The following is a 57,671-nucleotide window of genomic DNA, read 5'->3' as shown; positions in this document are numbered from 1 at the left end:
CCGATTTCGCGCCGCCGGGCACGGCGGATCTGGTGCTGACCTTCCGCAACGTGCACAACTGGATGGCGGATGGCACGGCGGACGGCATGTTCAAGGCCATGTACCGGGCTTTGAAGCCGGGCGGCACGCTCGGCGTGGTCGAACATCGCGCCAAGCCGGGCACCTCGCTCGAGGACATGAAGAAGAGCGGCTACGTGACCGAGGATCATGTGATCGCTTTGGCCGAGAAAGCCGGTTTCAAATTGGCCGACAAGTCCGAGATCAACGCCAATCCCAAAGACACCAAAGACTACCCGGAAGGCGTATGGACCCTGCCGCCGAGTTTGCGCCTGGGCGAAAAAGACCGGGATCGCTATCTTGCGATCGGAGAGAGCGACCGGATGACGCTCAAGTTCACCAAATAGAGGTTTGGAGCGCTTTGGCCGCAGGTTTAGGCTGCCGCTTCAGTCTATCGTGACGGCGTCGGCGCGTCGCCCGGCGGAAGGGTTCTCGCATAAGGGCCGCACCCGCCGATCTCAGCCATTTGGCTCTCGATCCAGCGCTCCGCTTGCCGGTTGATTTCGCTGGAACTCAGCGTCGCGGAATCGATCGGCGGACCGATGCGCACCTGAACGACGCCCGGGAATTTCAGAAATCCGTTGCGAGTCCAGTATTCGCCGGCGTTGTGGGCGACCGGAACCACCGGACAGCCGGCGCGGTGAGCCAGTGTTCCGCCGCTGGAACCGTAGTGTCCCTTTTGCCCGGGCGCGACGCGGGTTCCTTCGGGGAAAATGACGACCCAGCGGCCGCTTTTCAGTCGCTTTTCGCCATCCCGCAGGATCTGCTTCAGGGCGGCGGATTTCGCTTGGCGGTTGATCGCGATCGGCTCCAGGGTCGTCATGGCCCAGCCCCATACGGGAATGCGCAGCAATTCGCGCTTCAGGATGAACACCACGGGCGGGAATAGGGCTTGCAAAGCCAGCGTCTCCCAGGCCGATTGATGCTTGCAAAGAATGACGCCGTTTCGCTCGGGGATGTTATCGAGTCCGTGTACCTCGTGCTTCAGGCCGCAGACGGTTTTCAACACCCAGAGGTTGAAACGCACCCACAGATTGGCGAGGGCGTAGCGGGTTTCGAACCGGAGCGGATAGGCGGCCAGCAGCACCGGCCCGAGCAGCAGGGTCGACAGGACTTGGCCGGCGAAATAGACGGTCGAACGCAAATAGACGCTAATCAGCATTGAAAAGGATGTATTGGGACGCTGCATAGAGATCGGGAAAGATAGGAATATCGAGATCGGAATGGCGAGCCAGAGTCCTCATGCCTTTGCCGGTTTCTACCAGAACGGGGTGCGCCCCGGCCGCCCGGGCGGCCTGAAGGTCCCGGAAAGAATCGCCCACCGCCGGCACCGTCTTTAGATTGATCCGATATTTCTCGGCAAAGGCGCGGAACAAGCCCGGTTCGGGCTTGCGGCAGCCGCAGCCGTCCTCCGGGCCGTGCGGACAGAAGAAAATTTCCTCGATTCGGCCGCCCGCGGACTCGACGGCAGCGCACATTTTCCGGTGGATGTTTTCCAGCGTCGCCAGATCGAACAGTCCGCGGGCGATGCCCGATTGGTTGGTCAGGACCACGATGCGAAAACCGCCTCGGGTCAAAAGCGCTATTCCTTCCAGGCTGCCGGGGATGGGCTCCCATTCGTCGGGAGACTTGATGTAAGCGTCGGAATCTTCGTTGACGACGCCGTCGCGGTCGAGAATGACGAATTTCGACACGATGTGGGACCCGCTATCCCTGGAGTTTCGAGATGTCGGCGATATCGAGGAACAGTCCTTCGACGATCGCGAGGAGTCCCAGCCGGTTGCGGCGAAGCTCGGCGTCCTCGGTCATCACCATGACGCTGTCGAAGAAGGCGTCCACCGTTTCCCGGAGCTGCGCCAGACGGCACAAGGCCGCCGTATAGTCCCGTTCGTGCAGCAGCGGCAGAACGTCCTCCTTGGCTTTCCGGGCAGCTTCCAGAAGATGCTTCTCTTCGGTTTCCGTCAAAACGTGATCGTCCACGTTGGCAACGATCTCCTCTTCCGCCTTGCGCAGAATGTTGCGGATCCGCTTGTTGGCCGCGGAAAGGCTCTCGGCGGCGGCCAGTCGGCGGAATTCGCGCACGGCTTTCAGGCGTCGGCCGAAGTCCGGCAATCGGGCCGGCCTGACCGCCAGAACGGCCTCGAACTCGTCGTGGCGGACGCCGCGCTCCAGGCAATATCCGCGGAGCCTTTCGAGCATGAAGTCGTAAACGCTTGCGCGAACGCTTTCCGCGTCGAAATCATGGGTAAATTGGGCCAGCGCCGAATCCAACAGCTCCGGAAGATCCAGATCCAATTCCGCTTCGAGCAGGATGCGAATGGCGCCTAGAGCGGCGCGGCGCAAGGCGTACGGGTCTTTGTCGCCGGTCGGGATCAGGCCGGCGCTGAAGATGCCGGTCAAGGTATCGATCTTTTCGGCCAGGGCCAGCATCAGGCCGGTGCTCGTTTGCGGCAGGGGACCGCCGGACACCTTGGGCAGATACTGTTCCTCGATGGCGGCGGCGATCTCCTCCGGTTCTCCCTCGGCCAGGGCATAATAACGGCCCATGATGCCCTGCAATTCGGGGAATTCGCCGACCATCAGGCTCAGCAGGTCGGCCTTGGCCAGCAGAGCCGCCCGTTCGACCCAGGCGCTTTCCGTATTCAGACGTTCGGCTATGACGACGGCCAGGTTCTTGACCCTTTCGGTCTTGTCGAGCAGCGATCCCAGAGTTTTTTGGAAGGTGATCTGCGCCAGATCGGGCACCCGGCTTTCGAGAGTTTGCCTGCGGTCCTGATTCCAGAAGAATTCGGCGTCGGACAGGCGAGGGCGCACGACCCTTTCGTTTCCGGCCCGAATCGTTTCCGGGTTGCGGCTGTCCAGATTGCTGAAGGTGATGAAGTAGGGCAGCAGACCGCCTTCTTTATCCTTCACCGGAAAATACTTCTGATTCGCTTGCATGGTGGTGATCAGCACTTCCGGCGGAAGGGCGAGGTAGCGGGCGTCGAACCCGCCCAGAATCGGCACCGGCCATTCGACCAGGGAGGCGACTTCGTCCAAGAGATCGGCCTCGATATGGGCGCAGCCGTCCACGCCAGCCGCGACGGTTTCGGCCGACGCGCGGATTTTGGTCTTGCGGGCCTCGAAGTCGGCGACGACGAAGCCTTCGCTCAGGAGTTTTTCGGCATATTCGCCGGGTGCGTTCAAACTCAGGCCGTCCGGGTGGTGGAATCGGTGACCGTAAGTCGTGCGGCCCGTGGATACGCCGAGAATTTCGGCCTCGATCACGTCGCTGCCGAACAAGAGCACGATCCAGTGTACCGGACGCACGAATTCGGCGGTGCCGGCTCCCCAGCGCATGCGCTTGGCGATGGGCAGGGCGGCCAGCGACTGGTGCAGAATATCCGGGATCAAATCCTCGGTCCGGCCGCCCTTGACCTCTTGGCGAAAGCCGATCCAAGCGCCCTTGTCGGTTTCGAGGGTCGTAAGCTGTTCGAGCGTGGCGCCGCAGCTCTTCATGAAGCCTTCCAGGGCTTTGGAGGGCGAGCCGTCCGGCTGATAAGCGGCGTTGAGCGCCGGACCGCGCCTTTCGACGGTCTGATCGGGCTGGGCGGTTGCCAGGCCTTTCACCCATAGCGCAAGCCGCCGCGGCGCCGCATAGGGCACGACGTCATGAAAGCTCAGCGCGGCTTTGGCGAGACCGCTCTCGACGTTGGCCTTCAGCGCCTGGCTCAATGCAAGCAGGGACTTGGGCGGCAATTCTTCGGTGCCGAGTTCGAACAGCAGATCGCGCGCTTCACTCATCGTCGGCGCTCCTCGAATTCAGCAGCGGAAAACCGAGTTTTTCGCGGCGCTGGTAATAGGCTTCCGCGACCGACTTGGCCAGGTCGCGGACACGGAGGATGTAGCGCTGGCGCTCGGTGACCGATATGGCCCGACGCGCGTCCAGCAAATTGAAGGAGTGCGAGGCTTTCAACACCATTTCGTAGGCGGGTAGGGGTAAATCCTGCGCGATCAGTTTTTGACATTCGCGCTCGTAAGTATCGAAGCAGCCGAACAAGAATTCGGTGTCGGCATGCTCGAAATTGAAGGCCGACATTTCCACCTCGTTCTGGCGATAAACGTCGCCGTAGGTCACGGGTCCGTTCGGCCCCCGGGTCCAAACCAGGTCGAACACGCTTTCGACGCCTTGCAGGTACATGGCGATACGTTCCAGGCCGTAGGTGATCTCGCCGCTGACCGGCCGGCAGTCGAGTCCTCCGACCTGCTGGAAATAGGTGAACTGGGTGACTTCCATGCCGTTCAGCCAGACTTCCCAACCCAGTCCCCAGGCGCCCAAAGTCGGCGATTCCCAATTGTCTTCGACGAAACGGACGTCGTGCTCCAGAAGATCGAAACCGAGAAAGCGGAGCGATCCCAGATACAGTTCCTGGATATCGGGCGGATTCGGCTTGAGAATGACCTGAAACTGGTAATAGTGCTGGAGCCGGTTGGGATTTTCGCCGTAACGCCCGTCGGTGGGCCGGCGGGAAGGTTGCACGTAGGCGGTGTTCCAGGGCTCCGGGCCGATGGAGCGAAGGAATGTCGCGGGGTGGAAAGTGCCCGCCCCGACCTCCATGTCCAAAGGCTGCATGATGACGCAGCCCTGTGCCGCCCAATACTCCTGAAGCGCCAGGATCAATCCCTGAAAAGTGGAGACGTCGCGTTTAGCTATGGTTAGACTGGCCACAACGGTTTCGGATAGTTGATCAAAGTCGGCGATTATATCCCGAAATGACGATAGCACCGATCGTTGCGGCGACGGATTGTGCCGCCGGAAGGTCGGCGACAAAATACCGCGTCTTGAGAATTCGCGAACTTAGTTTAGAGGGTCTATGAAAGTCATCGGTTTTAATCATGCCTCATTGCTTGTCAGCGACTTGGATGCCTCGCGGCGGTTCTACGAGGGCATTCTCGGACTGACGCCCAGCGACAAGCGTCCCCGCTTGCCCTTCGACGGCGTTTGGTACGAGATCGGCGAGCAGCAGATCCATTTGCTCCAGGTACCGAATCCCGATGCAGGGGCGAAGCGCCCGGAACACGGCGGACTCGACCGCCACGTCGCCCTGAACGTCGCGGACCTGGCAGCGATCAGACGCGATCTCGACCAAGCCGGCGTGCACTACACCCTGAGCCGATCCGGCCGCCCGGCGCTGTTCTGCCGGGATCCGGACAACAACACCTTCGAACTGATCGAGCGGCCGGCTTAAGACTCGTTCGGCGACGCCGCCTTGACCCTGAATCGCCCCGGCGTCCGGCGCCGGGAGGGCGCAGAGACCGTTTTTTTCGGGTTTCGGGGCGCGGCGACCGCGGATTCCGCTGCTTTTCGGTTGCCGCTCGCCTGAAAGGTTGATGAAAGGTTCGGACCATAAAATGGTTTTCCAACATGCTCGTAGCGGCATGGGTGAATCCGCGCAATGGCGAATTGCGGCCGCGCCGATTCGGTTTGGCAGGGTAGCCGTGCCAGAGTATTCCTTCGCTTAGTTGAAACCCGCTGACAGGGACAAATATGACGGGATGCATCAGTGTGCGGTTGCTTTTCGAGCCCGCTTCTCCGGGCCGAAAGGCCGATAGCGCTCCCCGAGACCATAACTGACGGATCGCCATTCCGCGGAAAGGAGACCCAGCCAAACGTCCCTCCGGGCTCCGCGAGCTTATCGACCCGATACGATGAGGCGTTTCCCCATGATACATAAGCATTTTCATTATTATTTGAGCCACCTGCGCAACGACATTCCCGCGGGCATCGTGGTTTTCCTGGTCGCTTTGCCGCTCTGTCTGGGGATCGCCCTCGCTTCGGGCGCTCCGCTGTTTTCCGGGATCATTTCCGGCATCGTCGGCGGCCTGGTGGTCGCCTGGGCGAGCGGTTCGCAGCTGAGCGTGAGCGGTCCCGCGGCGGGCCTTACCGTCATCGTCTTCAACGCCATCGACACGCTGGGCAGCTTCAAGGTCTTTCTGTCCTGCGTCGTTCTCGCCGGCGTGATTCAGCTAGGGTTGGGATTTCTCCAGGCCGGGGTGATCGGCGCCTATTTTCCGGCGGCCGTCATCAAGGGCATGCTGGCCGCCATCGGCTTGATCCTGATCATGAAACAACTGCCGCACGCAGTCGGTTACGACGCCGATTTCGAGGGCGACGAAGCCTTCGTGCAAAGCGATTCCCATACCACCCTATCCGAGATCGCCTATTCGTTGCAGGCAATATCGCCGGGCGCTGCGATTGTCAGTTTCGTCGCGATCGGGATCATGCTGCTCTGGGAAAGCCGATTTTTCAAAAGAAACACGATTCTGTCGCTGATTCCGGGACCTCTGGTCGCCGTCGTTTGGGGGATCGGTTTCAACCTGTATACGCAGCAGTTCGCTGCCGATTTCGCGATCGCCAAAGAACATTTGGTGAGCTTGCCCGCTATCGACGGCGTCCGGGATTTTTTTCGGCAATTCACCCTGCCGGATTTCTCGCAGTGGGCTAATCCGGCGATCTATTCCACCGCCGCCACCCTAGCCATCGTGGCGAGTCTCGAAACCTTGCTGAGCCTGGAGGCGGTCGACAAGCTCGATCCGCTGAAGCGGGTTGCGCCGACCAACCGGGAACTCAAGGCTCAGGGTATCGGAAATCTGATTTGCGGGCTGCTCGGCGGATTGCCCATCACGGCGGTGATCGTCCGCGGCTCCGCCAATGCGAACGCGGGCGGACGCACCAAGATGGCCAGCTTCATCCACGGCGTCATGCTGCTCTTGAGCGTAATGTTCATTGCCCGTTATCTGAATCTTATTCCCCTGGCCTCCCTGGCCGCGATTCTGCTGTTGACCGGCTACAAGCTGGCCAAGCCCAAATTGTTTAAGGAAATGTACGCCAAAGGCGCCAGCCAGATCGTACCCTTCGTCGTGACCATCGCCGCGATCTTGTTCACCGATCTGCTCGAAGGCATGGCCATCGGCATGGTCTGCGGCCTGTATTACGTCATTCGGACCAACTTCCAGGCTGCCATCACGCTGACTCGTCAAGACGACAACTATCTGCTGCGGCTGCACAAGGACGTCTCTTTCTTGAACAAGGCGCTCCTGCGGCAATATCTCGACAGCATCGAAGAAGGCGGCTACGTCATCATCGATACCAGCCGGGCCCAATTCGTCGATCAGGACATTCTCGAAACCATCCAGGATTTCGTGGCGGCGGCCCCGGACGACAATATCTCCGTGGAACTCAAAAAATTGAACGGAAGCTCGAACGCGATTCCGCCAAGGCGGGCTGTCTCTGCCGGGGGAAGATGATTACAGGAGGCCGCCCGTATGCTCGGGCTTGACGACGCTGTCCGCCGGCGCCTTGAAAAAGCCGGTCGGAGGACGATTTTTTCGGCGAATCGGCTGTCCTAATTTTTGATGCGGCGACGCAGGTTCCGCTGAACGGCGGTCGGCCTTGGGATTCACCGAGAGGGTACGAAACGTGATCAGGCGCGAATTCGCTCCGGCCGGAGCGGCGATGCCGGCAGACCTGAGCGTCGGCGGATCAGTACACTCCGGTTCTTTCTCGTCATGAACGACGGCAATCCGATTGATACGGCGCCCGCCGGCGACTCGCGGTTCGATCCCACGCCCGATCCGTTGTGGCGAATCGACGAAGACGGCTTCAATCTGGCGCGGGAGCACGAAATCGAGTCTCTTTTCGCGCTTTCGAACGGTTACGTCGGCTCCCGCGCATCGCTTGCGGAAGGCAGTCCGTTGTCGAATCCGGCCACCTTCATCGCAGGGGTTTTCGATACTCACGCATCCGCTCATGCCGATCCGATTCCGGAGCTGGCCGCGGCGCCCGACTGGATGCGGCTCAACTTGCTGGTCGGCGGGCGCGAGTTTCGCCTCGACCGAAGCCGCTACCTTTGGCACCGCCGCACGATAGACCTGCGTCAGGGCATTCTCTGGCGGGAGTTTCATTATCGAGCCGGAGACGGGGGGGTGGTTCGGGTTCGCGCTTGCCGCATCGCTTCGCTGGCCGATCGGCACGTTCTGTTTCAGGGCGTGAGGCTGAGCGCGGAGGGGCATTTTCCCGGCATTCATCTCCGGGCCGTTACCGAACCCGTAATCGAGCGTCCCGGCCGGGTGTGCCTCACGGCCGAATCCTGCCCAGGGCGGGAAATCGGCGCCAACCGCGGTTATTTGCTTCAATTGTGCACGCAGACCACGGGAATCGATGTCGCCATCGCCGCCGCGGGCCGGCTCCGGATCGACGGCGGCGGAATGATCGCGCCCCGGACGGAGTCGACCCCGGAACGGCATATCGAGTCGTGGGAGCTGGATATCGAGGCCGGCAAAATCTACCGCTTCGACCGGTTGGTCGTGATTTACACTTCTCGCGACTCGGAACGGCCGGCGGAGAGGGCGACGGAGCATTTGCAGAATCTGTTGAATGTGAGTCCCGACAAAACGATCGGCGCTCACGTGCGGGCCTGGACAAAACGTTGGCGCGAGAGCGACGTGGAAATCGACGGCGACGACACGCTGCAAAAGGCCGTGCGGTTCGCATGCTATCACCTGATCGGAGCCGCCAACCCGGAAGACGAGCGGGTTTCCGTCGGCGCTCGGGCCCTTACCGGCGAAGCGTACAAGGGCCATGTCTTCTGGGACACGGAAATCTTCATGCTGCCCTTCTACATATTCACCCATCCGCCTTCGGCGCGGGCGCTCCTGATGTATCGCCACCATACCTTGCCCGCCGCCCGGGAAAAGGCGCGCCGACTGGGTTACCGAGGCGCGTTGTACGCCTGGGAATCGACCGATACCGGCGAAGAGACCACGCCGGGCTACTCCATTACTCCCGACGGCGAGATCAAACCCATCCTCAACGGCGTGCTGGAGCACCATATCAGCGCCGATGTCGCTTATGGCGTCTGGCAATACTGGCAGGCGACCGCGGACGAGCGCTTTCTTCTGCAAGCGGGCGCGGAGATTTTGTTCGAGACCGCGCGATTCTGGGCGAGCCGCGGCGTCGAGGAGGCCGACGGCCGATACCACATTCGCGAGGTCATCGGTCCCGACGAGTACCACGAAGGCGTGGACGACAACGCCTTCACCAACGTGATGGCGCAATGGAATCTGGAATGCGCCGCGGAGGCCGCGCGCTTTCTCGCCGAGCGCCGGCCGGAACTGGCGCGCCGGCACGGCGTGACGGAGGACGAAGCGGAGACCTGGCGGGACTTGGCCCGGCGCCTGTATACCGGGTTCGACGCGCGGACGGGCCTGTTCGAACAGTTTCAGGGGTACTTCGAGCTGGAGGACATCGACCTCGCCCAATACGTTCCCCGCACCTTGCCGATAGACGTGCTCCTCGGACGGGAGCGGACGCAGTTGAGCAAAATCGTCAAGCAGGCCGACGTCGTCATGCTGATCCATCTGTTCTGGGACCGGCTTCCGCCCGAGGCGCGGCAGGCCAATTTCAGCTATTACCTGCCGCGCACCACCCACGGAAGTTCTCTCAGCCCGTCCATCCATGCCGCCGTGGCCGCCCGCTTGGGCGATACGGAGACGGCCATGCGCTATTTTCGCCAGGCGTCGGAAATCGATCTCGCGAACAACATGGGCAACGCCGCCGGGGGCGTTCATGCCGCGGCGCTCGGCGGCTTATGGCAGGCCGTGGTCTTTGGTTTCGCCGGGCTGAGCCTGCGGCCCGAGAGCTTGAGCTTCACACCCCATTGCCCGCCGGGGTGGCGCGCCTTCAGGTTTCCTTTGATCTGGCGGGATATCCGTCTGCATGTGGAAATCCGGCCCGAGGCCGTCGAAATCGCCGCCGAGGGAGGCGAACCGGTGGCGATTCGAGTGGGGGAGACGCCGCCCGCGCGGCTCGCGCCCGGCCGGCGTATTCGCTGGGAATGGAGGCAGGGAACCTGGACGGAGGTTTCGTCATGAGTGTTGAACGTCGGGAAAAGCGTACGGTGGTATTGCCGCTCGACACGACGCCCCGGTCCGCCGCCGTATTATCGGTTGCGAAAACCGTGATTCAGCTCGTGGAGGCGACGCCGTGCATCGTACAGACCGAGCGGCCGATGGCCTCTATCCCCGACCTGAAGGAGAAATTTCCAGCCTTGGAGTCGGTGCTCGCGGACGCCATCTTCGCCCCCTTGCAAGGCGAGCCGGCGCAAGGGATCGTCCGCACGGCCGCAGAGCGGCGCAGTGTGTGCATCGTCTTGGCAATGCGCGAAGGCGGGACGATGCCCGGTAGCGGGCTCGACCCCATCACCGAAGGCGTTCTTCGGGAAATGCCTTGCCCGGTCGTGCTGGTGCCGCCGGAGCGCGGCCCGGCGCCGTGGCGTATCCGGCAGGTCGTGCTGCCTCAGGACGGCACGCCGGAAACCGCCCGCGCGCTGGGACCGGCGATAATGCTCGCCGGGCGCACCGGCGCCAATTTGCTGGTACTGCACGTGTCCGGCGCGCATTCCGTCCCGCCGCGAGCACCCGGCACTCTGACCCCGCCTCAATACGTCGATCAGCCCCAGCACGAATGGCCTGCCTGGGTTCAAGAATTTCTGGAAAGGGTGAGCAGCTTGTCCGGAGAGCCGGTGAAGAGCGGAATCCGGTTGTTCATGGTGCAGGGCGAACCCGGTCCCGAGATCGTGCGATTCACCCGGGTTCACGAGGCCGATCTGATCGTTCTGTCCTGGCGCGGCAAGCTGGCGCCCCACTGCGCGCATACTTTGCGCCATGTACTGCGATACGCGCCGTGCCCGATCCTGGTCCTGCCGAAGAGCTTGAGTTAGCGCGTTTTCAGTACCGGCTGTAGGGGCGACTTCAGTCGCCCCTCACGACCTCCGCGCTGGTACGGCAAGCGCGAAAGCATTTTAGCCGGCCTCCAATTCGGCCAAGTCCTCCACCACGAGGTCGGCGCCCGCTTTTTTCAAGGCGTCGGCATGCCCGGTCCGATCCACGCCGATCACGCAGCCGAATCCGCCCTTTCGGCCGGCCTCGACGCCGGCAATGGCGTCTTCCACCACGACGGCGCGCGCCGGCTGCACACCGATCCGGCGGGCCGCTTCAAGAAACGAATCCGGTTCGGGTTTGCCGCGAAGCCGCATGCGCTCCAGATCCAGCCCGTCGACCCGGGTCTCGAAAAGATCGCTCAAGCGCGCGGCTTTCAAGACTTCGGCGCAATTCCGGCTGGCCGACACGACGGCGGTGGCGAAGCGCCGGGTTCTGAGTTCATGGATCAGGTCGACGGTCGAGGGATAGACGTCGACGCCGCTGCGCTCGAGGAGTCCGAGATAGATCGCGTTCTTTCGGTTGCCGAGCCCGCAAACGGTTTCTTCGTCCGGTCCGTCGCCGGGATCGCCGCAGGGGAGCGTAATGTCGCGCGAGGCGAGAAAGCTCGCCACGCCTTCGTAGCGGGCCTTGCCGTCGATGTAGAGCCGATAATCCGAATCGGCATCGAAAGAGCGGAAGGTCTTTCCGAGGCGAGCCGCGCGGCGCTTCAGGAAATCGTCGAACAGGGCTTTCCACGCGGCTTTATGGAGCGTTGCCGTCCGCGTGATCACGCCGTCCAGATCGAAGATGACCGCATCGTAATCCCGCCGCGAGATAACGCGCGAAGATGGCCGTATGTCCATAATGCCTCGTCAATGCGCATTTGTGTGGTGACTCCGATATGAGGATTAGACCCCGATCCGCGGAAAATTCAGCAGCGGCGGACGGTTTGCCGGTTTTGCTCTCGGGGCGTCGATTCTCGAAATATCCCGAGGATCGCGGGCGCCGGCGGAAGGCTCGTCCCCGTCATCGATGGAACTCGCCGGCCCGCTCCGGCTGATAAATGATCTCCATGATGCGCACTTTGAGAACGCCGCCCCCGGGGCCGGGCCACTCGATCAGGTTTCCCGCGGAAAGTCCCAGCAGAGCGCTGCCGACCGGGGCAAGTATGGAAATTTTGTCGCCGCTGCTGTCGACATCCTTCGGATATACCAGCGTCAGGCAGAATTCCTGTCCCGTCGACTCGATGGCGAAACGCACGGTCGAGTTCATCGTGACCACCGTCGGCGGCACTTGATGCGGCTCGACCACTTCGGCGCGGTCCAGTTCCGCCTGCAATTCGGCCTTGCCGGGGAAAGCGTTTGCCGGAAGCGAGTCGATCAGGTCCTCCAGTCGTTCCAAATCCATTGACGAAACGATAATTTTGGGTTTTTTGTCCATCGGTGTGTCCTCGTCGTTCGGTTCAACGTAAAAATTCATGTGCGGGCGCGGGAGACTTTCGTCCGTCCTGCGCGCATTGTATATGCAGCATCGTACATCTTCCGGGATTTCGCCGGGTCGCCAGGCGGTACGATGCCGAAGATGCGGGTAAAATACGGCCGCTGCTTGAGGTTCGCGGGCTTGCCGTAGCTCCGGGTCCGGCGGTCAAGCATACATTCAAACCGTTGTCCGCCGGTTTGTCCAACATCCTCGGGAACGCGAGACATTCACCCTAAAAACCGCGGTCGAATCGCCGAAACGGCCGCCAGGCCACGCCGGCCGCTGTATGTCCTCTCCCCAACCCCTCTCCCGGAGGGCGAGGGGGCAAACGCTCTGCGCCCGACCTTCAAAACACCCTTTCCCTTGGAGAGAGGGCCGGGGAGAGGGTTTAGGGCTTTTCGGGTTGTTTCCAATGGCCGGATTTAGGGTCATCGTTCCGGTGCATGCCGGGCATTCTACAAGGGCGGGGCGCTGATTCCGAGTGCGTCCACGAGCGTCGCCCTCGAAGATAGGCCGGCATGTCCTCTCTCCAGAAAGGAGAGGGGCGATTGCTCCGGGCCGGCGGTACGCTATGATGGCCGACAATAAGCATTTGATGGGGATATGTCTTTGATCATCAATCAGGTAAAAGGTGTCAGCAAGTCCACCCGAGCCATTTTGGCGGAGCACGGCATTTTTTCGGTCGAAGAATTGGCGAACGCCGATGCCGAGCAACTGGTCAAAATGGCGGGTTTCAACAAAGCCAAGGCCATGCGCATGATTCGGGCGGCCAAGTATCTGGTGGGCGACATGGAGAAGGCGAGCGGCGCCGTCCGGCTGCCGGACAAGCCCGCGGAAGGATCGGCCGAATCCGGTAGCGAAGGCGAAAACGCGGTCAGCTCGGTCGATTTGTCCGACGGGCAGCTTTATATCAATCGCGAGCTGAGTCTTCTGGAGTTCAACCGGCGCGTGCTCGAACAAGCCAAGGACGAACGCACGCCGCTTTTGGAAAGACTGAATTTTCTCAGCATTTCCTGCTCGAATCTGGACGAATTCTTCGAGGTTCGCACCGCCGGGCTGATCCAGCTCGCCGATCTGGGGACGGCCCAGACCGAGCCCGACAGCCTTACGCCGCAGGAGGCCCTGGCCGCGATCGGCGCCCGCGCCCACGAACTGGTGGCCGAGCAGTATCGCGTGTTGAATCAGGTTATGCTGCCGCTGCTGGCGGAGCAGGGCATCCGTTTCGTCCGCAGGAGCGAATGGAATTCCTCCCAGCACGCCTGGCTCAAGATTTATTTCGAAGAAGAACTGCTGCCGATCCTCAGCCCGATCGGCCTGGATCCGGCCCATCCGTTTCCGCGCATCCTGAACAAGAGCCTCAACTTTATCGTGCCGCTGTCCGGTAAGGACGCTTTCGGCCGCGACATCACGCTCGCCATCTTGCAAGCGCCGCGCGCTTTGCCGCGCATCATTCAGTTGCCGCAAGGCGAAACCGAGAGCGGCCCGTACGATTTCGTGTTCCTTTCGTCCATCATTCACGCCTTCGTCGACGATCTGTTCCACGGCATGAAAGTACGCGGCTGCTATCAGTTCCGGGTGACGCGCAACAGCGAAATGTATCTGGACGAAGAGGAGGTCGACGACTTGCTCCGGGCCCTGGAGGGCGAGTTGAGCACCCGCAATTACGGCGACGAAGTGCGGCTGGAAGTGGCCGATAATTGCCCGGACGCGATCGTGGCGTTCCTGCTGAGCCAGTTCGGGCTCGCCGAGGACCGGCTGTACCGGGTGGACGGTCCGGTCAATCTCAGCCGGATCCGCGAAGTCTACGATTTGATCGACCGGCCTGATCTCAAATATCCGCCGTTCATCGCCGGATTTCCGGGGCAGCTCGCCGGCGGGCGGGATATCTTCGAGGCCGTCAGGAAGCAGGACATCCTTCTGCATCATCCGTACGAATCGTTCACCCCCGTCATCGAACTGATCCGGCAGGCGGCCGACGATCCCCAGGTGGTCGCCATCAAGCAGACCTTGTACCGCACTGGGCTGAATTCGCCGATCGTGGACGTGCTCCTCAAAGCCGCCCGGGCCGGCAAGGAAGTCACCGTGGTGGTGGAACTGCGCGCGCGCTTCGACGAGAAGGCCAACATTTCGCTGGCGAACCGGCTGCAGGAAGCCGGGGTGCAGGTGGTCTACGGCATCGTGGGGTACAAGACCCACGCCAAGATGCTGCTGGTGTTGAGGCGCGAGGGACGGCACCTGCGCTATTACGCCCATCTCTCCACCGGCAATTATCACCCGAGCACGGCCCGGCTCTACACCGACTACGGCTTGCTGAGCGCCGATCAGCAACTGGGGGAGGACATCCGTCGGGTATTCGTCCAGCTCACCAGCCTCGGCAAGGTGAGCCGGCTGAACAAGCTGCTGCAATCGCCGTTCACCTTGCACCAGACTTTGCTCAAAAAGATCGACCGCGAGGCCGAGCATGCGCTGGCCGGCCGTCCTGCGCGCATCATCATCAAAGTGAATTCGGTGGCGGAGCCGCAGTTGATCCAGGCGCTTTACCGCGCCTCCATGGCCGGCGTGGAGATCAAGCTGATCGTGCGCGGCATTTGCTGCCTCCGTCCCGGAATACCCGGCGTGTCCGAAAACATCGAAGTCCGCTCGATCATCGGGCGGTTTCTGGAACACAGCCGCGTCTACTGGTTCGAGAACGGCGGCCATCCGGAAGTGTTTCTGGCGAGCGCCGACTTCCTGTCCCGCAACATGTTCCGCCGCGTCGAGACCGCTTTTCCCATCGAAAGCAAGAAACTGGCCGAACGCATCCGGGCCGACCTGGATTGGTATCTCCAGGACGACAGCCAGGCGTGGCTGCTGGGCGCCGACGGAAGCTATCGACGCGCGCAGCCCGACGGGGCCGGTATCCAGGCGCAGACCGTGTTGCTGGAGCAACTCAGGAAAATGAGCTGACGGCGAGTCCGGGACAAGGCCCGGAGATCAGAGATAAGTCAGCTCGATCCCGGCCGCGGCCAAATTGCCGGCTTCCTGCTCGAGGTCGGCGGCGGTCAGGGGATGGTTCTCCAGCCACTGCGCGGGGAAGCAGAGATCGATTCTCGACTCGCTCAGGCTGAGCCGGAGTTCGGGGAGCGGATTGCCGTGACGGCCGCGGTTCAGCACGATGGCCAGACGCAGCAGTACGGCCAGGAGCCGCGCGGCTTGATTCCAGGGCGGAGTCAGGTCTTTGAAAAGCTTGAGCTGGAATTTCCGCCGGTGGACGCGCACCAGAGCGGCCAGTAGTACCTGATCCTGACGCGAAAAGCCGGGCAGGTCGGCATTCTCGATGATATAGGCGCTGTGCTTGTGATACTGGCTGTGAGCGATGTCCAGGCCGATTTCGTGCAAGCTCGCCGCCCAATTCAACCATTGCTCGGCCGTTTCCCGATCGACGTCGCCGACCGCGGGAAGTTGCCGCAGAAAGGATTTCAGCGTTTCCTGAATACAGCCGACGTGCTGCAAATCCACGTGATAGCGGTTCGCGAACGCCGCCACCGTGCGGCTCCGGATGTCGTCGTGATAGATTCGGCCGAGGAGATCGTACAGCAGGCCTTCCCGCAAGGCGCCGTCGGAAACCTGCATGTGCTGCATGTCGAGCGCCTTGAATGTCGCGTGCAAAATGGCAAGGCCGCCGGCAAAAACCGGATAGCGTTCCGGATTGAGGTCCGGAAAGCCGGATTTATCGGCCCGGCCGAGACTCAGAAGGGTCTCGACCAGCCGGCCGAGACCGTCCGCGCTGATACCGTCCTTGCTCCAGCCGCGGCCGACCACGATTTTCCGGATCGCCCGCAAGGTGCCGGATGCGCCTACGGCCTCGTCCCAGTGATTCTTGCGAAAGGCGTGCTCGAACGGCTCCAGTTCCTGCTGGGCGGCGATGACCGCTCGCTTGAAGCGCTTGGGCGTGACTTTGCCGTCGGGGAAATGGGCGAGACTCATGGACACACAGCCCATCCGCAGGCTTTCCTTGCGAAGCGGCAGTTTGTCCACGCCGATGATGAATTCGGTGCTGCCGCCGCCGATGTCCATCACCAGCCGCCGCTTGCCGTCCGCCGCCAGGCTTTGCGCGACGCCTTCGTAGATCAGCCGGGCTTCCTCGATGCCGGAGACGATGTCGATCGGATGCCCCAGCGCTTGTTCGGCCTGGACCAGAAACGGCCCGGCGTTGCGCGCCGCGCGCAAGGTATTGGTGCCCACCGCCCGAACGCTGCCCGGCGGCAGATCCCGAAGCCTTTGGCCGAAACGTTCGAGGCATGCCAGCGCCCGCTGCTGCGCGTCCAGGGATAGATGGCGCTGGCCGTTGAGCCCGGCGCCGAGCCGGACCATTTCCCGCAGCCGGTCGACGATGACCAGTTCGCCGGCCCGGAGCTTGGCCACCACCATGTGAAAGCTGTTGGAGCCAAGGTCCACGGCGGCGACCTGCTCTGGAGGATATTCTTGTGATTGACTCATGAGATTTAAGGCGAGGTGGAGGAGGCTTTGGCGAGAGCGGTATTTGTTACAATCTCGCGATTAACGAGGCGCCCGGTCGACGCTGTCTAAGCCGGGGAGTCTCGCGGCACAGCCGTATTTTTGCAAATATCGCCGGCAAAAACAGCCAAAAATGAACGCGCTCTCCATTCGTAATCTGCGAAAAACCTATAAAAACGGCTTTGAAGCCTTGAAAGGCATCGATCTGGACGTGAAGGCCGGAGATTTTTTCGCGCTTTTGGGCCCCAACGGCGCCGGAAAATCGACCACCATCGGCATCATCAGTTCGCTGGTGAGAAAGACCGGCGGCACGGTCGAAGTGTTCGGCCACGATCTCGACAAGGAGCGGGAAGCGGCCAAGCGCTGCATCGGGCTGGTGCCGCAGGAGGTCAATTTCAACCAGTTCGAAAAAGTTCTGGATATCGTCGTCAATCAGGCCGGATATTACGGCATACGTCGGAAGGAGGCGCTGCGGCGCGCGGAAGAGTGCTTGACCCAGTTGAGCCTGTGGGACAAGCGGAGCAGCGTGTCGCGCCATCTTTCAGGGGGTATGAAGCGGCGCCTGATGATCGCGCGGGCCTTGGTCCATTCGCCCAAGCTGCTCATTCTCGACGAGCCCACGGCCGGGGTGGATATCGAGATTCGCCGCTCGATGTGGGATTTTCTCCGAAAGATCAATCGGGAAGGCGCCACGATCATCCTGACCACCCATTATCTGGAAGAGGCGGAAAATCTGTGCCGCCACATCGCCATCATCAATCACGGGCGGATCGTCGAACACAATGCGATGGCGGACTTGCTGAAAAAGCTTCACACCAACCGCTACATTCTCGAGCTGAGAAGCCCCGCGCCGTTCGTGCCGAGCGTCGAGGGCTATCGGCTGGAGGCGCTCGAGGACCGCACCTTCGGCGTGGACGTGCCCGTGGACCGCGGACTTCACGGCTTGCTCGACCAGCTCGCCGCGCAGGGTCTGGAAGTGGTCAGCCTGCGCAACGCCGCGAACCGGCTGGAGCAGTTGTTCATCGATTTGGTGGAAAACCAGCGCATCGACCCGGAGCGAAAATCCGCCTGACCGAGTCGTCTTCCTCGTTGCCCGGGAAACAACAGTCGCATGCCATACCTGATCGCTTTTAAAACCATCCTGTTCAAGGAAATCTACCGGTTCGTCCGGATCTGGCCGCAGACCATCCTGCCGTCGGCCGTCACCACCTCGCTCTATTTTCTGATTTTCGGCGCCTTGATCGGCAGCCGGGTGGGACCCATGGCCGGGATCTCTTACATCGACTATATCGTGCCGGGCGTCATTTTGATGTCGGTCATCACCAACGCCTACGGCAACGTCGTGGCTTCGTTTTATTCCACCAAATTCCAGCGGAACATCGAGGAAATGTTGATTTCCCCCGTGCCGAACTGGATCATCCTGAGCGGTTACGTCGGCGGCGGCGTGGCGCGCGGGCTGGCGGTCGGCAGCGTGGTGGGCATCGTCGGGATATGCTTCACGGACGTTCGGCCGGTCCACCCCGGCCTGATCGCGGGCGTATTCTTGATGACCGCGACCTTGTTCTCGCTGGCGGGTTTCATCAATGCCGTCTACGCCAACAGCTTCGACGACATCTCCATCGTCCCGAACTTCGTGCTGACCCCGCTGGTTTATCTGGGCGGCGTCTTCTATTCCATAGACCTGCTGCCCGAGTTGTGGCGGAAGGTTTCCCTGGCGAATCCGATTCTCTATATGGTCAATGCCTTCCGTTACGGATTTTTGGGAATCTCCGACGTGGACATCCGGACCTCGTTTCTGATCATCGCCGGTTTCATCTCGATCCTCGTGGTCTGGAGCCTCGCGCTGCTCCGGCGCGGCACGGGGCTCAAAACCTGAGCCGGCGGATCGAGGCGGGCATGGCCCGCCTTGTCCTTGAGCCTGAAAGACGTTAACCCTGAATCCCGCCCTGGGTCAGTTGCGCCGGATCGAGCAGTTTTTCCAGTTCTCCCCGCGAAATCCCGGTCATCTCGGCGGCCACGTCGATGATCGGCCTTTGCTGCTTGTAGGCCGCCTTGGCGATCTCGGCCGCCTTGAGATAGCCGATGACGGGATTCAATGCGGTAACCAGGATGGGATTGAGCGCCAATGCTTTTTTCAGATTGTCTTCGCGAACGACGAAATCGGCGACGGCTTTATCCGCCAATTGACGCGAGACGTTCGCCAGCAGCTCGATGCTCTGCAGCAGGTTGTACGCGACGACCGGCAGCATGACGTTGAGCTGGAACGATCCGGACTGGCCGGCGACGGTGATCGCGGCATCATTGCCGATGACCTGCGCGGCCACCATGCAGACGGCCTCCGGAATCACCGGATTGACCTTGCCCGGCATGATCGAGCTGCCCGGTTGCAGGGCCGGCAGTTCGATTTCCCCGAGGCCCGCCAAGGGGCCGGAGTTCATCCAGCGGAGGTCGTTGGCGATTTTCATCAGGCTGACCGCCACGGTTTTCAGTTGACCGGACAACTCGACGGCGGCGTCCTGGCTGCTCAGGCTTTCGAAAAACGAGGCATTGGGCGCGAACGGCAGGCCGGTGGCGTCGGCCAGCGCCTCGGCCATTTTCCCGGCGAATTCGGGATGAGCATTGATGCCGGTGCCGACTGCGGTGCCGCCTTGGGCGAGCTTGTAAAGGCGCGGCAACGAGGCGCGCAGGCGCTCCACGCCGTTTTCGATTTGCAGCGCCCAGCCGGAAAGTTCCTGGCCCAGGGTGACGGGCATGGCGTCCATGAGATGGGTGCGCCCGGTCTTGACCACGTGTTCGAGCGATTGCGCCTTGTAGGCGATGGTGGCCTGCAAGTGCTCCAACGCCGGGATGAGCCGCGCGTTGACGGCAAGCGCGGCGCTGACGTGGATCGCGGTGGGAATGACGTCGTTGCTGCTTTGCCCCATGTTGACGTGATCGTTGGCGCTTACGCTGCGTCCGCCGTTTCGCGAGGCGAGGGTGGCGATCACCTCGTTGACGTTCATGTTGGTGCTGGTGCCGGAACCGGTCTGAAACACGTCCACCGGAAACTGGTCGGGGTAACGTCCGTCGACGATGTCCTGCGCCGCTCGTTCGATGGCCTCGGCCATGCCGCCGTCCAACAGTCCCAGGTCCTTGTTGACGCGGGCGGCGCATTGCTTGATCAAGGCTACGGCCGCGACGAAGGCCGGCGGCATCTTGAGTCCGCTGATCGGGAAGTTTTCGACCGCGCGCTGGGTCTGGGCGGCGTAAAGGGCGTCGGCCGGCACTTGCAATTCGCCCATGCTGTCTTTTTCGATGCGGAAATTGGTTTGGTTCATGGCATTGAAATCGGATAAAACGTGTTGATCGGGTTGGTGACGGGGAGCCGGCCGGAGCTACGGCAAGGTTTGCAGAAATTCGCCCAGCCGTTCGGCGTCGAAAGGCCAGTCGAGTTCGGCGCCCGAAGCGGGATCGCGCACGACCGGGATGCGTATGCCATAACGGTCGAGCAACGCCTGTTTTTCGGCGATATCCACGCTCTCCGGCGAGATGTCCGGGCGCTGTGTCCGGATGGCTTCGGACAGCAGGATTTCCGCGTCCTCGCATAAATGGCAGCCGTGGGTGCCGTAGAGTATCAGTCGCATCGATTCCGCTCGTTTTCGTCGGTTCGGGTCGAAGATTCGTGTTGAGACATACGGGTTCATGCGTGCGGCGACGCTCCTCGGCGCTCGAAGCCGGAAGAACGGCCCGTAAAAGTTCATTCTTCGCAAAATGCGCCCGGCTCGTCGGGCCGGTGCCATCCGCGACCGGCTAAGCTTATCAGATTAAAGGCGAATCATGCCGAATGGCGGTTGCCCGCCGGGTTCCGGATATGGGCATGATTCCGCTCGTGCGGCAACGTCGTCGCGTTCACGGCCATACGAGGCGATTTGCGAAAGATGGGTTGTGATAAATTGACGCGCAAAAATGCTTTGTCCAGGCCGGCTCATCGAGGACTCCGTGCGATAAGCCCGATCGGAGCTTTCTTCTCGCCATGATGTCTTGCGCTTGCGCCGTTCGACAGTTCGCCCCGGATTTATCGACGATGGAGATTTATCGTGGTTGACATGCAGGAATTTGAAAAGCGTCAGGAAACGGCCGAGTTGCGGCGGTTTTGGCCGTGACTCGCTCGATCGGCCGCGAAGCTCGGAGGCGCTAGATATGGATAGCGGCGATCAGTTGCTGTTCGGCCCTTTCCGGCTGGACGCCGGCAATGCCGTCTTGTGGCGCGAGGCGGAAGCGGTGAGCCTGCCGCCGAAAGCCTTTGCGCTTTTGCGCTACTTGCTCATGAATTCCGGCCGCTTGCTGACCAAGGATGCCTTGCTGGATGCGGTTTGGCATCGCCGCCACGTCAGCGAATCGGTCCTGAAAGGATGCATCAACGAGTTGCGCAAGGCGCTGGCGGACGATCCGAAGTCGCCCCGCTACATCGAAACGGTAGCGAAGCGCGGCTATCGTTTCATTGCCGAGGTGAAGCCGGCGGACGACGGATGCGCCCGCGCGCCGGAATTGTTGCCGTTGCCGGCGCGCCGCGCCGATCCCGGTTCCGCGCCGATGCACTGGGTAGGGCGCCGGAGCGAACTGGCGTGGCTGGAAGAGCGCTTCGAACGGGCAAGACAGGGCGACCGCCAGATCGTCTTCTTTACCGGCGAAGCCGGAATCGGCAAGACCACTTTGATCGACATGTTTCTGGGCAGGGTGAAGGGCGCGAACCCGGCCTTGCTGCGCGCCCGCTGCGTCGAACACTGCGGCGCCGGAGAGGCGTTCATGCCTTTGCTCGAAGCCCTGGAGAGCGGATGCCGCGAGGCCGGCGGACGACCGTTGATCGAGCGGCTGCACCGGCATGCGCCGACCTGGCTCATGCAGATGACATCGATCCTGACGCCCGAAGCCAGAGATACGCTCAGCCAGAGGGTGCTCGGCGCCACGAGCGCCCGAATGCTCCGCGAGGCGGCCGAGTTCCTCGAAAGCATCAGCGCCGAATCGCCGCTGATTTTGGTGATCGACGACTTGCATTGGAGCGACTATGCCACGCTCGACCTCATTGCCCTGTTGGGGCGCCGATTCGAGCCGGCGCGGTTGTTCGTGATCGCGACCTATCGGCCGGTCGATGTGACCTTGACCCGGCATCCGGTGAAGCGGATCAGGCAGGAATTGCAGGCGCGCGGTTTGTGCGCCGAGCTGCCCATGAGCGGTCTGTGCGTGGACGAAATCAGGGAATATCTGATGTCGCGCTATCCCGAAGAGGCGGGGCACGAGACTTTGTCGTCGTCCATTTATCGATGGACCGAGGGGCATCCTTTTTTCATGGTGAATCTCGCCGATCACCTGATCGGCCCGGGCCGACTGTCGCCGAACACCGTCCCGGAGAGTGTCAGGTTCGCGATACCCGACAATCTTCTGGAAATGATCGACGCGCAAATCGATCGCTTGAGCGATTTCGAGCGGCGCTTGCTCGAAACGGCGAGCCCGCTGGGAGCCGAATGGTCCGCGGCGCTGCTGGCGGAGATATCCGGCGAGGACCTGGCGAGCGTCGATTCGTGTTGCGAAGAACTCGGCCGGCGCGGCCAGATGTTGAAGTCGTGCGGCGGCGGCGAATGGGCCGACGGGACTTTGGCCGGACTCTACGGCTTTCGGCATTCCCTTTATAGGGAAGTCTTTTATCGCCGCCTCGCGCCGGGGCGACGGATGCAATTGCACCGAACCATCGGCGAATGCCTGGAAAACGCTTACGGCGAGAAATCCGGAACGCTCGCGGCGGAATTGGCCAATCATTTCGAGCAAGGCAGACAACCATCGAAGGCTGTCGCATACCTGCGGCTGGCGGCGGAGAACGCCGTGCGGCGATATGCCAATCGCGAAGCCGTGGACTACATCAGCCACGCGCTGCGCCTGTCCGAATCGCTTCCGGAAACGGAATGCGGCGCTCTGACCATGGAGCTGCTGCATAGACGAGGCGTCGTAAAGCGCTCGATGAACGACGCCGACGGCGCCGTGGCGGACTTTTCGGCCGTACGCGAGATCGCCGCTGCGGCAGGCCTTCCGCTGTGGGAACTCAAGGCGCTGATGGAGCAGGGCCGGGTCTATTATTGGATGGATCGCCCCCGCTGCCTGGCCTTGGTGACCGAGGCGGTGGAGCGTGCCCGGGACTTGAAGGACGCCCTGATCGAAATCCAGATCGGATGCTCTTGCGCCGGCTGGCACAACACCTTGCAGGGGTGGAACGAGCACTACATCCGGGAATGTCGGCGGGCCATGGAGATGGCTCGCGCAACGCAGAATCGCGAGCTGCTCAACTCCAGCCTCACCCTGCATTCCAGCTTCGAATACGCCAGGGCCGACTACCGGTCGGCGATCGCCGTCGCCTGGGAGGCCATGGAGGTCGCGCAGGACATGGGCGACGCGCTGCAATACATGGTGTGCGAGTCCCTTTGCGTAAGGTCGCTGCTGCACCTCGGCGAGTGGGGGGAAGCCCGGCGCCATGCCGCCAACGCTTTACGGATGGCCGAGAGGAACGACAACGTCTTTGCGATCAACCATTTCACCCTGCTCATGAGCTGGCTGCACGAGCAAGCGTTCGATTACCGCGGCGCGCGGAACCTCTGCCAAGCCGCCCTGGAAAGGATGCACGACCAGCGGGATTCGTCGAACGCGTTCTTCGGGCTGATCCGGTTGGGCGCGGCTCATCTGGGGTTGCGGCAATACTCCGAAGCTTTCGAAAGCTTCGCCAAAGGCGATCGGCTGCTGGATGCCTGTCAGAGACTGATGGATTGGTATTTGCGGCCGCTCTTCCATCTGGCATTCGGCGAATACTGGCTCGCTCGTAACCAGTGGGAAAAGGCCGAGGAGCAGGCCAGGGAGCTTTGCGCTCTCTCGGCCTTGCCGCCCGACCCGACCTATCTGGCGCTAGGTCACCGCCTGCTGGCCGAAGCCGCGATCGGGCGAAAGGCGCTGGATGTGGCTGGCGAGGAGATCGGGCAGGCGCTGTCCTGTCTCGACGGAGTCGAATCCCCCTTGGCGGCCTGGCGGGTTTTCGCCACCGCCGCGGAGTTCAAAAGCCGAATGGGGCGCTTGCCGGAGGCGGATGCCTATCGCCGCGACGGCGCAGCGATACTCCGGAGCCTGGCCGAATCCATGTACGAGGCGGACCCGTTGCGCCGATCGTTGCTGCAACATGCGCTCTTCAAGGGCAAGATGGCGGCCGAGCGATGAAAAACCTCCGGATTTCCTATTTCGAAAAACCGTCACCGACATAATTAAAAAAACGATATGGATGCTTCCGACTCGACCTCTCTCCGCTCCCGCGAATGGGCCTGGGCTCTCTACGACGTAGCCACATCGTCCTTCGCGACCACCGTGATGGCGGCTTTTTTTCCGTTATTTTTCAAGCAGTTCTGGGCCAGCGGGCTGCCGGTGACGGAAAGCACCTTTTGGCTGGGAACGGTGAGTTCGATAGCCGCCCTGGTCGCGCTGATTCTCGCGCCGGTGCTCGGATCGCTGTCGGACGCCGGAGGCTGGAAGAAACCGTTGCTCGCCCTTTGCGCGCTCATCGGCATCGCCATGACGGCGGGACTGTTTTGGGTCGATCAGGGAAATTGGGTTCCGGCACTCGTCTTATACGGGTTCGGGCTGGTGGGATTTTCCACCGGCATGGTTTTTTACGACGCGCTGCTGCCGTCGGTGACGAATCCCGCCCGCTTCGAGCACGTATCCGCGTTCGGGGTGGGGATGGGGTATCTCGGCGGCGGCGCGCTTTTCGCCGTCAATATCCTGATGACGCAAAAGCCGGACTGGTTCGGCCTCGCGGATGCGTCCGCCGCAGTCCGAATCTCGTTCCTGTCGGTGGCCGTGTGGTGGTTCGTGTTCACGCTGCCGCTGCTGTTCGTGGTCCGGGAGCCGCCGACTCGGCGCGCGAGCGGCGTCGCCGCGGTCGCCTCCGGCTTGAGGCAGCTCCGGGAAACTTTCCGGCATGTCCGCCGGCTCAAGATCGTCATGTTGTTTCTGGGCGCTTATTGGCTGTACATCGACGGCGTGGACACCATCGTCCACATGGCGGTGGATTACGCGCTGGCGATCGGTTTCGACGCCGGCGGCTTGATGCTGGCCCTGCTCGTCACGCAAATCGTCGGCGTGCCGGCCACGCTCGCCTATGGCTGGCTTGGGCAGCGCTACGGCGCCAAATCGGGCATCCTGGTCGGCATCGGCGTGTATGCCTTGCTGGTGGTATGGGGCTCCCGAATGTCCGAGCAGTGGGAGTTTTACGGCATCGCGGTCGGCATCGGGCTGGTCCAGGGCGGCGTTCAGGCGCTCAGCCGGGCGCTCTACGCGCGACTCATTCCTAAGGCGAAAGCCGGCGAGTTCTTCGGTTTCTTCAATCTGCTCAGCAAGTTTGCGGCGGTCCTCGGCCCCGTGCTGGTGGGAGTCGTCAGCCAGCTCAGCGGCGAACCGCGGCTCTCGATACTCGCATTACTGGTGCTTTTCGGCCTGGGCGGCGCGTTGCTGTGGCGGGTCGACACGGCGGAGGGCGCGCGCCGCGCCGAGGAGCTGTAATCCGCCGCACCCTGGCGAGGGTATGCGAGCGCGGTTCACGATTCGCTTCCTCCGCGGATGGAGACCGTCAGCGCCGGATAATCGATCTTGCCGGTGGCGAGCAGGGGCAGTTCCTTGAATACCCGGATATCCTTGGGCAAATAGAGTTCGCCGAGACCTTCTCTCCGGATCTGGGCCGTCAACGCGGCTCGATCCGCATGGCGATGCTCGGTGGCGAGCACGATCTTTTCGCCTTTCCTGGGATCGGACAGAGTGACCGCCGCATGCCGCTGCCCCGGCCAAGTCCGCGCGGCCAACTCTTCGATCAAGGTCAGCGATACCATTTCCCCGCCGATCTTGGCGAATCGCTTGACGCGGCCGAGAATGGTGACGAAGCCTTCCTCGTCGATGCGGACGATATCGCCGGTATCGTACCAGCCCACGCCGTAGCGGGTGGCCGGCGGTTCCAGTTCGCCCGGACGCCCGGGGCGGAGATAGCCCAGCATCACGTTGGGCCCGGCGACATGGAGGCGTCCCCCTTCGGCGACTCCCGGAACGTCTTCCAGCCGCCATTGGACGCCGGGGAGAAGGCGTCCCACGGCGCCTTCCCGGTAATGCATGGGCGTGTTGGCGGCCAATACCGGCGCCGTCTCGGTGGCGCCGTAGCCTTCCAGCACGCGAAGCCCGAATTTTTCTCCCCACAGCCGGCGGGTGTCGGCTTGCAGTTTTTCCGCGCCGGCGAACACATAGCGGACGCTGTAGAAATCGTAGGGGTGGGCATGCTTGGCGTAGCCGTGCAGGAAGGTGTTGGTGCCGAACAGGATGGTGGCGTTGATGTCGTAGGCCAGCTCGGGAATGATCCGGTAATGCAAGGGCGAGGGATACAGGAACAGGCGCATGCCGGACAGCAGCGGCAGCAGCGTGCCGGCCGTCAGCCCGAAGGCGTGGAACACCGGCAGGGCGTTGAGGATGATGTCCTGGGCGTTGAAATCGAAGCGCGCGGCGAGCTGCTCGCGGTTGGCGAGGAGGTTGGCATGGGACAGCGCGACGCCTTTCGGCTCGCCTTCGGAGCCGGAGGTGAACAGGATTACCGCGGGATCGTCCGGCCGGTGCCGGTCGCGGTACCAATAATCGGCGGCGAGCATGGCGAGGAAAGCCCTGGTCTTGTCCCGGAGGCTCAATTTCCGGCCCAGGTCTTCCAGATAGACTACTCGGATTTCTTCCGACAACGCCGCCACGGCGTCGTCCAGCTTGGCCGCGGCCACGAAACCCCGCGCCGTGACCACGGTCTTGATCTTCGCCGTGGTGCAGCTCGACAGGAGATTGCGGAGGCCGGCGCTGAAATTCAGCATGGCGGGGATGCGCCCGTAGACCTGAAGTCCCAGGAAGGCGACCACCGTACCGTTCGAATTCGGCAGCAACAGGCCCACCGTTTCGCCGGTTTCGGTTTTCTCCGACAGTTTGCGGCCCAAGGCCAGAATCTGCGCGATCAGCCGGTTGTAGCTCAAAGGCTTCCGCCGTACGTCCTCCAGCACGCGGCGCCCGCCGCCGTGAACCCGCCGCGCGTCGAGCAAGGCCGAGAACACCGTCCGCTGGTAATGACTGGTCTCGAACATCATCTCGCTCATCAGGTCGGACAGCATGAGTCCGACCTGATGCCGCCGTTCGGGGCCGGCCATGTGCGGCGGCGGGGTCATGGCGCGAGGCGGCAGAATGTTCAGCGCGACCGGCGGGAACCAGCGTAGCCGCACCACGCCGTGCAGGCGGGAAAAAACCGTGTATTGGGTGCCGTCGATGCGGATCGGCAAAACCGTCGCGCCCGATTTCTCGGCGACCAGCCCGGCGCCGTCGTAAATCTTCATCAGCGCGCCGGTCACGGTGATGCGCCCTTCCGGGAAGATCGCCGCTTTGCGGTCTTCTTTGAGGTAATGGATCAGCGCCTTGACCGAAAACGGCTGGGTGGGATCCATCGGAAACACCCGGGCAAACCCAAGGGCCGGCCGCACCCACCAGCGCCGGGCAATATGCGTGTTGATGGCGAAGGTCACGTCGTCCGGCAGAAAGGCCCACAAAAGGACGGGATCGAGATAGGACGAGTGGTTGGCGACGATCAGCACGCGCTCGCCCGCTTTTCGATAGTTCTCCAGGCCGATGAGTTTGACGCGGAAAAGCCGGGCGAGAACCCGGCGGAGAATTTTTTTTATCATCGTGTTCACCTCCGAGAAATAAAAGTCTAGAGCACAAATGAACACTGTTCAATATTTCCGCGCGGCGCTTGCGCATGGCCGCATAATCTCTGCGAACCGCTTCGATCGAAGGTAATATTAAGATCCGTTCCGCAATACCTGTCGCCAGCCATGATCCTGAAAGCTCTTCGTTTGTACTGTTTCGCGCTTCTTCCGTACCTGCTGCTCGGCGGCTGCACGCCGATTACCCATCCTGCGGGAGCGGATCAGGTCGAACCGCAACTCCACAAAGCCCATTTCGTCGCCGCGGACGAGGCTGTTTTGCCGGTGCGCTCCTGGCTGCCCGAAGATGGCGACGCCGAGGCGGTCGTCATCGCGCTGCACGGGTTCAACGATTACAGCAATGCCTTCGCCATGCCCGGCCGCTATTTGAGCGAGCACGGGATCGCCGTGTACGCCTACGATCAGAGAGGTTTCGGGAATGCGCCCGGGCGGGGGCTGTGGGCCGGAATGGACACCTATGTCGACGATCTGAGGCAGTTCGCTCGGCTCGTGGGCCGGGATCATCCGGGCAAACCCGTGTATATCCTCGGCGAGAGCATGGGCGGCGCTTTGGCGATCGCGGCGATGACCTCGGACCGGCCTCCCGCGGCCGACGGAATCATCCTCTCGGCGCCGGCCGTGTGGGGCCGCGATACCATGCCCTGGTATCAACGCGTTTTGCTCTCGATTTCCGTCAATACGATGCCCTGGCTGCATCTGACCGGGGAAAGTCTCGGGATTCTTCCTTCGGACAATATCGAAATGCTGCGCGGACTCGGGCGAGATCCCCTGGTCATAAAGGAAACCCGGGTCGATGCGATTTACGGTTTGGTCAATCTCATGGACGAGGCTTTGTCGCGAGTGGAGAGGCTGAATAAAGATGTTTTGCTTCTCTACGGCGAGCACGACCAGGTGATCCCCAAAAAGCCGGTGTCCCTGATGCTGAAGAAGCTGTCGAAAACCGGGATCGCTCGGGTCGCCCTTTACGAGCGTGGATACCATTTGCTGTTGCGGGATTTGAGCGCCGCCAAGCCGTGGGGCGATATCGCGGCATGGATCGCGGATAGATCAAAACCCTTGCCGTCGGGGGCGGACCAGCGGAGCACGCTGGCTTTCCTCAATCCTTGAGGGTATTTCGGCCAAACCGGGGTGAAAAACGCTTTAGTACTCTGTCAGCCCTCAATTGTCGGGTAGAGCTTGCGGAGTTTGATCCGGGCGTCGGCGGTGGTGAACTGCCAGTTCGCTGTCACCTGGACTTGGTTGCGGCGCTGGGTCCAAGCGGCGACGTGCCGGACCAGATCGGCCCGCTCGCCGACCCGCTCCGGGAGGTCGCGGGCCAGGGCGCTCAGTTCAATTTCGGCCATGTCCAGCCAACTGCCGTGCTTCGGCGTGTGGTGAATTTCCAGCCGCTCGGCCAACTGCCGCGCCTCGTCCGGGGGAAAGGCCTCATACAAGCTCGCCGTCGAGTGGGTGTTGAGCTGATCCATCACCAGCACCACCTTCTCGGCGTCCCGGTACCGCCCCTCGACCAGGTCGCGCACGACGTGGGCAAAGTCCTTTCGGGTCCGGCCGTCGGTCACCTGGACTTCGCGCCACCCGGCCAGCGGCTCGAAGACCAGGAACACGCTCGCTACTCCGTGGCGGACATAGACGCTGTCGTAGCGTTCCACCCGGCCCGGCGCCCCCGGCAGCGGTTCCCGCACCTCGCCGATCAGTTGAGTGAAGGTCTCGTCCAAACAGACCACCGGTCGCTCGGCCTGGTACGGCCGTTGATAAACCTCCAGGACATCCTCCATGGCCGCGACAAACTCGGCCGAGGCCTTCGGCGGAATCACCCACATCTTCCGAAGAGGCGGCTTGAGTTCGTTTTTTTAAGCACGCGCCGGACCGTCTCATAGGAGACGGCGTCGACATAATCGAGTTCGACCATCCGCTCGGCCAACAGCCGCAAAGTCCAGCGCGGCTTGCCTTCGGGCGGGGCCGAACAGGCCAGGGCGATCAGGTGCGCCTCCTGAGCCCCGTCCAGCGCCCGTGGGTACACGCGCGGGCTCGGCCTCGGCAACAACGCGGCGGCCAAGCCCTCTTCCACGAACCGTTGCCGCACCCGCTCGATCGTGCGGAGACTCAGATTCAAGGCCGAGGCCACGTCGGTATCGATGCGGCCGGGGCCCCCTGCTGATTCGTCCACTTGAAGCAAAACCCGCGCGTGGGCCAACTTGCGGGCATCCGCCTTACCTTTGCCAATCAGTCCTTCCAACTCGCCCCGCTCCTCGTCTGTCAACGTCACCCGGTACTTCTTGGCCATCCGATCCTCCCGGCCGCTCAGCCTCGCCATGCTCATCTAAAGCATGCTCCATTAGACTCGCCAGAGGACGGGTGATACTGCATTAGAGCGTTTTCAATACGAATGTAGGGGCGACTTCAGTCGCCCCTCACTACTTCCGATACTACGAACTCCGCTCCCAAATAGCTCCCCCCGTCATTCCTCTCGCTCGCCGGAGGGCGCTCTCCCGATGTCCTTCATCTCGACCTGACCTCATCCATCATCTCTTCTGAGAGATCGGACCCGGCTTCGGCTACTCGCAATCCTAGAGCGGTTCTCAGGTTAGTGTAGGGCATAACCACAATGGGTGAACCAGTTTCGAGCCTCGAGAGGGGTAATCGTTGCCAGAGCGGCGGCGAGAGCCTCATCCAAGGCTTCGCGGGTGCGGGCCTTGGCGGCGCGCAAGGCGGTCTTGATTTTCGACCAACAGGGCTCGATCGGCGAGAAATCGGGCGAGTAGGGCGAGAGGTAGAAGACCTTGGCCCCCTTCGCTTCGATGGCCTCGCGGACCCCCGCCACCTTGTGGGCGCTGAGATTGTCCATGACCACGACATCCCCCTCGGCCAAGGTCGGGGCCAGCACCTGCCGGACATAGGCGAGGAACACGGGCCCGTCGGTCGCGCCTTCAATGCTCATGACGGCACCGATGCCCCGGCAGGACAAGGCACCGATGACACTCACATTAGGGCCGGGGTTGAACGGCACCGCATCTTCCACCCGGATCCCGGGAGCAGCTCGGCCGTAGCGCCGGGTCAGCCCGAGGTTAATGCCGGATTCGTCGATGAAATGCAGGCAGCCCACGGGCAACGCGGCGACTTCGGCGCGGTAGTCCTGGCGGGCCTGCTTCACCCGGTCCGTCTCACGCTCAGTCGCGTGGAGAGTCTTTTTTTTCGAGGCAGATTCAGGCGTTGCACCCCCCGGCCCAGCGTTGCCCGGCTGACCGATTTGCCGTTCTGCCGGGCCAAGGCCTCGCGGAGTTCGTCCAAGGTAAGGTCGGGCTGTTGTCCCAGGCACTGGCGAATCAGCCGCTCGTCGGCCTCGTCCAGGCGGCGCGGAGGCCCGCCGGCATGGGGCCGTGGCGCCAGCGTCCCGGTCGTACGCTGCCGCTGCAACAGGCGTTCGACAAAGGAGAGGCTGACACCGAACAAGTCGGCTACGGTGCGTTGGGAGCCCACGCCCCGCTCGAGGGCGGCGATGATTTTCTGCCGCAAATCTAAGGAATAGGGAGTCATCTCCTTCTGATTCCACCCATCTGGGCAAGTTCCCGCTACCCATCCGAGAATTGCTCTAAGTCTGGCCGTCGGAAACGACCCGAAAAGCCCAAGCCCTCTCCCCGACCCTCTCTCCAAGGGGAAGGGCGTTTTGAAGGTCGGGCGCAGAGCGTTTGGCCCCTCGCCCTCCGGGAGAGGGCCTGCGATGGCGGCCGTTTCGGCGATTCAACGGCGGTTTTTAGGGTAATAGGCTTTTTTGCCGCCATCGACCGTCTGTCCGGCGCAAGCTTGCTCGAATGCGGAGAGTTTGGTTGGCCCGATTCTTTCATATCGAACGAGCGCACTTTCTATTTTTACGTTCATTATCGAGGGAGGATTCCGACATGCTGATGGCTGCGCTTGCTGTCTTTACCCTGGTCGCCGTTATGGGCTTGATGATGATTCGCGATGTCTGGCGCGGCCGTGCCGTGGGGCAGGCTTACTCGCTGCTTCATGCCGCTGCCGCGCTGCTGGGCTCCGGTTTGGTGATCGTCGCCGCGTTGGATGGCGACGTCCGGGTTTATGCCAATATCGGCATGGCCGTAGTCATTATCCTTTTGGGAGCCGCGATGGGATTTGCCGCCAAAAGGGGGCGAAAGGCGCCGAAGATCGTGCTGGTGACGCACGCGGCCCTGGCGGTCGCTTGTTACGGTCTTTTGGGATTCTTCGCGCTGAATCCCGATGCCGCGTTGATGTAGCCTTTTCTCGATCTGCGCCGATATCTGCACGCTCGAACGCGCTCCCGGCGAGCGTCCGGTCCTGCGCGTTTCGCCCGGAGCCGGGGCCGCTCGGCGGTCCGGTGCTGCGGGAAAACGCTGAGTGCGGTGTGGCGTTTCGCCCGGCTCGGCGTTGCAGCCGGCAATCGAACGGAATGGTCACCGCCACCTGGGGCCAGCCGGAGCGTCCGGGCTACGGCATATCGCGATTCTTGTCCCGGCATGCTGGACGGTGTTGATTTTGCCGGTTCAAGCCGGCTCCAACGCCCGGGCCTTCAAGGCTTGGCCGACGACTTTGTCGACCGCGGACAAATCGGTCCAGGGGCTCATGATGAAGGATTTCAGCGCGGCGATCGGCGGGCCGTTCTCATAGGCGACGTTGCGGTAGGCATCGGTCCAGGAAATCAGGACCCCTTCGCCGCTCAGGGCCCAGCCGTGCATGCGGTCGAAGATGCGCCGGTTATAGGCATTGTGCTCGATCAGGCGGTCGCGGTAGCTCGGATCGGTCAATTCCCGGTTCAGGGTTTCTCCGGGATCGAGCCCTTCCGGATACAGCCGGAACAGGGTCACGGGTCCGTAGTTGTAGTCGTTGAGCACGATCATGCAGGCGTGATTTTCGATGCGCTGCCGCAGCATTTCCGCCATTTCGACGGCGTGGCCGATCAGCACACGGTAGCCTTCCTTGCCCAGCAGCTCGATATTGGCCAGAGCCGCCAGCGGTCCCATCCCGCTGCGGGAGCTTTCCAGGGTGTAGATGCCGGGGTGGTAATGTCCGAATTGATACAAATAGGGCATCTTGTCCGGCTCTCGGCTCAAAAGATCGAGGTGAGTCCGGTTTTTGACCAGGAATGCGCTGGACACGTAAGGCGCGTAACCGGTCTTGTGCAGGTCGATGCCCGCGCTGTCGGCCGAATGGATGCCTTCGATCCAGCTCAGCGAGTCGCGCAGGGAACGCAAGGTCCGGGCATGGAAGCCGAGCGGGTTCAGTTCGAAATCGTAATCTCTGAACACGCACCACGCCCAGCCGATCACCGCGTCGGCGTGGACGTGCGGCACGTAATCCAGGCGGTATTCTTCGACCAGTCGGTCGCGCAATCTCACGATGCCGGCCACATCGTCGATGCCGAAGGCGTCCGTCGTGCCCAGAGTCGCGATCACCACGGCGATCTTCTCGCCGCGCTCCAGGGCCGCCCGCCAGTAGGTTTCCAGATGGCGCAAGGAGATTTCGTTATTGGCCGTGGCCGGGATGGTGACGATGTTGTCGGTGCCGAGCCCCAGCCAGGCCGCCACGTTCAGTTTGGCGTAATGGGAGGTGGCGGAGGTGACGATTTTGAAGTCTTCGCGGATGCCCCGGCTCATGCCTCGGCCACCGAGGATGCGCTCAAGGCCGAGCTTGCAGCCGTACAAGATGGTGCCGGTGCCGCCGAAGGTGAACACCCCTCCGGCTTGCCTGGGATCATAGCCGATGAGATCGGACAGCAAGCCGATCGACTGGATTTCGGCTTCGGCGAAACGTCCGGAATATTCGTCCCAGATGATGTTGGGGTTGTACACAGCCGCGGCGAGAAACGCCATGATGCTGGCCGTGGTCGAGGGCGGAATCACGTTCGCCTGGGTGTTGGGATGGGACCAGACGACCGTGCCGCGGCAATATTCGGAGACGAGGTCGTTGACGTCTTCCAGGGAGCGCACGGCTTCCGGAAAGCGCGCTTCGAGATGGGGCGTATAAGCGGTTTGCTCGGCAGCGCCGAGCACCGGCGCGGTGGATTTGAGTGCGTCGATTTTGTCGAGAAACCGGGAAATGGAATGGACGAAATAGCCGTCCATGACGGGGTTGGAAACCGGGACCGGAAAATGGCTCTTCAACTGCTCCAGGATTTCGGTGTAATGCCGGTGACGATAATGGCTCATCGCTCTCTCCGTTTATGGGCTGCTCGGAAGGGTTTCGGCGCGGCCACCGATCCCGCCGGGAGCGGGTCCATCGCCCCGGGAAACGGCGATGATCGTTCTCGAAAAGGCCGGGTCGGAATCGGTTCCGGGAGTTCGCCGCTAGTTTCCCCGATTCGGTTCCCCTTGAAAACGACTTTCCGGCGTCGAGTCTCGAAGCCAACGGGCCGGATCGCGGCGAGCCTCACGCTTCGACCAGTTCCGCATCCAGTTCTCCGACCAGGCTCGCCGCCACTTCTTGCAGCGATCCCGTTTCGGCAAAGACCGCCCGCTGACGGAGATAGCTGTGCCCGGTGCCGAGCCGCGCTTCGAGCCGATCGAGCCAGGTTTTGGTTTTCAGCGCTTCGGCGGTTTCCGCCAGGTTCGCCAGTAATTCGCGCGCGCAGCGATCGATGGGCCGGACATGGCCCCTGTCGTCGACGATGATTTCCGCTTCCGCCCCGCGATGGGAGGCTCGGAAGCAATTTTCCTTCTGCGCCCACCAGTGTTGCGGCATCGCGGGATAAACGGGCTTTTTCTGCTGCCAGCAGTCTTGCAGGCGCACCAGCAGGGTCTGAACCAGGGCGGCCAACATCAAAGTCTCTTTCAAGGTCGGCTGGACATCCATCACCCGGACTTCCAGCGTGCCGTAATGGGGGCTAGGCCGGATGTCCCAGTGGAGATCCCGGACCACGTGGGCGGCGCCCGCCGCGCGGAGATTTTCGAAGCATCGGGAGAATTGGCGCCAGGACGCGAAGCTCGGCGGCAGGCCGTAGTCCCGCATCGCCGCCAGGACGCGCTGGCGGAACGACGCGAAGCCGGTATCCTGGCCCTGCCAGAACGGCGAGCTGGCCGATAGCGCCAGAAGGATGGGCAGATACGGCTTGAGCAGGCTCATGACGGCGACCGCGGCGTCGCCCGACGGCATGCCGACATGGACGTGGAGCGCGTAGGTTTTCAGCGTGTGCGCCAGGTAGACCATGCGCTGTTCCATCTCGACGTAATGCGGCAACGGCGTGATCGCGGAGGGACGCTGCGAAAACGGATGCGTGCCGGCGCCGCAAAGCGCCAGACGCAATCCCGCGCAGCGGCGCTTCAGCCCTTTGGCTAGGCCGGTGATATCCGCTTGCAGCGCCTCGATGTCGGCGCACACGTGGGAATTGATCTCGACCGTGGATTGGGTGAATTCCGGCTTGATGCAGGGTTCTTCCGGATAGCTTCGCAGCAGGGGAAGAATGCCGTCGGCCAGATCGAGCGTGTCCGGATCGAGCAACTGAAATTCGATTTCGATTCCCAGGGTGGGACGGGGCGAACCGGCGAATTCCAGCGCTTCGTCACGCATACGCCTCGATGGCATCGCGCGCCACCCGGTCGAAGAATGCCGCCCCGATCTTCAGCGCCTCCTCGTCGAAATCGAAGGCGGGACTGTGCAGGGGGATGTGCTCCCAGCCTTCCCGTCGCGCTCCGAAGCGCACGTAACAGCCCGGGATTTCCCGGAGATAGTAGGCGAAGTCTTCGGAACCCATGCTGGGATATTCCATCGATGCGAGCCCTCTTTCGCCGACGATCTTTGCGGCCGCCCGCCGGGCGATGTCCGATTCGGCGGGCGTATTCACCACCGGCGGATAGCCCTCGTCGACGATCACCTCGACCCGGGCGTTGTGCAGATCCCCGATGCCCTTGGCCATGCGCCCCAGGCCCTCGACGATGTGTTTGCGCACATCCGGGAGAGTCGTGCGGATCGAGCCGCGGAGGATTGCCGTTTCGGCGATGACGTTGGGCGCGCTGCCGGCGCTGATCTGGCCGATGGTGATGACCGACGGATAGACCGGATTCACTTCCCTGGAGACCAGGGTTTGCATCGCCACGATCAACAGCCCGGCGACCACCACCGCGTCCACCGCTTCGTGCGGCCTCGCCCCATGCCCGCCGCGTCCCTGGATTCGTATGAGGAAACCGTCGGATTGGGCGGTGATCGTGCCGGGAGCCGTCATGATTTCGCCGACCCGGTAATGCCCGGTCACGTGCCCGCCGAAGATCGCCCTGACGCCCGAGAGCGCCCCCGAGCGAAGGATCACCCGCGCGCCGCCGCCGCGTTCTTCGGCCGGCTGAAAAACCAGCAGGACATCGCCCGGCGGCGGATCGTCCTTGAGCAGAGCTGCCGCGCCGAGCACCATCGCCATGTGCCCGTCGTGGCCGCAAGCGTGCATCTTCCCGGGGTTCAGCGAAGCGAAGGGCAGGCCGGTGCTCTCGTTACCCGGCAAACCGTCCATCTCGGCCCGCAAGGCCACGCAAGCGCCGCCGGGCTTGCCCGCGATCCGGGCCACGATACCGCCGCCGACGCCGCCGTATTCGTACGGGATGCCGAGACGGTCGAGTTCCTCCATGACTCTGCGCGCGGTCTGGGCTTCTTCGAAGGCCAGTTCGGGATAGCGGTGCAGCAATCGGCGCAACGCCACCATGCGGGGATAAATCCGCTCGACGTCGGCGCGCCCGGCCATGGGGTTTTCGTCGCTCGGCAAACTCATCGGGGAGATCCGGAAAAACGGATTCGGAAACCGGCCGCTGCCGCGGCGGCAGCGACCGGTTTCCCCTAAATGACTAGAGGGCTGCCGGCGGTCTTAGTTCCGGTCGATTGGCCGTCGGCGGCGGATTCGAGCTGCGCGCTATCGGCCGCCCCAGGGCATCACGGGTACGGTGGACAGGCTGCTGGCCGGCGCGCCCTCGATGATTTTCCGGCTGATCGCCAGATAGATGAGCGAGTTGTTCTTGGCGTCGACCATGCGGACGACATCGGTCGTCTTGAAAAAGACCGAGGTGTCTTCGGAAAAGACTTTCTCGCCGCTCTTCAACCCCGGCGGCAAGCTTATCGGTCCGGTTTGACGGCACGCCAGGCTGAACTTGGACGGATCTTCCGCCAGTCCCACCGCTCCGGAAATGCCGCCGGCGCGAGCCTGGCTGATGTGGCAGGTCACGCCGGGCACTTTGGGATCGGAGAACGCTTCGACGCAAATCTTGTGGTTGGCGCCGATCAGTTTCCAGGCCGTCGTGACGCAACCGACTTCCTCGGCCTGGACGATGCCGGAGAACAGGACGGTGAACAGGAGGGCTTTCTTCAAGGATCATTCCTCTTGGTGGTCGAGACGATGCGAGCGTCGAGGCCGCCGCATCCGGGATTATCGGTGCATCAATCCCAAAACGCCTATGACGATCAAATAGATCGCCACAAGATAATTCAACAGCCTCGGTATCAGTAAGATCAGAATTCCGGTCACCAGCGCGATGACCGGCTGCAAGGGCACGTACATAAAAATTCTCCCGCATGGCCTAAAACGATGTGGATGAGTCTAGTGGCTCGTCCCGAACCGGGCAACGCCGGAGGACGCTTGCTCGGCATCTTTCACGACGGCCGGGTTTCGGGCGGAACCGGCCGCACCCGAAATTCGCCGCCTTCGCTCCATACTTCGAACAGCGCATCGAATCCTTCTGCCCAAGCCGGCGGCTGCCAGCGCTTGAACGCGCCGCGGATGGCCTTTTCCGGAATTCTTCGAGGCGCCTTGCGCAAAGCGTTCCGGAGCAGGGCTTCTTCGAGTCCGACCCGGAAAGCGTAGCCGATCACGCGAAATCCGGCCCGCCTGGCCGAAGGAATGTAACGGGCGCGGTCTTCCCGGGTCAGATTGGTATTTTCCACCACGTAAGGCTGCTTCGCCCGCAGGCAAGCGGCGATCAGCAGTTTTTCCCGGCGCCGGGTGCGCAGCATGTCCAGATTGATTCGGATGTGAGTATCGACGAAGTACGCCTTGAAAAAGGTCGACTTTCCGGCCGCCTGAATTCCCGTGAACACGACGGTTTCCATAAACCTAAATCCGGCCGTCGGAAACGACCCGAAAAGCCCTAAACCCCCTCTCCGGCCCTCTCCCAAAGGGAAAGGGCGTTTTGCAGGTCGGGCGAAGGGCGTTTGGCCCCTCGCCCGTTGAAGAGAGGGCGTTCGGTGAACCTCGGTGTGCCGCCTACGGCGGCATCCGGCGCGTCCAGGTGGACGGACCGGCCTTGCCGGGCTCCAGAATTTTCAAGCCTGCGTATTCCGCGGGGCTGAGTTTGCCGTCGCTGTTCTGGTCCAGCGTCGTCAGATATACCGGCAAACCGGGCACTGCCTTGGATTCGCCGGCGGAAATATACCCGTCCTTGTTTTCGTCGACTTTGGAGAAGGCCGGGAAGTACGCCGGTTCTGCCGCTTGCGCCGGCAAGGCGCTCCCGCCCGCGGCCAGCGACCACAGCATCAGGGACATCGGAATCGGGTTGGTTTTCATCGGGCCTCCTGCCTTGCCCGAACGGGATAAATTGCCGGGACCGGGATCCCATGTTCTCGCGATTGGTGCATGAGCCGGATCGGGCGATTCCGATTTCCGAGAGGCCCGCCGGACGGCTCGCCCCGGCGGGCCTCCTGGAGCCGATCAACCCGCCTTCAGCCAGGAACTGCACCAGCCATTGACGCTCACCAGCTTGCCGCCGAAGACGCTGCAAGGCCGCCAGTCGCCCTCGCCGGCCCGGAGAAATTTGCAGTTGTGACAGAATTGTTGATCGCCCGGCACGCCTTCCCTCGGCGACCGGGCGGCCTTGGAGGCATCCTCCACGTAATGGAGCGATTTGGCCATCGGATCGTCCGGCGAGAGCTTGGGCGCACCCGCGGGAGAGGTCTCCTGCGCTTGTCCCTGCCGTATCCATCCGTTCAGCGAAACAGCCGTCACCGCAACGACCGCCGCCTTGAGGGTTTGACGGCGGCCCGGAAGAAACGTCGAGTCTGACATGGCACTCTCCTTGAACCAGGTTGTACGATTGTCCGTCGAGACCCGCCCCGGCGAGCCAATCGACGATCGGAACTCAGGCCGAGTTCCGGGTGAACGATGCTCTCGCGGAAAGTTGCCGTCAAGCGGTTTAGCGGACGGCAATGAAACATTAGACGGCTCGGGCGCTCCGGAGTTTGGCGGCGAGGCTTCCGGCCCTCGAGGCGCGGCTTGCGGGCCGCCATCGTCCTCTAGTGCGTTTTCAATACGGATGTAGGGGCGACTACATACGACGCACACGTTCCGCACGGACTGCCGTCAACGCGAGATGAAAACGCTCTAAACATAGGCCGGGTCGATTCGGGGCGGGGACGAGCCGCATCAGCCGGGGCCTCGGCCCCGGCCGAAATGCCGGGAGGGTATTGACGGGCCGGATTGACAACGATCGGCGATAACTTATTTTGATCGTTTCCGGGTATTAGGCAAAATAGCCTCGTTCGAGCGCCCCGCAACGGTCAAACTCCGATGATTTCAAACTCCGCCTCATCCATGACACGATCCTATCGCTGGTGGCAAACCGGCATCATCTACCAGATTTATCCGCGCTCGTTCCAGGACGGCAGCGGCGACGGCGTCGGCGACCTGCCCGGCATCCTCAAAAGACTGGATTATCTGGAAAGCCTCAATATATCCGCGATCTGGCTGTCGCCCGTTTATCCCTCGCCGATGCACGATTTCGGCTACGACGTGGCGGACTATACGAACGTCGATCCGCTGTTCGGCAATCTGAACGACTTCGATCGCCTGCTCGATTCCCTCCACGCGCGCGGCATGAGGCTGATCCTGGATTTCGTGCCCAATCACACCTCGAACGAGCATCCCTGGTTTCGGGAAAGCCGCAGCAGCCGCGACAATCCCAAGCGCGATTGGTACATCTGGCGCGATCCGGCTCCGGACGGCGGCCCGCCCAACAACTGGCTGAGCTTTTTCGGTGGGCCGGCCTGGACTTACGACGAACCGACCGGCCAATACTATCTGCACCAGTTCGTCAAGCAGCAGCCGGAGCTTAACTACCGCAACCCGGAAGTCCTGCAAGCCATGCTGGAGTACATGCGCTTTTGGCTGGAGCGCGGCGTGGATGGTTTTCGCGTCGACGTCATCTGGCTAATGATCAAGGACGAGCAATTCCGTGACGAACCGCCCGACCCCGACTGGGACGGGTTCAATCCGCACGCCCGCCTCAAGCACCTCTATACGGCCAACCGCCCCGAGGTTCACGAGATCGTTCGCGCCATGCGCGCATTGCTGGACGAATACGAGGACCGCGTGTTGGTGGGCGAAACCAACGTGTCCAACGACGAACTGGTGACGTACTACGGCGCCGGGTCCGACGAGTGCCATCTGCCTCTCAACTTCCAACTGGTTTACGCGGAATGGGGCGCGCAGGCCGTGCGGCGCCTGGTGGACCGCTACGAAGCCTCTTTGCCCGCGGGCGGTTGGCCCAATTGGCTGCTCGGCACCCACGACCAGCATCGCCTGGCAACCCGCCTCGGTCCGGCGCAAGCGCGCGTGGCCATCTTGCTGCTGCTCACCCTGCGCGGTACGCCGACGTGCTATTACGGCGACGAGATCGGCATGGAGAATGTGCCCATACCTCCCGAACTCGTACGGGATCCGCAGGCGGTCAACCAGCCGGAAATCGCCGCCATCGTCGGCCGCGACCCGCAGCGCACGCCCTTGCCGTGGGACGCCTCGCCCAATGCCGGCTTCGCTCCGGAGGGGGCAAAGCCCTGGCTGCCGCTGGCGGCGAATTACCGGACATGCAACGTGGCGGCCCAGACCCGCGATCCGCGCTCCATGCTGAGCTATTTCCGGGCCTTGACGCGCCTCCGTCAAAGCGCGGCGGCCTTGACGGCGGGCGATTACGCGGCGGTGGACGCCGGCGTGCCCGATGTTTTCGCCTATACGCGCACGCTGGACGAGGAACGCTATCTGATCGCGCTCAATTTCGGCGACGCCGCGCATGAACTGGATTTGAGCGCGCTCGGCGAGCGGGCGGCGACGGTGCTGAGCACGGGCATGGAGAAACGCGGCGCGGCGGATTTGAGGCGCCTCGGGCTGGCGCCGAACGAGGGCCTGATTCTGCGTGTCGGTGCACCATGATCGAGATCCGAAACAAACAAATCGTCATCGACGGCGTGCCGCGCATCGTCATGAGCGGAGAAATTCATTACTTCCGCGTCCCGCGCGCAAGCTGGCAAGACCGCCTGGACAAGTTGAAGGCGGCCGGCTGCAACACCGTGGCGTCCTATGTGCCGTGGCTGTGTCACGAACCGGCGGACGGGAAAGTCGACCTCGAAGGCGAAACGCGCGCCGAACTCGACCTCGGCGCCTTCATCGATCTCTGCAAGCAGAACGGGCTCTGGTTTTTCGCTCGGCCGGGCCCGTTCATCATGGCCGAGATGAAGAACGAAGGGCTGCCTTACTGGGTCGCCGGGAAACATCCCGAAATCGCGCCGGTGGGTTGGGACGGCGCGTCGACCGGCGCTCGCGCCGTCGATTATCTGGCGCCCGGTTTTTTGTACGAGGCTCGCAAGTGGTATGCCGCCGTGATGCGCGTTCTCGCGCCCCGCCTTCACGCCCGCGGCGGCAACGTCATCGCGGTCCAGCTCGATAACGAGATCGGGATGCTGGCGTGGGTGTGCAACTGTCCGGGGCTGACCGACGACATGCTGGCCGATTTCTCGGACTGGCTTGAGCGACGCTACGGCGCCGAAGATCTGGCGCGGCGCTATTCGTTCGATCCGGCCGATGCGGAAATCCGGAGAAACCGGGCCCGCTCGCCCGTCGACGGCCACGGCGTGCGGCTGATGCGCGATCTCGGCCACTATATGCGGAACCGCTTCAGCCGCTACGTCGCGACCTTACGCGCCTGGGCCGAGGAATTCGGAGTGAAGGATGTCCCGTTCGTGATCAATGTCCACGGAACGCAGAGCGGCCGGGGACTGACCTTCCCGGTGGGAATCAGCCAGCTCTACGAAGCCTATACCCAGGCGCCGGGCTATCTGCCCGGCTCCGATTTCTACCTCGGCAATCTGACGCCCGACAATTTCCAGGATCTCTATGTCTGCAACGCTTTCATGGACTGTGTGCAGACGGCGGATCAACCCTTGTCCTCGGTGGAGTTCGAGTGCGGCGACGGCGATTACGGCCACATGTTCGGCAATCGCTACGATCCCTCCGCGGTGGATCTCAAGACACGCATGTGCATCGCCCAGGGCAACCGCATGCTCAATTACTACCTATTTGCCGGCGGCCACAACTATAGGCTCGACCCCGCCCCGAACGACGGCAACGACCGGATCGCCATCACCGGCGAGCGCCACGGCGTCGCCGCGCCGGTCGGCCCCGAGGGCGCGCTGAACTATACGTATCCGCGCATGGCCCGTGTCATCGAGACGATGATGGCGGTTTCCGACAAACTGGCGGTGGCGGAGGAAGAGCGCGACGCCGTGGCGCTCGCCTTCATTCCCGACTATTTCATGACCGAATATCGCTATCCCGGCAATCCCAAGATTCAAGAAATCATGGGAAATCTGGAGGCGAATCGCGGCCGCGGCGCTTGGGAGTGCATGGTTCGCGCCATGTTGCTGGCCGGCTATCGATTCGGCGCCATCGACATCCAGAACCGCGCCCTGGATCCGAAGACGACGCCCGTGCTGGCGCTCGCCTCGGCGCGCTACATGGACGGCGAGGTTCAACGCAGGCTGGTCGAGTGGCTCCGGGCTGGCGGCGGCCTGCTCCTTTACGGCGAGGTTCCGCTCTTCGACATGGAGGGTGAGGGCTGCACCCTATTGGCCGAGGCGCTCGGCGCCATGCCGACGGGCGCCCGGCAAGCGAGCGAAGACTATTACCTGTCCGTCTGCGCGGACGGATGGGCGGCGCCGCGCCCGGAGATTCGCACCCATTTCGCCCAGGTCTTCGCGGCCGGCGGCGCGGGGGCGTTCCTGCGGGTTTACGACACCCGCGAGGTGTGCGGCTTCGGGACATCCGTCGGCAAGGGCAGGGCGCTCGTCATCACGACCGCCTATCCCTGCGACGTTTCCCTGTTCCGCGCGGCGCTGGAGAGGCTCGGGGCGGCGGCGGGCCTTCGCCATGACTGCGCGCAGAGCGGGATCTTCATGACCTCGACGGCCACCGGCGACGGCGAGCGCTTTCTCCACATTCTCAATCTCGACGGATTCGACAAGGAACTGCGCCTGTACGATAACGGGCGGCCGCTCCTGGATGGGCGCAAATTGACGCTGCAAGCCCGGGACGGCGTCATGCTGCCCCTGGGCGTGTCGTTTCACGGCGTGAGGATCGAGTATTCGACCGCCGAGATCCTCCGGGTCGAGCGCGATGCCATCAGTTTCCGGCTGACCCAGGCCGAGGACATCGTCGCGCTGGAAACCGGGCGCGAGCCGGTTCCGAGCGACGACTATCGGGTGAGGAACGAAGGCCGCCGGACGGTGATCGTTTCCCGCAAGCACGCCAGGGTCGACGACCGCCTGACGCTACGCTTCAAGGAAGGCGTTTGATCCTAAAAACGGGCCGTAAGGCCACGCCGGCCGCTGCAGGCCCTCTCCTCACCCCCTCTCCCGGCGGGCGAGGGGCTAAACGCCCTTCGCCCGACCTTCAAAACGCCCTCTCCCTTGGAGAGAGGGCCGGGGAGAGGGCTTGGGCTTTTCGGGTCGTTTCCGACGGCCGGATTTAGTTTGATCGTTTCCGGCCGGCGCCCGAAAGCGCCGGCCGATCGGATGTTCAGGCGACGGGCGGCCTGAACTGATAAAGCCAGGTCTCGGTCAGGGCGTCGCCGTTGCCCTGGATGAACAGGCGCAATTCCACCGGATCGGTAGTGCCCGGAATCACGTCGAAGATGGCCCGCCAGCGCCGCGTTCCCGGAATGGGCTCGATGAACGCTCCCTGGATCTCGCCGCGCGAGGCCGTGACCACCGGCGCCGCCTTGACGGTGTCGCCCCACAAGGGATCGAGCGACTCGCCGGCGAACTCGACGGTAAATTTGTAGACTCCCTTGGGCCTCGGCTTGCCCGGCTGGCCGCCCCGGCCGATCCGGGTCGCGACGCAGCGCGCGACGGCGGGCGGGTAGGGTTCGTCGGCGAGCCAGGTCAGCCGGTAGCGCAGGCGGTAGGATGCGCCGGCGCGCGCGGGCTCCGCCGGACGCCAGTAGGCGTTGATGTTGTCGTGAATCTCGTCGTCGGTCGGCAGTTCCACCAGTTGCACCGAACCGGGACCCCAGGAATCCAGCGGTTCCACCCAGAGGCTGGGCCGCCGCTCGTAGTTGACCCCGTCCAGATAGTTCTCGAATGCACGGTCGCGCTGCAGCAAGCCGAATCCTTTGGGATTGTCGTCCACGAAGCTGGAAGTCACCGCAAAGGGCTGATTGATCAACGGCCGCCAGATGCGCTCGCCGGAACCGCTCCAGATCGCCAGGCCGTCGGAATCGTGCACTTCGGGGCGCCAGTCTTCCATCCGCCGCTTCTCCGACTCGCTGAACCAGTACATCGACGTGAGCGGGGCCAGACCCAGCCGCTGCACGTCCTTCCGCAGGAAAAGCGCGGCCTCGACCTCTTGCACCACGCCCTCGGTCCGCCAGATCGCGAAGCGATAAGCGCCGGCGATGCTGGGCCCCTCGAGCAAGGCGTACACCATGACGGGATCGGATTCCTTGAGCGCGCCCTGAATGTAGAACTCGGTGAAGTCCGGGAACTCTTCGGGCGTCGGCTCGGCGCAATCGATGCTGACGCCGCGCGCGGACAAGCCGTATTGATTGAGCGCGCCGATCGCCCGGAAATAGCAACCGCCGAGGAAGGCGATCCAGTCCTGGGTGCGCCAGTCCGGCCGATTGCGGGACTCTTGCAGGCGAAACCCGGCGAAGCCCAGTTTGTCCGCCAGCTTATAGGCGACGCTGCTTTTCGGTATGTCGAAGAGGCTGTTGCTGCAAACGATTCGGCGCGCTTTACCGCCCTCGACCGCGTACATTTTGACCGGCTTCTGAAAAAATTGGCCGAGAAAAAAGAACGTCGCCGGATAGACCTCCGGCCCGTCGGCGAACAGGGCGCGATCGGTGTTGAAACGGATCTTGCCCCATTCCTCGTAATCGATGCGTGCCACTACATCCGGCATCGGACGCTCCGGCGGCTTATAGGGCGACTTGGCCAGCAAGCGCGCGCGTTCGACCAGCGCGTCGTAACTGAACGCGTGCTTGGAGCCCAGGCTGAATTTGCGCGGCTCGGCCGGCGCCGAGCGCGCGGATCCGAGCAAGGGAGTGCCGATTCCCAGCAGGGCGGCGATTTGCAAAAAACTGCGACGAGTAACTTTTCCGGTCATGACTTGATGCGAAGATGATGAATGTAATGCTTTTCAAGCAAGATGCGAGCCATTAAGACGAGAAATGCGTCGATTGTTGGCACGACGGCGAACGATTCGGGCATTCAACGGCTGGAGACGGCTCTGTTGCAGCGGAAATCATAATCAAAATCAGCGACGTAACGCCATAAAACCGTTTCCGGACCTGGCGCCACGAGCGCCGGCGCGAAGGCGATCGGCGAAAAGGCAAGAACCGTCGCGGCTGGAGAACGATTTGCTCGCGAAACGCCGGAATCGCCCGGGCGCCGCGTCAGGCGCACGGGGATTCCAGGCCGAAGCGGATGATTTGCGCGAAATCGCATGCCTTTAAGCTCGCCCCGCCGACCAGGGCGCCGTCCACCCCGGCGAGGCTCATGATGCTGTCGATGTTGTCGGGTTTGACGTTGCCCCCGTACAGAATCCTGATCGTCGATGCGATTTGCTCGCCGTAGAGGTCCATGATCAGATTCCTGATGAAGTCGTGTACCTCGCTGATCTGCTCCAGCTTCGCGGGTTTTGCGCCCTCGCCGACGGCCCACACCGGCTCGTAGGCGATCACCACTTCGCTCGCGGTTCTCGGCGACACGACCTCGAACGCCATTCGAAGCTGCCGGTCCAGCAGATTGAAGGTTTCGTGGGTTTCCCTGGCTTCCTTGTCTTCGCCGACGCAGAGGATCACCTGAAGGCCGTGGGCCAGCGACGCCTGAACTTTTTTCTGGATGATTTCGTCGCTTTCTCCGGCCCGCTCGATTAATTCTTCTTCCAGAAACCGCTGCACGCCCGCCAGAATGTCCTGGTTTTCTTCGGAAGCCAGATGTTCGAGGGCCGCCAGAATTTGCCGGTCCGCGCCTTCTCTTGCCCGGCGCAGAGTCAGTTCTTGCAACAGAAAACTCCTGGACAGCCGTCGCGCGATGCTGGGTCCGAACCCCAAATACTTGCCGAGATTGGTCCTTCGGTCCGAATGCCCGATGATGACGCGGTCGACGCCGATCGACGCGAGCATCTCGGCCGAAATCTCGCCCGTGAACGCGCCCTTGGATTCGAAGAACGTATCCTGCGCCAGGAGAAAAACGTTTCTCCCGAGGCCGTATTCGGTCCGGAGAAAATCCGGCTTGATGTAATCGGAAAGTGTGGATAGCCCGGTGAAGGGCGGCGCCAGGCCGATATCGACGTCCTTGACGCCTTTGCAAAGGTCGAAGATGCGCGCGGCGAGCGCGACTCCCGAGCGCGGAATCACGTTCATTTTCCAATTGCCGGCGAGGAACGGCCTGATCGCTCCGGGATCTCCGACCTCGGTCTCGATCTTGTGCCATTGATTGGCCGTTCTCTGGCGATAATAGTTCCGGTACACGCTTGCCGTTTTCATGGTTTGTTTTTCCTGTTGATCCGGTATCTCGGACTCGCCCGCCCGCTGTCCGCGCGACAGGACCCCCCGCACGATCCGACATGGGGGCTGCGATCACATGATACAACTCAAGCCGCCGCGGCGTCCGGTCTCCATCCCGGATTCGTCCCCGCTTCGGCGCGCCTCCGGCTCCGGGCAAGCCGGAGCGAAGCTTCGCCGCAGTGTTTTCAATACGGACGCAGGGGCGACTTCAGTCGCTCTCCACGACTGGTTTTTTTCGGAGTTATCCACTGTCAAGACTTGACAGACGGATTTGCCGGCGGCCGGATTTCGTCATCGTTCCGTAACTAGTTGATTTTCCGTGTTTTCAGAAATAAATATAGAAATATCAATGATATATGTCAAAAAAATCGACGGCGGGCCGAGTTTGCGAAGAACTTGGTCAGACGAACGCAAAGGCATAAGTGGCGGAGATCGACAGGCGCTATCCACGGACTTATCCACAGGGTTGTCCACGGGAATTGTGGATAGGCGGCCCACCGAACCTCGTTACCCGCGCCGGAATCGGGCCGGGCCAAGAAGCCTTGGCCGTCTAATCGGGCTCGATCTTGCCGTCCGGCCGTTGCGGCAAGGCGATGCCGGAGGCGTAGAGCATATAGGCGATGGCGTTGCGGATATCCTGTTCGCCGAATTCGGGATGTCCGCCTTTGGCGGGCATGCCTCGATAGCCGTCGACGGCATGGACGACCAGAGTGTCCGTGCCTTGTTTCAGACGGCTCAGCCAGGCGGATTTGTCCCCCGCGCGCGGCGCGCCGCCGAGACCCTGGCCGTGACAGACGATGCAGACGGACGCATAAATGGGCTCGCCGGAAGCCGGGTCGAAGGTTCCGGAGCCGGGCGTCGGCGCCGGCGGGCGGCCCGGTCCGATCGGGGGATTCGGCAGCGCGCCGACCGATGGCGACTCCCAGCCGGGTGCGGGCAATAAACGGCCGAGGGCGATATCCTCGAAACGGGTTTTGTAATCGGTCAGAGTCAGCCCGAACATCAAAAACAGCCAGAAAAATCCGGTCGCGGCGGCGATCCGCGGCACCGGCGCGGCCGACCGCATGTACATGAAGAAAGTGACGATGATGAATGACTGGAAGGCCGCGATGGCGATCGTCAGGACCGGATTGAAAATGCCCAGGTCGAGAAAGGACAAACCGACGTTCAGCCCCAGAAGGCCCAAAAGGACCAGCCAGACCTCGAGGTGATTCGCTCGCGTCCTCTCATCCATGACGGGCGGCCAGATACAGCAGCGGGAACACGAACACCCAGATCAAGTCCACCAGATGCCAATACAGCCCGGCGACGATCACTTTGGCTTCGAGCCGCGGAGCCCCGCGGACCGTCAGCGCCAGCATCGTCAGCACCACCACGATGCCGATGAAGAGATGCAGGGCGTGAAGCCCGGTCAGCGCGAAATAGAAGTTGAAGAACAGCCGGGCCTGATCGGCGTAAGGTTGGGGAAACTCGAAAGGCCGGCCGAGTACCGGGGCGAGTTGTTGGCGGAATTCATGAACATACTCGACGCCCTTGATCGCGAGAAAAACCGCGCCGAGAAGCGCGGTTGCGCTCAACCATCCGATCAGGGCCCTGCGGTTCCGCGCCGTCACGGCGTCGTCGGCCAAGGTCATGGTCAGGCTGCTGGTCAGGAGAATCGCGGTATTGATGCCGCCCAGCAGAAGGTCGAGACGGCCGCTGGCCGCCTCGAAGGCATCCGAATATACCGTCCGGTAGACGGTGTAGGTCATGAATAGACCGCCGAAAAAGAGGATTTCCGAGGCCAGGAAAACCCATATGCCCAGGGTATCCGCCTCGTATTGCTGGCGCAGGCTGTCGAACTGCGGAGCGGGTTTCGTCCCGGGTTCAGGCGGCGTCGGGATCGCGCTTCGGTAAGCCATAGGCATAAGGCTCCTCGGTGACGACCGGCAGCCGGTCGAAATTGTGTTTGGGCGGCGGCGACGGGGTGTGCCATTCCAGGCCCTTGGCGTTCCAGGAATTGGAGGTTGCGACGGGTCCCCGTTTCAGCGAATGCAGAAGGTAGAACAGGGGCATCAGGTAGCCGATCGCCAGAATCGGCGCGCCGGCCGACGAAAGCACGTTGAGCAGTTGGAATTCGTCCGGATAGGTGTGATAGCGGCGGGGCATCCCGAGGTAGCCGAGCGCGAACTGCGGGAAAAAGGTGAGATTGAAGCCGATGAAGATGGTGATCGCGGCGATGCGCCCCCAGGCGTCGGGGTACATCCGGCCGGTCATCTTGGGCCACCAGAAATGCAAGCCGCCGAAATAGGCCATCACCATGCCGCCCACCATGATGTAGTGAAAATGGGCGATGACGAAATAGGTGTCGTGGACATGCACGTCCACCGCCGTGGCCGCCACGGTGATCCCGGTCAGCCCGCCGATGGTGAAAAGTCCGACGAACCCCAAGGCGTAGAGCATGGGCGTTTCGAACGAGACCGAACCTTTGTAGAGCGTGGCGGTCCAGTTGAACACCTTGATTCCCGAGGGCACGGCGACCATGAAGCTGAGTAGCGAAAAAATCACGCCGGCATAGACCGATTCGCCGGCCACGAACAGATGGTGGCCCCACACCAGGAAGCCGATCAGCGCGATGGCGAGGAGCGCGAAGGCCATGCCGTCGTAGCCGAAGATGCGTTTTCGGGCGAAGCAGGTGACGATTTCGCTCACCACGCCCATGCCCGGCAGGATCATGATGTAGACCGCCGGGTGCGAATAAAACCAGAAGAGATGCTGGAACAGCACCGGATCGCCGCCCATCTCCGGGTTGAACACACCGATACCGAAAACCCGCTCCAGGGCGATCAGGAGCAGGGTGATGGCCAGGACCGGCGTGGCCAGAACCATGATGACGGCGGTGGCGTAGTTGGCCCAGACGAACAGGGGCAGGCGCATCCAGTAAAGTCCCGGCGCCCGCATCTTGTGCGTGGTGACGATGAAATTGAGCCCGGTCAGGATGGACGAGAACCCGACGATGATCACGCCGACCACCGCGAGCACCACTTGACCGTTGGCGAACAGGCTGCTGTAGGGCGTGTAGAAGGTCCAGCCGGTATCCACGCCTCCCGCGATGGCCATGACGAGGGTGAAGATCCCGCCGATGACGTACAAATACCAGCTCAGGAGATTCAGACGCGGAAACGCCAGATCGCGCGCGCCGATCATCATCGGGATCAGGAAATTGCCGAGCGTCGCCGGAATCGACGGAACCAGAAAAAACCACACCATCGCGATGCCGTGGAGGCTGAACAGCCGGTTGTAGGTTTCGGTTTCGACCACGTCGCCGGCGGGCGTGGCCAACTCCAGCCGGATCAGCGTCGCCGCCGCGCCGCCGAAGAAAAAGAACGCCGTGATCGAGACCAGATAAAGCCAGGCGATTCGCTTGTGATCGACGGTGGTCAGCCAGGACCGGATGCTGTAATCGCAGTTGAGATAATTTTCGGGCGGACTGATGGTGTCGGCGGTCGTCATGGGCGGGCTTCCTTCCGGGACAGGGATTTGATGTACGCGATCAGCGCGGTCAGATCGGACTCGTTCACGCGCCCCTGGAAACTCGGCATGATCGGCACGTAGCCGGCGACCACCTGTTTCTTCGGCGTCAGGATCGAATCGCGGATGTAGGTTTCGTCGACGATCGCGGTCTGCCCGCCGGCGAGCGGCACCGGTTTCCCGAAAATGCCGGCCAGCGAGGGCGCCGCGACTGTGCTGCCGGCGCCGTGGCAGGCGATGCAGCCGAGGCTGGAAAACAGCTTTTCGCCCTCGGCCGACAACGGCTCGGCACCGATCCCGCCGGCTAGCCAGTTCTCGTACTCGGACGGCTCCATCACGACCACCTCGCCGCGCATGCGGGCATGGTCGAGCCCGCAATATTCGGCGCAGAACAGGTGATAACGGCCGATCCGGCTGGGCGTGAACCAGACCGTCCGGTAACGTCCCGGAACCGCATCCTGCTTGATTCTGAAAGCCGGCACGAAAAAGCTGTGGATCACGTCCTGGCTGGCCAGGACGACTTTCACGGGCACGCCCAGGGGAACGTGGAGTTCGTCGATCTCCCGCTGTCCGTTCCGGTGCTCGAATTTCCACATCCATTGCTTGCCGACGGCGCGAATCTCCAGAGCGTCTCGGGGCGGGCTTTCCTGGGTGACGTAAAGGTGGGCGGACCAGACGAAAATGACGAGGAATATCGCCAGGAGCGCGATGCTCCAGGTCATCTCGGTTCTGGTTTCCGGGATTCGGGTCGTGCGGTTCACGCGGGCGCCGCGCCGGTAACGGACGGCGAAACCGATGATGAGTCCGCTCAGGATCAGCACCATCAGCAGGTCCACCCCGACCAGGGTAAAGAACATCGCATCCACCCGCGCGGCCAGGGTGGAAGCCTGCGGCAGCAGCGGAGCATCGGAAACGGCGTCCGCGCCGGTCATGGCGTCAATCTCCCGGCCGGTCCGCGCGCGGCCGGTTTTTCGGCCCGCCGCGCCTGGCGATCAAGGTCATGGCGTCCTCCACCGGAATGCGGGCGATGCCGGCGCTGCGATCGATCCATTCGGTACTCCGGAGCAGGCGTTCCTCCCGCGCCCGCAGCGCCTGAAGGTCGAGCGCCGGCGCAATCTGGAGAGGCGGCCCGACCTTGGCCGTGGGCTGCGGCGAAGGGGGCAGGGTGGGCGTCGGCCCGGCGTTGGCCCAGCGTTTGACCAGCAGCCATGCGCCGATGCTGGCGACGATCACGGTCACCGCAAAAATGACCAGAGCGGCGATCAGCGCCTTGGTACCGATGTCGGCTTCGCCCGCTTCCGGGGCCGGGATGGGCGGGATATCCCGATCAGGATCCGTCATGCAGCCTCCTCTCGGATTCGGATGGCGTCAGGGCGCGCGGCAGGGTCCAAAGAAAGGCGGAAAGCCAGAATCCGCCCACTGCGACGAACGGCAAGCCATCGAGCAGGCCGAGTTGCCGCGGGTTCGGATAAAAACCCGGCAGCACCAGCCAGTAGACATGAAGCGCGTCGCCCGCGAGCACCAGCGCCGCGGCCCATATCAGGCGTTTCGGATTGCGCTTGAGGCGTCGGGACAGCAGCAAGGCGAACGGCAAGGCGCCGCAAACCGCTGCCACCGCCCAGGACCACGGCCGCCAGCCGGCGTTGAGCCGCTGCACGTACCAGATCGCCTTGTCGGGCAGGTTTTCCGACCAGACCGTCAAGTACTCCTGAAACGCCAGATAGCTCCAGAGCAGCACGAAAGCCAGCAGCAAGCCGCCGAGGTCCTGGAACAGCGACGCCGAGGTCCCGACCGTATCGCGGCCGGCCGGCGTCAGAAGGCAGCGGGCCATGACCGCGAACGCCAGGGCGGCAAGCATGGGATTGACGGCCGAGAGGAATCCGAAATTGGTCGAGGTCCAGCGGGGCTCCAGCGACATGATCCAGTCGATGCCGAATACGGTCACGGTCAGGCCGTAGACGATCAGGCCGAGCGCGCTGCGCCGGTTGAGGCCGGCATCGGCGGGGCGGCCGCGCCGATACGCCAGAGCCGCCGCCAGGCCGAGCCAGAGCAGGAAAACCGCCGCTTCGCGGATCAGAAAGGAACCCGGTCGCAAATACGCCGCCTGTCCTCCGGACACGGCGGGCGCCGGCCAGCCGGGCTTTGCCCAGACATAAAGGCGTGCCAGCCCGAACGCCAGAGGCAGGAACAATACCGCGTTGACCGGCAGAGTGCCTGCGCTGGTCTCGAGAACCGGGCGGATGAAGGCTCCCCATCCGCCGCCGGTCAGCCGGTGAATCATCAGCAGCGCCAGCGAGCCCAGCGGCAGCCCGATCCAGAACAGGCAGGCCGGAAGGTAACTGCGGAAAAAAGCCTCCGGCGCCCACCACAGCCTCAACAGGCAGGCGGCCAAGGCCGCCCCGGCTATCAGCAGAAGCAGGACGAGGCGGCCCGATCGGTGCGGACGCCCGTTCATTTCGCCTCCCGCAGTGGGTCCGCGAGTCCCGCATCCCGGACGTCTTCGAGCGTCGCGTTCTGGCTGAGCTGCAAGGCGCGGACGTAGGCGGCGATGGCCCAGCGGTCCTCCGGCGCGACCCGGTTGGCGTAGGAAAACATGACCCCGTATCCGTTGCTGATGACGTCGTAGAAATGGCTGTCGGGCGCGTTCCGCAAGCGCTCGGTATGGTAGGAGGGCGGTCTCGGAAACCCGCGTTCGGGAATCATGCCTTGTCCGTCGCCGGCCCGGCCGTGACAGGGAGCGCAATAGATGTCGAAGCGCTCTCGGCCCCGCTTCAGCACCGCTTCGGTCATCGGCAAAGGGGATTGTTCGGGGCGGGGCTCGATGACATCGTCGCGCGCCACGGTGCCGGCCACGAGGGGGCGGGCGGATTGGCCATCGGCAAAAAAAGACGAGGCTTCCAGCGGTTCGTATTTGGGCTGATCGGCCATGTCCCGTTCGCAGCCGATCAGAGCCAAAGACATCGGAATGCCCGCGACGATCGAGAGGCGGAAGCGGCGCTCAGCCCGCATCGAGGTTCACCTCGACGACGGCGGCCGGATTCAGCGCATCCAGAAACCGGCGGGCCGAATCCGGTTCGAACTCGGGATCGCCGGAATCGATCACCAGGAAAAACCGGTCCTGGCTCGCCCGATCGAAGCCCGCTGCGTCGAAAATCGGGTGGTAAGGCCGGGGAAGGCCGTTGAGCGCCAGCATTCCGAAGAAGCCTGCCAGAGCGGCGCCCAGCACGGTGAACTCGAAGCTCAGCAGCGTGAAGGGCGGCCAGCTGAAATAAGGCCGTCCGCCCGCGTTGAGCGGATAGTCGACGGCGGCCAGATAGGCTTGCAGCAGAAAGGCCGAGGCGCCGCCCAGGATGCCGAATATCAGCATACGGCGGGGCAAGCGGGTGGCCGGTAGATCCAGCGCCTCGTCGAGGCCCCGGACGGCGAAAGGCGCATAGGCTTCGAGGCGGCGGTAGCCCGCGGCGCGGGTCCGGTCTATGGCGTTGAGGAGTTGTTCGGCGGTCTCGAATTCGGCCAGCAGCGAGGAATTCGGATTCATGACCGTTCTCCGGTTTCATGGGCGAGCTTACGGACCTCGTGCATGGGCACCATCGGCACGAACCGGACGAACAGGAAAAAGAACCAGAGGAACAGCGCGTAGCTGCCGAGCAGGGTGAGCCAGTCCCAGACGGTCGGGATAAACAGCCGGAATTGGGACGGGATGAAGCCTTGGCTCAGGATGTTCACCACGATGACGTAACGCTCCAACCACATGCCGACATTCACCAGAACCGCGACCAGAAGCAGCGCCGGTATGCTGCGCCGGACCCGCGCCGACCAGCACAGTTGCGGCGCCGCCACGTTGCAGAACAGCATGCTCCAATAGGCGGGCGCGTAGGGACCGGTCGCAGTCGTGACGGTTTGGCGCCATTCGTCCGCGTCGCTGCCGTACCAGGCCATGAACGCTTCCAGGCCGTACGAATAGCCCATGATCAGCGAGGCCGCGAGCAGGATTTTCGTCATGGCCTCGAGATGGCGCAGGGTGACGAAGGCGTGCAGCCCGAAGGCCGCGCGCAGGGCGACGGTGATGAGGATGACCGTGGCGAAGCCGGAAAACATCGCGCCGACCACGAAATAAGGCGCGAAGATGGTCGAGCGCCAGCCGGGCATGAGCGCGGTCGCAAAGTCGTAGCCGACCACGCTGTGCACCGAAACCACCAGCGGCACGGCCAGCGCCGCCAGGATGACGTAGACTCTCTCGTAGTGCTTCCAGTGCGCCGCCGACCCGCGCCAGCCCAAGGCCAGGGCGCCGTAAGCGAGTTGCGCGGCGCGGCTCCGGGCGCGATCGCGCAGGGTGGCCAGATCGGGGATGAGTCCGGTGTACCAGAACAGGACCGAGACGATGATGTAGGTGGCGATGGCGAACATGTCCCAGACCAGGGGACTGCGGAACTGAGGCCACACGCCCATGACGCTGGGATAGGGCGCCAGCCAGTAGAACAGCTCGGGCCGCCCCAGATGCATGATGGGAAACAGGCCGGCGATGGAGGCCGCGAAGATGGTCATCGCTTCGGCGAACCGGTTGATCGAGGTGCGCCAGGGCTGGCGGGTCAGGTACAGCATGGCCGAAATCAGGGTTCCGGCGTTGCCGATGCCGATCCACCAGACGTAATTGATGATGGCGAAGCCCCAGACGACGGTGGTGTTGACGCCCCAGATGCCGATTCCGGCCGAGAACAGATAGCCGGCGGCGACGAGAAAGATCAGAACGCCCAAGCCGCTCAGGCCAAAGCCCAGCCACCAACCTCGACTCGCGGGCCGCAACACGATTTCGCCGATTTCCCGGCTGATGGAGGCGTAATCCTGATCCGGGCGCAGAACAGGCTCGCGGTCCGGGGTCGTCTGCCGCTCAGCGTTCCGGTTCATCGTCCAGCTCCGGATTGGGATTGCGCAGCCGCGCGAGGTAAGTGGTGCGCGGCTGGGTGTTCAGCTCCGCCAGCAAGACATAATGGCGCGGCTCGGCCCGGAGCGCGGCGACCCGGCTGTCAGGCGCGTTCAGATCGCCGAAGACGATGGCCCGGGTCGGGCATGCCGCCTGGCAGGCGGTCCGCACTTCGCCGTCGCGGATGCGGCGGTTTTCTTCTTCCGCCTCGATCCGCGCCGCGCTGATGCGCTGCACGCAGTAGGTACACTTTTCCATCACGCCGCGGCTGCGGACGGTGACGTTCGGGTTCCGTACCGCTCGGACGCTGGGCGCGCCCTCGTTGGTTTCGGCCGCTTCCGCGTAGCCGAAGAAGTTGAAGCGGCGAACCTTGTAGGGACAGTTGGACTGGCAGAAGCGGGTGCCGACGCAGCGGTTGTAGACCTGGTTGTTGAGCCCTTCGGAATCGTGGATCGACGCCTGCACCGGACAGACCGGCTCGCACGGGGCCCTCTCGCAATGCATGCAGGGAACCGGCTGGAAATAGGTTGCGGGATTGTCGGGCGCCCCGGCGTAATACCGGTCGACCCTGAGCCAGTGCATTTCCCGTCCGCGTAGGACTTCCTCCTTGCCGACGATGGGCACGTTGTTTTCGGCCTGGCAAGCGACGACGCAGGCATTGCAGCCGATGCAGGCGTTCAGGTCGATCGCCATGGCCCAGGCGTAGCCTTCGTAGCGGTATTCGGGATGCAGCGATGCCTTATGCTCGGGATGCGGCGCGCCGGCCGACGAAAGCGTCTTCGGCGTCAGCACTTTCACCAAGTCGCGCCCGCCCAGCGCGTGATGGTGCTGGGTCGCGGCCAATCCGACGCTGTCCGTCGACGACAGCAGGTGCGGCCGTGCCGCTTTGCGGATGACGAGGCCGTAATCGAACCAGGGCGCGTCGGAAGCGCGGAGTCGATAGGCATCGAAGCCGGTGTGATTGCCGACGTTTCCAGCCCGGCCGCGTCCGTAGCCGAGATAAAGGGTAGCGGAGTCGCCGGCATGCCCGGGCACGATCCAGACCGGGGCCGTCAAGCGGCGCTCCCGGTAATTGAGTTCCGCTAGATCGCCGTTCCCGAGATTCAACCGCTTCGCCGTTCCTGGGCCGAGCAGCACGGCGTTTTCCCAGGTCAGTTTGGTCAAGGGTTTCGGCAGCTCCTGAAGCCAGCCGTTATTGGCGTAGCGGCCGTCCCAGACGCAGGGATCGGGCCGGAATCGGATTTCGAGCGTCGAAACGGACGCTTCGCGCGGCGGCAGCAGCGATTTCGCCAAATCGCCGCGGGCCGCGACGGTTTTCGGCGCCGCGGCGGTGTCGGGGACCACGCCGTCGCGCAGGGCTTTCTTCCAGAACATGTCGAAATCGGGGTCGCCGTGACGGCTGCGCCAATAGGCCTGCACCAGGTCGCGGTCCGATGGCCCGGTCTGCCCCATCAGCAGCGCCATCAGTTCGTGCGCCGAGCGGCCGCCGTAGAGCGGCGCGATCAGCGGCTGTATCAGAGAAACCGTGCCGTCGTAGGCTTGGGCGTCGCTCCAGCTTTCGAGCTCGTGCAGCGCCGGGATATGCCAGTGGCAGAGTTCGGCGGTTTCGTCGGCGTACAGGCCCCAATGGATGCGTAGCGGCACCAGGCGCAAGATCCGCTCGAACTCGAGGTCGGCGGGCGCGGCGTATGCCGGATTGCCGCCGAGAATGACAAGGGTTTGTACGGCTCCGGCAAGAATGTCGTCCGACAGGGCCGGGAGCGATCTCCCGAGATCGCCGGGCGTCGAGGTCACGGGGTCGATATGGAGCACGCTCCGGCCGAAATTTCCGAGCTGCTGATTGATCGCCTGAACCAGGGCGTGCACGGCCGGCGACAGATGTTCCCCGGCGGTCACGATGCCGGAACCGCGATGATCCGACAAATCGCGGACGACGCCGTCGAGCCACCGTTCCGGCACCGGCAGATCTTCGCTACGCGGAGCGTCCGCGAGGCCCAGCCTGGCGGCCAGCGCCCGCGCCGCGGTCTCCATGCGCCCCGCTTGCACCGGCAAGCGATGGTCCGCCATGGCTCCGGCCAGGGTCGGCGTGGATTCCAGCGCATAGAGGCGGTTCATGGCGCCGTTGCCGCGCCGCCCTGCTATAAAGTCGTGGCCATAGCGGGTGCGGGCCGGGGTATCGGTCAGAAAATCGCTGTCCAGCGACAGGATCACCGCAGCCCGGTCGAAGCGGTACAAGGTGTCCAGCTTTTGCCCGAAGGCCAGCCGCGCGCCTTCCTGAACGTTGCCGCGGTCGACCGGATCGTATTGGTGCCAGCGTGCCTCGGGGTACATGCGCAGGAAATCGCTCAACTGCCGGGCGAGCGTCGGGGACGTGAAGGTTTCTGTGAGGATGCGGAGACCGGCGCCGCCGTTCGCCGCCCATCGGTCTCTTTGGGCTGCCAGGTAGCCGACGAAAGCCTGCCAGTCGCTGATTTGTCCGCCGTTGGTCACGGTTTGCGAGCGGTCCGGATCGTAAAGGCCCAGCACCGCCGCCTGGGCGTAAACGTCGGTCGCGCCGAGGCTGGCCGGATGCTGCGGATTGCCTTCGACCTTGGTAGGGCGGCCCATGTGACTTTCGACGACCACGCCCTGGGCGAATCCGGCGTGGGTCAGAGCCGTCGCGAAATAAAGCGGTTTGCCGGGGACCAGCCGTTCGGGCGCCCGGACATAAGGCACGATCTCTTCCCGCGGCGGCCGCCCGCAACCGCCGAGTCCGCCGAAGGCCAGCGAAGCCGCCATCAACTGGAGCCATCGGCGGCGCTTGACCGGCGGCAGCCACGGATCGGCCCATCCGGGAAATTCCCGGTCGGCAAATTCGCGGAAAGCCGACGTATCGGCCAATTCTTCCAGGCTGCGCCA

47 protein-coding genes (2 of these 47 only partly in view) are annotated in these 57,671 nt (G+C 62.9%); 14 read left to right on the top strand and 33 right to left on the bottom strand.

All coding sequences use genetic code 11. The features are described from left to right. On the top strand, positions 1–404 hold the 3' portion of the coding sequence (locus tag ACWJKU_RS09425) for a class I SAM-dependent methyltransferase (protein ID WP_454142056.1). Its footprint begins 439 nt before the window's first position; 404 of the gene's 843 nt are visible here — the last part of the coding sequence; the start codon falls outside the window, past its left edge; it ends in the stop codon at positions 402–404. A 44-nt stretch (positions 405–448) separates the two neighbouring features. Here ACWJKU_RS09425 and ACWJKU_RS09420 read toward each other — a convergent pair whose 3' ends face one another. The 4 genes from ACWJKU_RS09420 to glyQ are packed head-to-tail and all read right to left on the bottom strand — an operon-like array spanning position 449 to position 4,765. Continuing rightward, complete coding sequence (locus ACWJKU_RS09420; RefSeq protein ID WP_454142055.1) at positions 449–1,219, bottom strand: lysophospholipid acyltransferase family protein; 771 nt, start codon at positions 1,217–1,219, stop codon at positions 449–451. Continuing rightward, positions 1,209–1,754, bottom strand: coding sequence for a D-glycero-beta-D-manno-heptose 1,7-bisphosphate 7-phosphatase (gene gmhB, locus ACWJKU_RS09415; protein ID WP_454148088.1), 546 nt, complete (start codon positions 1,752–1,754; stop codon positions 1,209–1,211). Before gmhB ends, ACWJKU_RS09420 begins: the two co-directional genes overlap by 11 nt. Positions 1,755–1,764: 10 nt before the next feature. Beyond that, a complete protein-coding gene (gene glyS, locus ACWJKU_RS09410) occupies positions 1,765–3,840 on the bottom strand; it encodes a glycine--tRNA ligase subunit beta (protein ID WP_454142054.1) in 2,076 nt (691 codons plus the stop codon). Further along, a complete protein-coding gene (gene glyQ / locus ACWJKU_RS09405) occupies positions 3,833–4,765 on the bottom strand; it encodes a glycine--tRNA ligase subunit alpha (protein WP_454142053.1) in 933 nt (310 codons plus the stop codon). Before glyQ ends, glyS begins: the two co-directional genes overlap by 8 nt. Before the next feature lie 145 nt (positions 4,766–4,910). Here glyQ and ACWJKU_RS09400 point away from each other — a divergent pair, with 145 nt between their 5' ends. The 4 genes from ACWJKU_RS09400 (at position 4,911) to ACWJKU_RS09385 (ending at position 10,817) form a co-directional block, all read left to right on the top strand. Then, a complete protein-coding gene (locus ACWJKU_RS09400; protein WP_454142052.1) occupies positions 4,911–5,285 on the top strand; it encodes a VOC family protein in 375 nt (124 codons plus the stop codon). A gap of 475 nt (positions 5,286–5,760) precedes the next feature. Continuing rightward, entirely contained in the window at positions 5,761–7,344 is a 1,584-nt protein-coding gene (locus ACWJKU_RS09395; protein WP_454142051.1) for a SulP family inorganic anion transporter, read from the top strand. A gap of 261 nt (positions 7,345–7,605) precedes the next feature. Next, a complete protein-coding gene (locus ACWJKU_RS09390; protein ID WP_454142050.1) occupies positions 7,606–9,969 on the top strand; it encodes a glycoside hydrolase family 65 protein in 2,364 nt (787 codons plus the stop codon). Next, entirely contained in the window at positions 9,966–10,817 is an 852-nt protein-coding gene (locus ACWJKU_RS09385) for a universal stress protein (protein WP_454142049.1), read from the top strand. The genes ACWJKU_RS09390 and ACWJKU_RS09385 overlap by 4 nt, the downstream gene beginning before the upstream one ends. An 81-nt stretch (positions 10,818–10,898) precedes the next feature. Here ACWJKU_RS09385 and ACWJKU_RS09380 read toward each other — a convergent pair whose 3' ends face one another. Both ACWJKU_RS09380 and rnk read right to left on the bottom strand, forming a co-directional pair. Next, positions 10,899–11,660 (bottom strand): HAD family hydrolase, encoded by a 762-nt coding sequence (locus tag ACWJKU_RS09380; RefSeq protein WP_454142048.1) that lies wholly within the window; start codon positions 11,658–11,660, stop codon positions 10,899–10,901. A 163-nt stretch (positions 11,661–11,823) separates the two neighbouring features. After that, entirely contained in the window at positions 11,824–12,237 is a 414-nt protein-coding gene (gene rnk / locus ACWJKU_RS09375; protein ID WP_454142047.1) for a nucleoside diphosphate kinase regulator, read from the bottom strand. Positions 12,238–12,879: 642 nt separating this feature from the next. On the opposite strand from rnk, the gene ppk1 reads away from it, so the two are divergent. Then, positions 12,880–15,222 (top strand): polyphosphate kinase 1, encoded by a 2,343-nt coding sequence (gene ppk1 / locus ACWJKU_RS09370; RefSeq protein ID WP_454142046.1) that lies wholly within the window; start codon positions 12,880–12,882, stop codon positions 15,220–15,222. 27 nt (positions 15,223–15,249) lie between these two features. Here ppk1 and ppx read toward each other — a convergent pair whose 3' ends face one another. Then, positions 15,250–16,755 (bottom strand): exopolyphosphatase, encoded by a 1,506-nt coding sequence (ppx, locus tag ACWJKU_RS09365; RefSeq protein ID WP_454147983.1) that lies wholly within the window; start codon positions 16,753–16,755, stop codon positions 15,250–15,252. A gap of 151 nt (positions 16,756–16,906) precedes the next feature. On the opposite strand from ppx, the gene ACWJKU_RS09360 reads away from it, so the two are divergent. Together ACWJKU_RS09360 and ACWJKU_RS09355 are read left to right on the top strand one after the other, a co-directional pair. After that, positions 16,907–17,845 carry an ABC transporter ATP-binding protein gene (locus ACWJKU_RS09360; protein ID WP_454147981.1) on the top strand — a complete coding sequence of 313 codons (939 nt, stop codon included), beginning with the start codon at positions 16,907–16,909 and terminating at the stop codon, positions 17,843–17,845. Between the two features lie 39 nt (positions 17,846–17,884). Then, a complete protein-coding gene (locus ACWJKU_RS09355) occupies positions 17,885–18,649 on the top strand; it encodes an ABC transporter permease (RefSeq protein WP_454147979.1) in 765 nt (254 codons plus the stop codon). A gap of 52 nt (positions 18,650–18,701) precedes the next feature. Here the strand turns inward: ACWJKU_RS09355 and ACWJKU_RS09350 are convergent, their stop codons facing one another. After that, positions 18,702–20,090: a class II fumarate hydratase gene (locus ACWJKU_RS09350; protein ID WP_454147978.1), complete on the bottom strand. Its 1,389-nt coding sequence runs from the start codon at positions 20,088–20,090 to the stop codon at positions 18,702–18,704. Between the two features lie 57 nt (positions 20,091–20,147). Further along, positions 20,148–20,396, bottom strand: coding sequence for a glutaredoxin family protein (locus ACWJKU_RS09345; protein ID WP_454147976.1), 249 nt, complete (start codon positions 20,394–20,396; stop codon positions 20,148–20,150). A gap of 556 nt (positions 20,397–20,952) precedes the next feature. Here ACWJKU_RS09345 and ACWJKU_RS09340 point away from each other — a divergent pair. Both ACWJKU_RS09340 and ACWJKU_RS09335 read left to right on the top strand, forming a co-directional pair. Continuing rightward, a complete protein-coding gene (locus ACWJKU_RS09340; protein ID WP_454147974.1) occupies positions 20,953–24,003 on the top strand; it encodes an ATP-binding protein in 3,051 nt (1,016 codons plus the stop codon). Positions 24,004–24,060: 57 nt separating this feature from the next. Continuing rightward, positions 24,061–25,341, top strand: a complete 1,281-nt coding sequence (locus tag ACWJKU_RS09335) for an MFS transporter (RefSeq protein WP_454147972.1) — start codon at positions 24,061–24,063, stop codon at positions 25,339–25,341. A 35-nt stretch (positions 25,342–25,376) separates the two neighbouring features. Here the strand turns inward: ACWJKU_RS09335 and ACWJKU_RS09330 are convergent, their stop codons facing one another. After that, positions 25,377–27,527 carry an AMP-binding protein gene (locus ACWJKU_RS09330; RefSeq protein WP_454147970.1) on the bottom strand — a complete coding sequence of 717 codons (2,151 nt, stop codon included), beginning with the start codon at positions 27,525–27,527 and terminating at the stop codon, positions 25,377–25,379. Positions 27,528–27,677: 150 nt separating this feature from the next. Between ACWJKU_RS09330 and ACWJKU_RS09325 the strand changes: the two genes are divergently transcribed. Then, the gene (locus ACWJKU_RS09325; RefSeq protein ID WP_454147968.1) at positions 27,678–28,676 is read left to right on the top strand and encodes an alpha/beta hydrolase; all 999 of its coding nucleotides are present in this window, start codon (positions 27,678–27,680) and stop codon (positions 28,674–28,676) included. A gap of 44 nt (positions 28,677–28,720) precedes the next feature. Here ACWJKU_RS09325 and ACWJKU_RS09320 read toward each other — a convergent pair. The 3 genes from ACWJKU_RS09320 to ACWJKU_RS09310 all read right to left on the bottom strand — a co-directional run bounded on the left by ACWJKU_RS09320 (position 28,721) and on the right by ACWJKU_RS09310 (position 31,103). After that, a protein-coding gene (locus ACWJKU_RS09320) for an IS630 family transposase (RefSeq protein WP_454148086.1) occupies positions 28,721–29,853 on the bottom strand; the annotation gives its coding sequence in 2 pieces (ribosomal slippage) (positions 28,721–29,421 and positions 29,421–29,853; 1,134 coding nt in all). A gap of 300 nt (positions 29,854–30,153) precedes the next feature. After that, positions 30,154–30,720 (bottom strand): IS630 family transposase, encoded by a 567-nt coding sequence (locus tag ACWJKU_RS09315; protein ID WP_454146590.1) that lies wholly within the window; start codon positions 30,718–30,720, stop codon positions 30,154–30,156. Further along, on the bottom strand, positions 30,717–31,103 hold the full coding sequence (locus tag ACWJKU_RS09310; RefSeq protein ID WP_454146399.1) for a helix-turn-helix domain-containing protein: 387 nt from the start codon (positions 31,101–31,103) through the stop codon (positions 30,717–30,719). The genes ACWJKU_RS09315 and ACWJKU_RS09310 overlap by 4 nt, the downstream gene beginning before the upstream one ends. A 362-nt stretch (positions 31,104–31,465) precedes the next feature. On the opposite strand from ACWJKU_RS09310, the gene ACWJKU_RS09305 reads away from it, so the two are divergent. Then, positions 31,466–31,819: a hypothetical protein gene (locus tag ACWJKU_RS09305; RefSeq protein WP_454147966.1), complete on the top strand. Its 354-nt coding sequence runs from the start codon at positions 31,466–31,468 to the stop codon at positions 31,817–31,819. A 267-nt stretch (positions 31,820–32,086) separates the two neighbouring features. On the opposite strand, the gene ACWJKU_RS09300 is transcribed toward ACWJKU_RS09305, so the two are convergent. The 8 genes from ACWJKU_RS09300 to ACWJKU_RS09265 form a co-directional block, all read right to left on the bottom strand. After that, a complete protein-coding gene (locus ACWJKU_RS09300; RefSeq protein WP_454147964.1) occupies positions 32,087–33,748 on the bottom strand; it encodes a pyridoxal phosphate-dependent decarboxylase family protein in 1,662 nt (553 codons plus the stop codon). Between the two features lie 220 nt (positions 33,749–33,968). Beyond that, positions 33,969–35,105, bottom strand: a complete 1,137-nt coding sequence (locus tag ACWJKU_RS09295; protein WP_454147962.1) for a carboxylate-amine ligase — start codon at positions 35,103–35,105, stop codon at positions 33,969–33,971. Next, entirely contained in the window at positions 35,098–36,291 is a 1,194-nt protein-coding gene (locus ACWJKU_RS09290) for a M20 metallopeptidase family protein (protein WP_454147960.1), read from the bottom strand. Before ACWJKU_RS09290 ends, ACWJKU_RS09295 begins: the two co-directional genes overlap by 8 nt. 138 nt (positions 36,292–36,429) lie before the next feature. Further along, a complete protein-coding gene (locus tag ACWJKU_RS09285) occupies positions 36,430–36,882 on the bottom strand; it encodes a CreA family protein (protein WP_454147958.1) in 453 nt (150 codons plus the stop codon). 57 nt (positions 36,883–36,939) lie between these two features. Next, positions 36,940–37,071, bottom strand: coding sequence for a DUF3096 domain-containing protein (locus ACWJKU_RS09280; protein ID WP_454147956.1), 132 nt, complete (start codon positions 37,069–37,071; stop codon positions 36,940–36,942). Between the two features lie 92 nt (positions 37,072–37,163). Next, the gene (locus ACWJKU_RS09275) at positions 37,164–37,619 is read right to left on the bottom strand and encodes an AAA family ATPase (protein ID WP_454147954.1); all 456 of its coding nucleotides are present in this window, start codon (positions 37,617–37,619) and stop codon (positions 37,164–37,166) included. A gap of 154 nt (positions 37,620–37,773) precedes the next feature. Then, on the bottom strand, positions 37,774–38,073 hold the full coding sequence (locus tag ACWJKU_RS09270) for a hypothetical protein (RefSeq protein ID WP_454147952.1): 300 nt from the start codon (positions 38,071–38,073) through the stop codon (positions 37,774–37,776). A 144-nt stretch (positions 38,074–38,217) separates the two neighbouring features. After that, positions 38,218–38,571, bottom strand: coding sequence for a high-potential iron-sulfur protein (locus ACWJKU_RS09265; RefSeq protein ID WP_454147950.1), 354 nt, complete (start codon positions 38,569–38,571; stop codon positions 38,218–38,220). A 525-nt stretch (positions 38,572–39,096) separates the two neighbouring features. Between ACWJKU_RS09265 and ACWJKU_RS09260 the strand changes: the two genes are divergently transcribed. Both ACWJKU_RS09260 and ACWJKU_RS09255 read left to right on the top strand, forming a co-directional pair. Beyond that, the gene (locus ACWJKU_RS09260; protein WP_454147948.1) at positions 39,097–40,710 is read left to right on the top strand and encodes an alpha-amylase family glycosyl hydrolase; all 1,614 of its coding nucleotides are present in this window, start codon (positions 39,097–39,099) and stop codon (positions 40,708–40,710) included. Continuing rightward, positions 40,707–43,127, top strand: coding sequence for a beta-galactosidase (locus tag ACWJKU_RS09255; protein WP_454147946.1), 2,421 nt, complete (start codon positions 40,707–40,709; stop codon positions 43,125–43,127). The genes ACWJKU_RS09260 and ACWJKU_RS09255 overlap by 4 nt, the downstream gene beginning before the upstream one ends. A gap of 223 nt (positions 43,128–43,350) precedes the next feature. Here the strand turns inward: ACWJKU_RS09255 and ACWJKU_RS09250 are convergent, their stop codons facing one another. The 12 genes from ACWJKU_RS09250 to ACWJKU_RS09195 form a co-directional block, all read right to left on the bottom strand. After that, on the bottom strand, positions 43,351–44,937 hold the full coding sequence (locus tag ACWJKU_RS09250) for a glucan biosynthesis protein (RefSeq protein WP_454147944.1): 1,587 nt from the start codon (positions 44,935–44,937) through the stop codon (positions 43,351–43,353). Positions 44,938–45,226: 289 nt separating this feature from the next. Continuing rightward, complete coding sequence (locus ACWJKU_RS09245; protein ID WP_454147942.1) at positions 45,227–46,321, bottom strand: triose-phosphate isomerase family protein; 1,095 nt, start codon at positions 46,319–46,321, stop codon at positions 45,227–45,229. Positions 46,322–46,892: 571 nt separating this feature from the next. Continuing rightward, the gene (locus ACWJKU_RS09240) at positions 46,893–47,576 is read right to left on the bottom strand and encodes a c-type cytochrome (protein ID WP_454147940.1); all 684 of its coding nucleotides are present in this window, start codon (positions 47,574–47,576) and stop codon (positions 46,893–46,895) included. After that, positions 47,569–48,243, bottom strand: coding sequence for a cytochrome c oxidase subunit 3 family protein (locus tag ACWJKU_RS09235; RefSeq protein ID WP_454147938.1), 675 nt, complete (start codon positions 48,241–48,243; stop codon positions 47,569–47,571). The genes ACWJKU_RS09240 and ACWJKU_RS09235 overlap by 8 nt, the downstream gene beginning before the upstream one ends. After that, positions 48,209–49,834, bottom strand: a complete 1,626-nt coding sequence (gene ctaD / locus ACWJKU_RS09230) for a cytochrome c oxidase subunit I (RefSeq protein ID WP_454147936.1) — start codon at positions 49,832–49,834, stop codon at positions 48,209–48,211. The genes ACWJKU_RS09235 and ctaD overlap by 35 nt, the downstream gene beginning before the upstream one ends. Next, on the bottom strand, positions 49,831–50,784 hold the full coding sequence (gene coxB / locus ACWJKU_RS09225; RefSeq protein WP_454147934.1) for a cytochrome c oxidase subunit II: 954 nt from the start codon (positions 50,782–50,784) through the stop codon (positions 49,831–49,833). Before coxB ends, ctaD begins: the two co-directional genes overlap by 4 nt. Positions 50,785–50,788: 4 nt before the next feature. After that, positions 50,789–51,193, bottom strand: coding sequence for a hypothetical protein (locus ACWJKU_RS09220; RefSeq protein WP_454147932.1), 405 nt, complete (start codon positions 51,191–51,193; stop codon positions 50,789–50,791). Next, positions 51,180–52,307: a hypothetical protein gene (locus ACWJKU_RS09215; RefSeq protein WP_454147930.1), complete on the bottom strand. Its 1,128-nt coding sequence runs from the start codon at positions 52,305–52,307 to the stop codon at positions 51,180–51,182. The genes ACWJKU_RS09220 and ACWJKU_RS09215 overlap by 14 nt, the downstream gene beginning before the upstream one ends. Next, a complete protein-coding gene (locus ACWJKU_RS09210; protein WP_454147928.1) occupies positions 52,304–52,861 on the bottom strand; it encodes a c-type cytochrome in 558 nt (185 codons plus the stop codon). Before ACWJKU_RS09210 ends, ACWJKU_RS09215 begins: the two co-directional genes overlap by 4 nt. Continuing rightward, positions 52,851–53,390, bottom strand: a complete 540-nt coding sequence (locus ACWJKU_RS09205) for a DUF3341 domain-containing protein (RefSeq protein ID WP_454147926.1) — start codon at positions 53,388–53,390, stop codon at positions 52,851–52,853. Before ACWJKU_RS09205 ends, ACWJKU_RS09210 begins: the two co-directional genes overlap by 11 nt. Further along, the gene (gene nrfD / locus ACWJKU_RS09200; protein WP_454147924.1) at positions 53,387–54,757 is read right to left on the bottom strand and encodes an NrfD/PsrC family molybdoenzyme membrane anchor subunit; all 1,371 of its coding nucleotides are present in this window, start codon (positions 54,755–54,757) and stop codon (positions 53,387–53,389) included. Before nrfD ends, ACWJKU_RS09205 begins: the two co-directional genes overlap by 4 nt. Continuing rightward, positions 54,741–57,671, bottom strand: the 3' portion of a protein-coding gene (locus ACWJKU_RS09195) for a TAT-variant-translocated molybdopterin oxidoreductase (protein WP_454147922.1). Its footprint extends 81 nt past the window's final position; 2,931 of the gene's 3,012 nt are visible here — the last part of the coding sequence; its start codon lies beyond the right edge, outside the window; the stop codon is at positions 54,741–54,743. The genes nrfD and ACWJKU_RS09195 overlap by 17 nt, the downstream gene beginning before the upstream one ends.

The sequence above is a fragment of the Methylocaldum sp. MU1018 genome, from assembly GCF_053646775.1.
This window is presented reverse-complemented; position numbering and strand designations above follow the sequence as displayed.

Excerpts from the sequence above, each read along its gene's own strand:
- ACWJKU_RS09420 (WP_454142055.1), bottom strand. The coding sequence starts at position 1,219 with ATGCTGATTAGCGTCTATTTGCGTTCGACCGTCTATTTCGCCGGCCAA.
- glyS (WP_454142054.1), bottom strand. The coding sequence starts at position 3,840 with ATGAGTGAAGCGCGCGATCTGCTGTTCGAACTCGGCACCGAAGAATTG.
- ACWJKU_RS09400 (WP_454142052.1), top strand. The coding sequence starts at position 4,911 with ATGAAAGTCATCGGTTTTAATCATGCCTCATTGCTTGTCAGCGACTTG.
- ACWJKU_RS09395 (WP_454142051.1), top strand. The coding sequence starts at position 5,761 with ATGATACATAAGCATTTTCATTATTATTTGAGCCACCTGCGCAACGAC.
- ACWJKU_RS09390 (WP_454142050.1), top strand. The coding sequence starts at position 7,606 with ATGAACGACGGCAATCCGATTGATACGGCGCCCGCCGGCGACTCGCGG.
- ACWJKU_RS09385 (WP_454142049.1), top strand. The coding sequence starts at position 9,966 with ATGAGTGTTGAACGTCGGGAAAAGCGTACGGTGGTATTGCCGCTCGAC.
- ACWJKU_RS09380 (WP_454142048.1), bottom strand. The coding sequence starts at position 11,660 with ATGGACATACGGCCATCTTCGCGCGTTATCTCGCGGCGGGATTACGAT.
- rnk (WP_454142047.1), bottom strand. The coding sequence starts at position 12,237 with ATGGACAAAAAACCCAAAATTATCGTTTCGTCAATGGATTTGGAACGA.
- ppk1 (WP_454142046.1), top strand. The coding sequence starts at position 12,880 with ATGTCTTTGATCATCAATCAGGTAAAAGGTGTCAGCAAGTCCACCCGA.
- ppx (WP_454147983.1), bottom strand. The coding sequence starts at position 16,755 with ATGAGTCAATCACAAGAATATCCTCCAGAGCAGGTCGCCGCCGTGGAC.
- ACWJKU_RS09360 (WP_454147981.1), top strand. The coding sequence starts at position 16,907 with ATGAACGCGCTCTCCATTCGTAATCTGCGAAAAACCTATAAAAACGGC.
- ACWJKU_RS09355 (WP_454147979.1), top strand. The coding sequence starts at position 17,885 with ATGCCATACCTGATCGCTTTTAAAACCATCCTGTTCAAGGAAATCTAC.
- ACWJKU_RS09350 (WP_454147978.1), bottom strand. The coding sequence starts at position 20,090 with ATGAACCAAACCAATTTCCGCATCGAAAAAGACAGCATGGGCGAATTG.
- ACWJKU_RS09345 (WP_454147976.1), bottom strand. The coding sequence starts at position 20,396 with ATGCGACTGATACTCTACGGCACCCACGGCTGCCATTTATGCGAGGAC.
- ACWJKU_RS09340 (WP_454147974.1), top strand. The coding sequence starts at position 20,953 with ATGGATAGCGGCGATCAGTTGCTGTTCGGCCCTTTCCGGCTGGACGCC.
- ACWJKU_RS09335 (WP_454147972.1), top strand. The coding sequence starts at position 24,061 with ATGGATGCTTCCGACTCGACCTCTCTCCGCTCCCGCGAATGGGCCTGG.
- ACWJKU_RS09330 (WP_454147970.1), bottom strand. The coding sequence starts at position 27,527 with ATGATAAAAAAAATTCTCCGCCGGGTTCTCGCCCGGCTTTTCCGCGTC.
- ACWJKU_RS09325 (WP_454147968.1), top strand. The coding sequence starts at position 27,678 with ATGATCCTGAAAGCTCTTCGTTTGTACTGTTTCGCGCTTCTTCCGTAC.
- ACWJKU_RS09310 (WP_454146399.1), bottom strand. The coding sequence starts at position 31,103 with ATGACTCCCTATTCCTTAGATTTGCGGCAGAAAATCATCGCCGCCCTC.
- ACWJKU_RS09305 (WP_454147966.1), top strand. The coding sequence starts at position 31,466 with ATGCTGATGGCTGCGCTTGCTGTCTTTACCCTGGTCGCCGTTATGGGC.
- ACWJKU_RS09300 (WP_454147964.1), bottom strand. The coding sequence starts at position 33,748 with ATGAGCCATTATCGTCACCGGCATTACACCGAAATCCTGGAGCAGTTG.
- ACWJKU_RS09295 (WP_454147962.1), bottom strand. The coding sequence starts at position 35,105 with ATGCGTGACGAAGCGCTGGAATTCGCCGGTTCGCCCCGTCCCACCCTG.
- ACWJKU_RS09290 (WP_454147960.1), bottom strand. The coding sequence starts at position 36,291 with ATGAGTTTGCCGAGCGACGAAAACCCCATGGCCGGGCGCGCCGACGTC.
- ACWJKU_RS09280 (WP_454147956.1), bottom strand. The coding sequence starts at position 37,071 with ATGTACGTGCCCTTGCAGCCGGTCATCGCGCTGGTGACCGGAATTCTG.
- ACWJKU_RS09275 (WP_454147954.1), bottom strand. The coding sequence starts at position 37,619 with ATGGAAACCGTCGTGTTCACGGGAATTCAGGCGGCCGGAAAGTCGACC.
- ACWJKU_RS09270 (WP_454147952.1), bottom strand. The coding sequence starts at position 38,073 with ATGAAAACCAACCCGATTCCGATGTCCCTGATGCTGTGGTCGCTGGCC.
- ACWJKU_RS09265 (WP_454147950.1), bottom strand. The coding sequence starts at position 38,571 with ATGTCAGACTCGACGTTTCTTCCGGGCCGCCGTCAAACCCTCAAGGCG.
- ACWJKU_RS09260 (WP_454147948.1), top strand. The coding sequence starts at position 39,097 with ATGACACGATCCTATCGCTGGTGGCAAACCGGCATCATCTACCAGATT.
- ACWJKU_RS09255 (WP_454147946.1), top strand. The coding sequence starts at position 40,707 with ATGATCGAGATCCGAAACAAACAAATCGTCATCGACGGCGTGCCGCGC.
- ACWJKU_RS09250 (WP_454147944.1), bottom strand. The coding sequence starts at position 44,937 with ATGACCGGAAAAGTTACTCGTCGCAGTTTTTTGCAAATCGCCGCCCTG.
- ACWJKU_RS09245 (WP_454147942.1), bottom strand. The coding sequence starts at position 46,321 with ATGAAAACGGCAAGCGTGTACCGGAACTATTATCGCCAGAGAACGGCC.
- ACWJKU_RS09240 (WP_454147940.1), bottom strand. The coding sequence starts at position 47,576 with ATGGATGAGAGGACGCGAGCGAATCACCTCGAGGTCTGGCTGGTCCTT.
- ACWJKU_RS09235 (WP_454147938.1), bottom strand. The coding sequence starts at position 48,243 with ATGGCTTACCGAAGCGCGATCCCGACGCCGCCTGAACCCGGGACGAAA.
- ctaD (WP_454147936.1), bottom strand. The coding sequence starts at position 49,834 with ATGACGACCGCCGACACCATCAGTCCGCCCGAAAATTATCTCAACTGC.
- coxB (WP_454147934.1), bottom strand. The coding sequence starts at position 50,784 with ATGACCGGCGCGGACGCCGTTTCCGATGCTCCGCTGCTGCCGCAGGCT.
- ACWJKU_RS09220 (WP_454147932.1), bottom strand. The coding sequence starts at position 51,193 with ATGACGGATCCTGATCGGGATATCCCGCCCATCCCGGCCCCGGAAGCG.
- ACWJKU_RS09215 (WP_454147930.1), bottom strand. The coding sequence starts at position 52,307 with ATGAACGGGCGTCCGCACCGATCGGGCCGCCTCGTCCTGCTTCTGCTG.
- ACWJKU_RS09210 (WP_454147928.1), bottom strand. The coding sequence starts at position 52,861 with ATGCGGGCTGAGCGCCGCTTCCGCCTCTCGATCGTCGCGGGCATTCCG.
- ACWJKU_RS09205 (WP_454147926.1), bottom strand. The coding sequence starts at position 53,390 with ATGAATCCGAATTCCTCGCTGCTGGCCGAATTCGAGACCGCCGAACAA.
- nrfD (WP_454147924.1), bottom strand. The coding sequence starts at position 54,757 with ATGAACCGGAACGCTGAGCGGCAGACGACCCCGGACCGCGAGCCTGTT.